Origin of the sequence: Lachnoclostridium sp. (assembly GCF_031997925.1) — a bacterium.
GTDB lineage: Bacteria > Bacillota > Clostridia > Lachnospirales > Lachnospiraceae > Lachnoclostridium.
The window spans coordinates 32,389-82,803 of sequence record NZ_DAMADT010000001.1; the positions used below are offsets into that span (position 1 = coordinate 32,389).

Annotated in this window: 39 protein-coding genes; 23 read left to right on the plus strand and 16 right to left on the minus strand. The window is 37.1% G+C overall.

What is annotated here, in order from left to right; all coding sequences use genetic code 11:
- Positions 1-146: 146 nt before the first annotated feature.
- The 9 genes from RTP52_RS00155 to RTP52_RS00195 all read right to left on the minus strand — a co-directional run bounded on the left by RTP52_RS00155 (position 147) and on the right by RTP52_RS00195 (position 10,614).
- Complete coding sequence (locus RTP52_RS00155) at positions 147-404, minus strand: (2Fe-2S) ferredoxin domain-containing protein (RefSeq protein WP_312101207.1); 258 nt, start codon at positions 402-404, stop codon at positions 147-149.
- 22 nt (positions 405-426) lie between these two features.
- On the minus strand, positions 427-2,130 hold the full coding sequence (locus RTP52_RS00160) for a [FeFe] hydrogenase, group A (RefSeq protein ID WP_312101210.1): 1,704 nt from the start codon (positions 2,128-2,130) through the stop codon (positions 427-429).
- A 17-nt stretch (positions 2,131-2,147) separates the two neighbouring features.
- The gene (locus RTP52_RS00165) at positions 2,148-4,034 is read right to left on the minus strand and encodes an NADH-quinone oxidoreductase subunit NuoF (RefSeq protein ID WP_312101213.1); all 1,887 of its coding nucleotides are present in this window, start codon (positions 4,032-4,034) and stop codon (positions 2,148-2,150) included.
- On the minus strand, positions 4,028-4,513 hold the full coding sequence (locus RTP52_RS00170; RefSeq protein WP_312101215.1) for an NADH-quinone oxidoreductase subunit NuoE family protein: 486 nt from the start codon (positions 4,511-4,513) through the stop codon (positions 4,028-4,030). Before RTP52_RS00170 ends, RTP52_RS00165 begins: the two co-directional genes overlap by 7 nt.
- A gap of 436 nt (positions 4,514-4,949) precedes the next feature.
- Entirely contained in the window at positions 4,950-6,404 is a 1,455-nt protein-coding gene (locus RTP52_RS00175; protein WP_312101217.1) for a 4Fe-4S dicluster domain-containing protein, read from the minus strand.
- Between the two features lie 46 nt (positions 6,405-6,450).
- A complete protein-coding gene (locus RTP52_RS00180; RefSeq protein ID WP_312368496.1) occupies positions 6,451-7,623 on the minus strand; it encodes a SpoIIE family protein phosphatase in 1,173 nt (390 codons plus the stop codon).
- A 47-nt stretch (positions 7,624-7,670) separates the two neighbouring features.
- The gene (locus RTP52_RS00185) at positions 7,671-9,401 is read right to left on the minus strand and encodes a [Fe-Fe] hydrogenase large subunit C-terminal domain-containing protein (protein ID WP_312101968.1); all 1,731 of its coding nucleotides are present in this window, start codon (positions 9,399-9,401) and stop codon (positions 7,671-7,673) included.
- Positions 9,401-9,643 carry a (2Fe-2S) ferredoxin domain-containing protein gene (locus tag RTP52_RS00190; protein ID WP_312101971.1) on the minus strand — a complete coding sequence of 81 codons (243 nt, stop codon included), beginning with the start codon at positions 9,641-9,643 and terminating at the stop codon, positions 9,401-9,403. The genes RTP52_RS00185 and RTP52_RS00190 overlap by 1 nt, the downstream gene beginning before the upstream one ends.
- A gap of 104 nt (positions 9,644-9,747) precedes the next feature.
- A complete protein-coding gene (locus RTP52_RS00195) occupies positions 9,748-10,614 on the minus strand; it encodes a DegV family protein (protein ID WP_312101974.1) in 867 nt (288 codons plus the stop codon).
- A 666-nt stretch (positions 10,615-11,280) separates the two neighbouring features.
- On the opposite strand from RTP52_RS00195, the gene asnS reads away from it, so the two are divergent.
- Positions 11,281-12,672 (plus strand): asparagine--tRNA ligase, encoded by a 1,392-nt coding sequence (gene asnS / locus RTP52_RS00200; RefSeq protein ID WP_312101977.1) that lies wholly within the window; start codon positions 11,281-11,283, stop codon positions 12,670-12,672.
- Positions 12,673-12,849: 177 nt separating this feature from the next.
- Here asnS and RTP52_RS00205 read toward each other — a convergent pair whose 3' ends face one another.
- Both RTP52_RS00205 and RTP52_RS00210 read right to left on the minus strand, forming a co-directional pair.
- Complete coding sequence (locus RTP52_RS00205) at positions 12,850-13,368, minus strand: QueT transporter family protein (protein ID WP_312101980.1); 519 nt, start codon at positions 13,366-13,368, stop codon at positions 12,850-12,852.
- Positions 13,369-13,463: 95 nt separating this feature from the next.
- Positions 13,464-14,666 (minus strand): iron-containing alcohol dehydrogenase, encoded by a 1,203-nt coding sequence (locus RTP52_RS00210; protein WP_312101983.1) that lies wholly within the window; start codon positions 14,664-14,666, stop codon positions 13,464-13,466.
- Positions 14,667-14,924: 258 nt separating this feature from the next.
- Here RTP52_RS00210 and RTP52_RS00215 point away from each other — a divergent pair, with 258 nt between their 5' ends.
- From RTP52_RS00215 to RTP52_RS00235, 5 genes are all read left to right on the plus strand, one after another.
- Positions 14,925-15,728, plus strand: a complete 804-nt coding sequence (locus tag RTP52_RS00215) for a class I fructose-bisphosphate aldolase (RefSeq protein ID WP_312101986.1) — start codon at positions 14,925-14,927, stop codon at positions 15,726-15,728.
- Positions 15,729-15,752: 24 nt separating this feature from the next.
- Positions 15,753-16,784, plus strand: coding sequence for a zinc-dependent alcohol dehydrogenase (locus tag RTP52_RS00220; protein ID WP_312101988.1), 1,032 nt, complete (start codon positions 15,753-15,755; stop codon positions 16,782-16,784).
- 141 nt (positions 16,785-16,925) lie between these two features.
- Positions 16,926-17,867, plus strand: a complete 942-nt coding sequence (locus RTP52_RS00225) for a sugar-binding transcriptional regulator (RefSeq protein ID WP_312101990.1) — start codon at positions 16,926-16,928, stop codon at positions 17,865-17,867.
- Between the two features lie 93 nt (positions 17,868-17,960).
- On the plus strand, positions 17,961-19,325 hold the full coding sequence (locus tag RTP52_RS00230) for an APC family permease (RefSeq protein ID WP_312101992.1): 1,365 nt from the start codon (positions 17,961-17,963) through the stop codon (positions 19,323-19,325).
- A 64-nt stretch (positions 19,326-19,389) separates the two neighbouring features.
- A complete protein-coding gene (locus RTP52_RS00235; protein ID WP_312101994.1) occupies positions 19,390-20,301 on the plus strand; it encodes a riboflavin kinase in 912 nt (303 codons plus the stop codon).
- Positions 20,302-20,747: 446 nt separating this feature from the next.
- Here the strand turns inward: RTP52_RS00235 and RTP52_RS00240 are convergent, their stop codons facing one another.
- Positions 20,748-21,830, minus strand: a complete 1,083-nt coding sequence (locus RTP52_RS00240) for an HD-GYP domain-containing protein (protein WP_312101996.1) — start codon at positions 21,828-21,830, stop codon at positions 20,748-20,750.
- 190 nt (positions 21,831-22,020) lie between these two features.
- Between RTP52_RS00240 and RTP52_RS00245 the strand changes: the two genes are divergently transcribed.
- Together RTP52_RS00245 and RTP52_RS00250 are read left to right on the plus strand one after the other, a co-directional pair.
- The gene (locus RTP52_RS00245; protein WP_312101998.1) at positions 22,021-23,106 is read left to right on the plus strand and encodes a metallophosphoesterase family protein; all 1,086 of its coding nucleotides are present in this window, start codon (positions 22,021-22,023) and stop codon (positions 23,104-23,106) included.
- 8 nt (positions 23,107-23,114) lie between these two features.
- Positions 23,115-25,244 carry an ATP-binding protein gene (locus RTP52_RS00250; RefSeq protein WP_312102000.1) on the plus strand — a complete coding sequence of 710 codons (2,130 nt, stop codon included), beginning with the start codon at positions 23,115-23,117 and terminating at the stop codon, positions 25,242-25,244.
- A 154-nt stretch (positions 25,245-25,398) separates the two neighbouring features.
- Here the strand turns inward: RTP52_RS00250 and RTP52_RS00255 are convergent, their stop codons facing one another.
- From RTP52_RS00255 to murC, 4 genes are all read right to left on the minus strand, one after another.
- Positions 25,399-26,568 carry a ribose-phosphate pyrophosphokinase gene (locus RTP52_RS00255; RefSeq protein ID WP_312368502.1) on the minus strand — a complete coding sequence of 390 codons (1,170 nt, stop codon included), beginning with the start codon at positions 26,566-26,568 and terminating at the stop codon, positions 25,399-25,401.
- Positions 26,569-26,816: 248 nt separating this feature from the next.
- Complete coding sequence (locus RTP52_RS00260) at positions 26,817-27,821, minus strand: ATP-binding protein (protein ID WP_312102005.1); 1,005 nt, start codon at positions 27,819-27,821, stop codon at positions 26,817-26,819.
- Between the two features lie 153 nt (positions 27,822-27,974).
- Entirely contained in the window at positions 27,975-29,087 is a 1,113-nt protein-coding gene (locus RTP52_RS00265; RefSeq protein WP_312368504.1) for a DnaD domain-containing protein, read from the minus strand.
- 445 nt (positions 29,088-29,532) lie between these two features.
- Complete coding sequence (murC, locus tag RTP52_RS00270; protein ID WP_312102012.1) at positions 29,533-30,942, minus strand: UDP-N-acetylmuramate--L-alanine ligase; 1,410 nt, start codon at positions 30,940-30,942, stop codon at positions 29,533-29,535.
- A gap of 590 nt (positions 30,943-31,532) precedes the next feature.
- Here murC and RTP52_RS00275 point away from each other — a divergent pair.
- From RTP52_RS00275 to RTP52_RS00345, 15 genes are all read left to right on the plus strand, one after another.
- Complete coding sequence (locus RTP52_RS00275; protein WP_312102014.1) at positions 31,533-32,807, plus strand: glucose-1-phosphate adenylyltransferase; 1,275 nt, start codon at positions 31,533-31,535, stop codon at positions 32,805-32,807.
- Positions 32,804-33,925: a glucose-1-phosphate adenylyltransferase subunit GlgD gene (gene glgD, locus RTP52_RS00280; protein ID WP_312102017.1), complete on the plus strand. Its 1,122-nt coding sequence runs from the start codon at positions 32,804-32,806 to the stop codon at positions 33,923-33,925. Before RTP52_RS00275 ends, glgD begins: the two co-directional genes overlap by 4 nt.
- A gap of 53 nt (positions 33,926-33,978) precedes the next feature.
- Positions 33,979-34,260: a septation regulator SpoVG gene (gene spoVG, locus RTP52_RS00285; RefSeq protein WP_312102019.1), complete on the plus strand. Its 282-nt coding sequence runs from the start codon at positions 33,979-33,981 to the stop codon at positions 34,258-34,260.
- A gap of 672 nt (positions 34,261-34,932) precedes the next feature.
- Positions 34,933-35,970 carry a polysaccharide deacetylase family protein gene (locus tag RTP52_RS00290; protein WP_312368507.1) on the plus strand — a complete coding sequence of 346 codons (1,038 nt, stop codon included), beginning with the start codon at positions 34,933-34,935 and terminating at the stop codon, positions 35,968-35,970.
- A gap of 482 nt (positions 35,971-36,452) precedes the next feature.
- Positions 36,453-37,028, plus strand: coding sequence for an aminoacyl-tRNA hydrolase (gene pth / locus RTP52_RS00295; RefSeq protein ID WP_312101859.1), 576 nt, complete (start codon positions 36,453-36,455; stop codon positions 37,026-37,028).
- 56 nt (positions 37,029-37,084) lie between these two features.
- Positions 37,085-40,624: a transcription-repair coupling factor gene (mfd, locus tag RTP52_RS00300; RefSeq protein WP_312368509.1), complete on the plus strand. Its 3,540-nt coding sequence runs from the start codon at positions 37,085-37,087 to the stop codon at positions 40,622-40,624.
- Between the two features lie 207 nt (positions 40,625-40,831).
- Entirely contained in the window at positions 40,832-41,881 is a 1,050-nt protein-coding gene (locus tag RTP52_RS00305) for a peptidylprolyl isomerase (protein ID WP_312101856.1), read from the plus strand.
- Positions 41,882-41,927: 46 nt separating this feature from the next.
- Positions 41,928-42,704: an ABC transporter ATP-binding protein gene (locus tag RTP52_RS00310; protein WP_312101854.1), complete on the plus strand. Its 777-nt coding sequence runs from the start codon at positions 41,928-41,930 to the stop codon at positions 42,702-42,704.
- A 1-nt stretch (position 42,705) separates the two neighbouring features.
- Positions 42,706-43,923, plus strand: a complete 1,218-nt coding sequence (locus RTP52_RS00315; RefSeq protein WP_312101851.1) for an ABC transporter permease — start codon at positions 42,706-42,708, stop codon at positions 43,921-43,923.
- Between the two features lie 112 nt (positions 43,924-44,035).
- A complete protein-coding gene (locus tag RTP52_RS00320) occupies positions 44,036-44,428 on the plus strand; it encodes an ArsR/SmtB family transcription factor (RefSeq protein WP_312101849.1) in 393 nt (130 codons plus the stop codon).
- 48 nt (positions 44,429-44,476) lie between these two features.
- Entirely contained in the window at positions 44,477-45,121 is a 645-nt protein-coding gene (locus RTP52_RS00325; RefSeq protein WP_312368510.1) for a TrkA C-terminal domain-containing protein, read from the plus strand.
- A 508-nt stretch (positions 45,122-45,629) separates the two neighbouring features.
- Positions 45,630-46,766 (plus strand): ABC transporter ATP-binding protein, encoded by a 1,137-nt coding sequence (locus RTP52_RS00330; protein WP_312101845.1) that lies wholly within the window; start codon positions 45,630-45,632, stop codon positions 46,764-46,766.
- Entirely contained in the window at positions 46,763-48,331 is a 1,569-nt protein-coding gene (locus tag RTP52_RS00335; protein WP_312368511.1) for an ABC transporter permease/substrate-binding protein, read from the plus strand. Before RTP52_RS00330 ends, RTP52_RS00335 begins: the two co-directional genes overlap by 4 nt.
- Positions 48,332-48,799: 468 nt before the next feature.
- Positions 48,800-49,018 (plus strand): heavy metal-associated domain-containing protein, encoded by a 219-nt coding sequence (locus tag RTP52_RS00340; RefSeq protein ID WP_312101840.1) that lies wholly within the window; start codon positions 48,800-48,802, stop codon positions 49,016-49,018.
- A 90-nt stretch (positions 49,019-49,108) separates the two neighbouring features.
- Positions 49,109-50,415: heavy metal translocating P-type ATPase (locus RTP52_RS00345; RefSeq protein WP_312368513.1), on the plus strand; the 1,307-nt coding region annotated here is incomplete at its 3' end.

Genomic DNA, 50,415 nt, shown 5'->3' on the forward strand with positions numbered 1-50,415 from the left:
ACAAAAAAAAATGCACCCAAATCATATGCATTTATTGAAAAATTTCTTGAGAAATATGAGTAAAGATATATCTTCACAAATAGCATATAAAAAAATGAGGAAATGGCATAGCTGTAAGCTATGCCATTTCCTGAAAACAACTCTAATTAAAGTTCTCCCTTTAACTTAGGGATAACAGTATTATAGTAGAAATCCTTGACAGACTCCTTAGTTACACTGTAAATAGTAGGTTCATCATCAATCTGGACAGAAACGCCGGACTGACAATGGCCAAGACAAAACACGGACTTTAATTCAATCTGCGAGCCATAGCTGTCTTCTTCCATGAGTTGCTGTATTTCGGTTATTACGTTGTAGGAACCTTTTAAATGGCAGGCACTGCCAATACAAATGTTAATCAGCATAGGTGACCTCATTTCTGGAAGATTAATCTTCCTTTCGATAGGATACGTGTAGCAATTCGTGAGTACGGTGCTTTAATAGACCGTTGTACAAAGAGAGCATTAGAGGATTCTCTTCACATCTCTTAATCTGTGAAACCTTATCCGCTTTGTACATACCTGATGCACGGGCATTTTTTTCTTCCTTGTGACTAAATGGCTGACCAGCACCAGCTATACAACCACCAGGGCATGCCATTACTTCAACAAAGTCAAAATGTTCTTCCCCGCTTTCAATCTTTTCAATGAGAGCCTCTGCATTTGCTAAACCACTGACAACACCGATGCGGACAATCGAGTCCTCTTCCACCTGAAGTTCACAAACCTTTACTCCATCCATACCACGCAAACCTAAGAATTCAATATCTTTTAATGATTTTGGGCTCTTATCAGCGACAACACGGCGAACAGCAGCTTCTGTAACACCACCAGTCACACCGAAGATAACACCTGCACCAGAGTATAGTGAGAATGGCATATCTGGAGCTTCTGGATCAAGTTCTTCAAACTGGATACCGATTTCTTTAATCATCTTTACGAGTTCTATGGTTGTGATTACGTAGTCTACATCAGGGATGTTATTTCGTTTAAACTCATCTCGGGAAGCTTCATACTTCTTTGCGGTACATGGCATAATTGCTACAGAAACCGTTTCAACACCTTCTGTGGAATCAAGTCCCTTAAAGTGCTCTTTAATTACAGCGCCAAACATCTCCATTGGAGATTTGCAGGTTGAAATGTACGGAAGTAACTCTTTATGTTTCGTTTCTGCGTAGCGAATCCAGCCTGGGCAGCAAGAAGTAAAGAGTGGATATTTGTTGTCACCGGATTCAAGCTTCTTTAATAGCTCCTTCGATTCCTCCATAATAGTTAGGTCAGCTCCAACAGAGGTATCAAATATCGCATCAAATCCTAATCTTCGAAGTGCAGCCACAATTTTTCCAATGACATTTTCTCCGGCCTTCATATGGAACTCTTCTCCAAGAGCTACACGAACGGCAGGAGCAACTTGGACAACAACACGTTTCTTAGGGTTGTAGATAGCCTTCCAAACTTCCTTTAAGTCTGATTTTACAGTAATCGCAGCGGTTGGACAAACGGCAGCACATTGACCACAGTTTACACAATTGGTTTCTGCAATTTTTTTATTAAATGCAGGACTTACTATCATTTTAGCACCGCGGTGAGCAAAGTCAATAGCTCCTACATTCTGAATTTCGTTACACATTCTAACACAGTCTCCGCAGAGAATACATTTCCCTGGGTCACGAATAATGGAGGCGGAGGAAGTATCAAGTTCCATTTCTTCCGTCTTATTTTCAAAACGGACAGACTTAATTCCAAAGCGGTGAGCTAACTCTTGAAGGCGACATTTTCCGTTTTTGTCACAAACCGTACAGTCTCTGCAATGTGCAGCAAGTAGTAACTCTAATATCATCTTTCTATGTTGATGTAGCTTCGGAGTATTTGTTTTAACTTCCATCTTATCCTTTGGAGGAGTAGAGCAGGAGGCAATAATGCCACCCCATTGATCTTCTACTACACACATTCTGCAAGCACCATAGATGGATAAATCAGAATAGTAACAGAAAGTAGGAAGATCGATTCCTGCTTTACGAACTAAAGCAAGGATATTAGGCTCATCGTTAAATTCCACTCGGTTGCCATCAATAATCATATATTTTGCCATCGTTATTCTCCTTTCTCCTATTCCTCAATAATTGCTTTAAAGCTGCAGCTATCCTTACAAGCTCCACATTTGATACACTTCTTTGCATCGATACGATGTAGCTTCTTAACCTCACCGGATATTGCGGAGACTGGGCACAGTCTAGCACACTTCGTACATCCTTTACAAAGGTCAGGGACAATCTTTAAGGTTACTAATGCTTTACACTGACCGGCAGGACATTTTTTATCAACGACATGGGCAATGTATTCGTCTCTAAAGTACTTAATTGTTGAAACAACAGGAGATGCAGCTGTTTTACCAAGGCCGCAAAGTGCAGTAGCAGAGATGGTTTCGGCTAATTCTTCTAGTAGATCAATATGTTCGAGTGTACCTCTTCCCTCAACAATATCGGTTAAAAGTTCTAACATTCGTTTGGTACCTTCACGGCATGGTACACATTTTCCACAGGACTCGTTCTGGGTAAAGTTCATGAAGAATCTAGCGACTTCTACCATACAGCTCTTATCGTTCATAACAACAAGACCACCGGAACCTATCATTGCACCTACTTTTTTCAAGGAATCAAAGTCAAGTGGCATATCAAGATGGTCGTTATCAGCATTTAATACAAGACAACCTCCAGATGGACCACCAATTTGTACCGCTTTAAACTCACCACCCTTTACACCGCCGCCAATATCATAGATAACTTTACGAAGGGTAGTACCCATTGGTACTTCAATTAAGCCGGTATTCATTACATTACCTGTTAAGGCAAATGCTTTTGTTCCATGATTTTTCTCCAAACCATAGGTCTTATACCAGTCTGCACCTTTTAAGATGATCGATGGTACATTACAGAAGGTTTCTACGTTATTTAATACGGTAGGCTTCTCAAATAATCCCTTTTCTACCGTTCTAGGTGGCTTTACTCTAGGCATACCGCGGTTACCTTCGATGGATGCGGTTAAAGCAGATCCTTCTCCACAAACAAAGGCACCTGCTCCTTGGCTTATTTTTAATTCAAAGGAAAATCCAGAACCTAAGATATTATTACCAAGTAATCCTAAGCTAGTTGCTTGTTCGATTGCTGTTTCCAAACGATGTACCGCAAGTGGATACTCTGCACGAACATAGATATAACCATAATGTGCTTTTGTTGCAATACCTGCGATGATCATACCTTCTATCATTCGATGAGGATCACCCTCCATCATACTACGGTCCATGAAAGCACCTGGGTCACCTTCATCACCATTACAAACCACGTATTTGGTTTCTTCGGTTTGACGAAGCACCTGGGCCCATTTCCTTCCGGTTGGGAATCCACCGCCTCCGCGACCTCGTAGATAGGAATCGGAGATTTCATCTACAATAGATTCCGAGGACATATCAAAGAGAGCTTTTGCGACTGCTTGATACCCTCCCATGGCTATGTATTCGTTAATTGATTCTGCATTGATATGTCCGCAGTGTTCTAGGGCAACACGCGTTTGCTGCTTATAAAAAGGTATATCTTCTTGTTTTTTATAGGAATTACCATCGCTATCCTTATACAGAAGTCTTTCTACCAATTCATCGTTTAGAATACTTTGCTCTACGATCTCTTCACAATCTTCTACTTTCACCTTGATATAAAGAATTCCTGCAGGTTCGATACGAAGCAAAGGCCCCATCTCACAAAAACCATGGCATCCACTCTTTTTTAATCCTACAGCTTCATGAGGCTCATCTTTTAGGGATACGGAAACATTAAGCCCTCCCTCTTCGATAAGCTCTTTTAGTCTGGCATAGATATTTAAGGAACCACCAGCAACACAGCCAGTTCCACCACAGATAAGAATCTGTTTGTATTGGCTCTTAAGAGACTTTTGGTAGCGGACTTTTAACGCGTCCAATTCTTCTCGGTTTCTAATTAACATTGGAGAGCCTCCTCTCTTAACTGTTCAATGAGTGCTTTTGCTTTTTCTGGCGTCATTGCAGCATGAACGACATCATTTACCGTACATACTGGTGCTAAGCCGCATGCGCCAAGGCAGGATACTGTTTCCACGGTAAATATCATGTCATCTGTGGTTGGCTTCTTATCGGTAACGCCAAGAACTTTACGGAATTCCTCCAAAATAGGGATGGATTTTCTAACATGGCAGGCAGTTCCATCACAAACTTTTATTACGTATTTCCCTTTTGGCTCTAAGGAGAAGTTTTCATAAAAGGTTGCAACTCCATAGATTTTTGCTTCACTTAACTTTAGTTTTTCTGCTATGTAACAAAGTACTTCCTCCGGTAAATAACGATATACTTTCTGTACTTCTTGCATAATCGCTATTACATGTGACTTATTATAGTCATGGGCTGTGAGGATGTTATCAATGAGCCCTTTTTCGTCTTGCCCTAACATAAGGTAGCTCCTTTCGTAATCCATACTTTTTGAAAAGCGACAGCTTACTGTCGGTTAATTTCCAATAGGTGAATAAAAGATTGATAAAAATTTATCAACTAGAACATATATTATCATGGATTTTAAACAAATACAAGAAGAATTATGGAATTGAAAGTTCAAAATTAGCACTATAATTCGTACAATTGCACATTAAATGTTTAAAATTTACAAAAATACTTATAAATAATATGTAATATATAAATTTATATGAATTCTTATGTGATCCATATAATGATAAAAATATAACGAGCTTATTGAAAAACAAAGAGGCAAATGGTATGGTTATGAGAGCACATCGCTTCTCTAACGCATAATATTTGCCTCTTTTATTATATTATGATTACTTAATCTACTTTTATTGACCAATTAGTAAAGCATTATGGAAGCTAGCAAACTAGTGGCGATGCATCTGGATATTTAAATCCTGACAAGAATCTACCGTATCATAAATCTTACGATCATCTGCGGTACTTAGAAGTTTCGCACGATTTTGAGCTGCAAATCTTCCTGTTAAGATACTTCCAGGTCCGTTGATGCAACCACCTTCACAGCACATTCCTTCCATAAAATCCCCGGGGAATTTTCCGACTTTTAAAAGTGTGAGCGCTTTTTTACATTCCGCTGCTCCGTTGCAACCAGCTACTGTAATTGGAGCATCAATTCCTTTTTCCTTTAAGGCCTCCACTACAGAAGCAGTTACTCCACCAGCTACAGCAAAGTTCTTAGCAAAAATACTACCATGCTGTATGTTATCACTAATTGCCTCAAGGCTAATATCTTTCGCGCGTAGCATAGCGTATAATTCATCAAAGGTTAGAGCATAATCAGTTCCGCCTTCTGCGATATGATCGAGTACTTCGCCTTTCTTTGCAATACATGGACCAACAAAGACAGTGATGGCATCTTCATGAATAGCCTTGATGTATTTGGCAGTTGCCTGCATAGGTGAAATAGTACTGGAGATATGTTCAACTAAACTAGGATAATGTTTTTTAATCATCTTAACAAAGGCAGGACAGCATGAGGTTGTCTTTTTCATTCCTTCTTTATAGGCCTCTGCCCATTCTTCTGCTTCAGAAGCTGCAACTAAATCTGCTCCAAGAGCAACTTCGTATATACCGGTAAAACCTAACTGTTTTAATGCTTCTGTCATTACACCGGTAGAAGCAGTGGCACCAAACTGACCTTCAATAGCAGGTGCGACCATAGCATAAACAGGCTTATCTGTATTTAATAAGTTAATAACATCTACCATAAAGGAGCGGTCAGAGATGGCACCAAATGGACAGTTATTAATGCATTGTCCGCAATTGATACATTTTTCTTCATCAATGACTACAATATTGTTCTCATCCATAGAGATTGCATCAACCGGGCAGCTTTTCTTACATGGACGTTTTAAATCAGCGATTGCATTGTATGGACAGGCAGACGCACATTTTCCGCATTCTTTACATTTTGCTGGATCGATGTGAGCACGGTCGTGAGACATTGAGATCGCTTGAAAGTTACAAGCCTTTTGACAGCGTTTTCCCATACACTTCTGGCAATTGTCTGTTACAAGAAATCGTGTAATAGGACATTCTTCACATGCAGAGGAGATGACCTGTACGATGTTGCTGTTATCATGACTTAAGGATGGGGACTTTCCTTGCGCTAGACGAATTCTTTGGCGGATGATTTCACGTTCTTTATAGACACAGCATCTAAAATTAGCTTGTGGTCCTGGTATCATCTCAAAAGGAAGAATATCTTCCTTCTCTGCTAATTCTTTTTGAAATGCCAGCTTAGCAACCTCAAAGAGTACCTCGTGTTTTATGGTTCCGATGTCATTATCTGTTTGTAACATATGTAGTTCCTTACCTTTCCAGACCGATTTTCGCGGTCAAAACAATTTAATAGTACTTAACAATAGCTTCCTTTCCCATCTTATGAACGATATCAATAATCTGGGTAACTAGATTCATACGAATACTTAAGTCAAAAGGAAGACTAGGGTTTTGATGAGCTTCGTTCATGGTACGACCAACAAAAAGATGAAGCTCCGTGCATTCTTCGATTATTATTTTGGCAATTTTAGAACCGCCATTATCCTTATCTAACTCTAAGAAGAAGTCTTCATTTACTTCTTTTTCTACATATTCTCGCATAAGCTTTAGGGCACGTGTCAGTGTTAATACCCCTTCTGTAACTAAATCAATCCCGTCAATATATCCTATCGGAGGCATATTTGGATCGGTATAGTTTAAGGAAGTGTGTATCGGACGATCTAGTACACGAGCAACGATATTTGCTGAAGTACCGCCACTAACGATTCGTGTAGCAGTACCTTCTAAAAATGCATAAACCGCTGTGTTATCATCCACCGGATTTAATGGGGGGCCGGTGAATAAATGCACTGGTTTTGAGTCTATGACTCTGGCAACCGCAACTGTAGTATCATCGCCTGGTGATTGCATATACAAATCATCGCAGGCCTTACTAAGGATAGAAGCCAAACGTGATGCAGAGAGAGTTGAGTTTGTTGCCTGTACAGAGTACATTGCCATATTATTCCAGGTCCAGCCAAAATTTAAGGCTTTTCCAACGCCAGCATGAATTACTCCATCGCTCATTAGAATAAAACAATCATTTAAGGCAACCTCAAAACGGTATTCACGAATGCACTTACCCTCTATAATACGTTCTTTGTAAGGCACTGTCAATAGTGCACCATCACGAATAAATACGCATGCAGGGTTATCAAATTCTACTAAATAAGCATCTCCAGACTTGAAAATTTGAAGAATGCTAAATGTAGAATAAGCCACCTGTCTAACCTGACATACTGGTAAGGTCTTAACAATTGTTTGCACACAATCTTCAATCCCGGCACCATTTAAAAACATGGTTCCAAGAATTTTTGAAGTTAGAGTAGCGAGGATATTTGCTTTTACTCCGCTACCCATTCCATCCGCCAGTATGATTATATTTGAATCTTTGGTTTTTAAAATCTCAACTTTGTCTCCGCAGAGTTCTTCATTGTTCTTATTGAGGCTCTTATAAGAGACATCGATTGTTACACTCATCTTAACTCCAATTCCTGCGACTTGGCGCATTTTAACAGTACAATATTCTAAATATCACAAGGTTTCCCATCGTTAAGTATCGTATCCCGTAGTTTGGTTAGGGTAACTTTAGTTTCTGCTGTAGTTTCACCAAGTAATCCTGCAATTTCCTGTGCAACCTTCATCTGTTTATCAATAACTCGTTGTGCCATTTCAATGGTTTCCACCTTCACTTTATAAGCCTGTCGATCGAGTTCTTCTTGGTGTGATATATCATTAAAGATTCCAAGTACACAGTTTTGTTCTTTGGAATATACAATGGTCTGTAACGTTGCTAGATTTCTGTCTTCGTAGAGGACTCTCTTACCAATGATATTTTTTTGTGTCTCTAGTACTGTCTGAAAATTTCCGTGATCGATGAATTCATAGAGATACATTTCCTTTGCTACAGAGCGAGGAGTATTAAAATATTTTTCAGCAGCGGCAGAAAATTCCATGATTTTCATCTCTGCATCCACGATAATAATTATATTTGGAGTCGTATCAAGAACGAAGTTAGCCATGGATTGCGCTCGTTCGTGCATATATGGAATACACATATTAAGCTCTGCCTTCCCTTGGTAAACAGCAATTGCTTTATCACGGCAGGTAGCATAACCACAAGCACCACAGTTTAACATATCCTCAGGTTTTGTTTTTCCAATTTTCGATAGTATCTGCATAACCTCTTTTTCCCTTGGCACCGGATCCTTTGGGGATCGATCAAGAAAGAACTTGTCAAAATGAATTGGAGATTTCATAAAAAAATCTTCCTCATTAATTGGCGCCTTAGGAATGGATTCTTCCATATCAAGTTTCACTTTAAATCGTGAGATTCGGGTACGGTCTATCGCAGGACCTTTGATACAGCCACCATTACAGATATTTGCCTCGATAAAACAACCAGTTATTTCACCACGGTTCATACTTTCCAGTAAGTCAATGCAGTTATTGATACCATGAACATAAAATTTCCGATAATGGTCCGACGTATTTTTGGAAGCTACGACAGAGGAGAGAACACCGCTACTAATCGGATATAGGCGGTTTACAAGTGGATTTGGATTATCTGGAGGGGTATCTGGCTGTGTAAAGATATCAATTCCTTCCTCGGATAACCATTCTTCTAGCTCTTTAAAGTTAATGACAGCATCGACAATACCAATTGTTCTTGGGTCACTTTCTGCTTCTCTTTTTTTCGAGATGCAAGGACCAAGGAAAACAACCTTCACATTAGGGCCGTATTGTTCTCGTATAATTTTACCGTGAGCTATCATAGGAGATACAACCGGTGCTAAATATTTCGTTAGGGATGGATAGTAAATTTCTACGAGGTCATTCAGACTAGGACAGCAGGTAGTGATGATATTATCCATCTCCCCTGCTGCAATTAATTTATCATATTCCCTCGTGACATAAGCAGCACCTTCCGCAGTTTCTCTGACTGCGGTGAAACCTAACTTTAATAAAGCGCTGATTACCTGTCCAGGAGTGTTATATTTTAATACTCCCAGATAGGCAGGTGCAAGGGAAACGACCGTTTGGCATCCTTCTTTTAGATATCCTTTTACGCGTTCTAAATCACTGATTAAGGTTTTTGCATTCTGTGGACAAACTTCAAGACAGTGTCCACACAGGATGCATTTATCATTCATAATATAAGCCTGTGCATCCTTAACAGTGATGGCTTTCACATCACAGTTACGCACACACTTATAACAGTTTTTGCACTTTGCTTCTTTAAATCCAATCACATTCATTATGTAAGTCTCCTTAAAATCTCTCCGTGAAAGAAACTATCCGTATCCATTGGAGTCAGTGAAAATGGTTCACCATCTAGCTTCACACAAACGCCTTTTACGCATTGCCCCATACAAAACGCACCATTTAGTTCGACTTTACTTTTCAGTTTGTACTCCGAAATTAAGGTTTCCAGTCTCGTTATTATTTCTCTGGAGCCTTTTAAATGACAGGAGCTCCCTACACATATTGTAACTACCATACCGTACCTCCTTATAGCAATTGCTAAAAATTTAACAAAGATAAGGTTATTATAGCACTTCTCACTAAGGGATACAAGATTTCTTAAAAAGCTTAGCATGGTTTTTATTCCATGCTAAGTGATTGAATTGCAATGCATCCTGGTCCACCCTGCGTAGTAAAAGCTGGGCTTAATTTATAGATGATTACATCAGAATGAGGGAAAGCCGCCTTTAATAATTCACTAGCTGTATTAGCAAGCGATTCCGCAAGAGAATGGGAAACATAAAGTTTATGATGTTCTCCTACCTTATCTTCTTCCAGACTTTGAATTATTTCATGAATGGCTTTTTTAAAATTACGTTTTATTGTAAAGTTACATAGTTGCTTGCAATCCTTTGTTAAAGTCATAACAGGAACAAGATGAATTGTTTTGCCAACGAAAGCTGCAAAGTGACTTAATCTACCACCCCTTCTAAGATAATCAAAATCTTGTGGTATTAGGAAGGAACGAGAACTTGCAATCATCTTTTCTAATTTAGATACGATTTCTGATACTGTGTGATTATGATCTGCCAGACGTTTTGCATGCTCAACAAGCGTTCTATGTGGTCCACACAGTGTTTTTGAATTTAGCACAGTAATTCGTTCGCTGTTTTCGACCATGTCTTTCGCTAGTACAGCAGATTGATAAGTTCCTGATAATCCATCCGCCATCGTAATATTTAGAATCTCATCTTCTGGAAATCGATTATATAGGTCTACAACTCTGCCTATTGCAGGCTGTGAGGATAGAGGAATGTAACCTTGATGAATCAAGTCAACAAATTCCTCCGTTTGTATGTCATTAAACTCTTCATAGGTAGTGTCATTAATAGTTACTGCTAAAGGAGAAACATAGATTCCTTTTTCTTCTGCCTCACTTACGGAGTATAGAGTAGATGTGTCTGAAATTATTCTAATCATGATTTCCTTTCTATGCGATGGATTCATCCATACCTCATTCATTTATTCATGACAAGGAAAAGTTCGTGAAGAGTGCTTTTCAATGTATAAGTCTTGCTCAATTATATCGGAAAATGTCGAAATTTGAAAGAAGAGAATTTTATTATTTATAAAGATTTTAAAATTTAATAAATATTTTAAAACATTGCGAAATCGGTTATCTTATAAATGATAGATAAATGATAATAGAGACAATGAAAATCATTGTATTTTCCCTAATAAATCAGTGGAGAAATAATCCTGTTTTACCTTTTTTAAAGAAAAGTTGTTTAAATCCATTGAAAAATATACAAAATAAAGAAGTATTTTGCTACCCAGCTATTGAAATCGTGAGGGTTATCATACTATAATAGAGCTATCTTTGAAAAGAACATTTCAACCACTGAATCAAAGGAAAAGTCTTATGCTTAAGTCTTACAGGCAAATAAGACACGCTTTCTTAAAAACAAGATATTGGTTATTGCCAAAAAATAGAACAAGGGAGGTTTATTTTGATACCTCACTTGTTAAGAATAAAGAAAACGGAAATTGCAGGTAGCACAAGAGTCTAACCTTACATTTGTATAAACAGAGAAGTTGTTAAGCAGAATAAGGGGATATTAGTGGAGTGAAAAGAAAGAAAAAAGAATGGGATATAGGAAAGGAGAAATAGGGATGGAACTTGTACAAGTAAGAGAACTGTTTCGTAACAAGGAACAATATCTAGGAAAGAAAATAACAGTCGGTGGCTGGGTGCGTAGTGTTAGAGACACAAAGACCTTTGGCTTTATCGTAATGAGCGATGGCACCTTTTTTGAAACATTACAGATTGTTTATACAGACGAGCTAAGCAATTTCACAGAAATCTCTAAATTCAATGTAGGTTCTGCAGTTGTTGTAACTGGTACGCTTGTTGCTACTCCAGATGCAAAACAACCATTTGAAATTCAAGCAGAGGAGGTACTTTTAGAGGGAGCTTCTACTTCCGATTACCCACTTCAAAAGAAAAGACACTCCTTAGAATTCTTAAGAACAATGACACATCTTCGTCCAAGAACAAATACCTTCCAAGCGGTATTTCGTGTTCGTTCTTTAGTTGCTTATGCAATTCATAAGTTCTTCCAAGAGAGAGATTTCGTTTATGTTCATACACCATTAATCACTGGAAGTGACTGCGAGGGCGCTGGAGAGATGTTCCAGGTAACTACTCTTGATTTAAACAACATTCCAAAGACAAAAGAGGGTAATGTGGACTTTGATCAGGATTTCTTTAATAAGCCAACCAACTTAACGGTTAGTGGACAGTTAAATGGTGAGACTTATGCGATGGCATTTAAAAACATCTATACCTTCGGACCAACCTTCCGTGCAGAAAATTCGAATACTACAAGACATGCTGCAGAATTCTGGATGATCGAGCCTGAAATCGCATTTGCAGATTTAAAGGATGATATGATTTTAGCAGAGTCTATGCTTAAATATGTAATTAAATATGTACTAGAGCATGCACCAGAAGAGATGGACTTCTTTAACTCATTTGTAGATAAAGGTTTACTTGAGAGATTACAACACGTTGCTAGTTCAGATTTTGGACGTGTAACATATACTGAGGCAATTGAAATCTTAGAGAAGAATAACGATAAGTTTGAATACAAGGTTTCTTGGGGATGTGACTTACAGACAGAGCATGAGCGCTTTTTAACAGAACAGATATTTAAAAAGCCTGTTTTTGTTACTGACTATCCAAAGGAAATCAAAGCATTTTATATGAAATTAAATGAAGATAATAAAACAGTTGCAGCGATGGATCTTTTAGTTCCTGGCATCGGTGAAATTATCGGAGGAAGTCAGAGAGAGGATGATTATGATAAGTTAGTTGCAAAGATGAAGGAAAGCAACTTAAACGAAGATGATTATGATTTCTATCTTGACTTAAGAAAGTATGGCTCTGCAAGACACGCAGGATTTGGACTTGGTTTTGAGCGTTGTGTAATGTACCTAACAGGTATGGGTAACATTCGTGACGTTATTCCATTCCCAAGAACCGTTAATAACTGCGATTTATAAGAAATTGTACCACCTCTGCTTGCAGAGGTGGTACGTATATTAAGTGCGCCCAGCATGGGCGCACTCCAATCGAAACGTTATATCTGATTGGATTTTTCAAGAATTGATGAAATTATTACATATGTAAATCTAAAAATCCCTCTCGAAGACCTTAACCGAGAGGGATTTTTTATTCTATTATACAATGTCATATTTATCTTTGGATTTTGCAAAACCAGGAATATAAAAAATCTTTTTATACGGTTTTAAGCAATATAATAATATAATGCCTATAACTCCACAAGAGATTATTTCACCAATACCAACGGTTAACATCATGAAAGGGATGGACATAGCTTCGCCGTAAGCAAAACGTAAAACCCAAGGAATGATTACCGTGTTAGCAATGATTGGTGGAATCGGAACAAGGAACTTATATCTTCGTAAGGAGTAAGAACCGATAGCACCTAGTAAGGTGGCAAGTGTTCCGAAGACAATATCAAGCATATCGCATCCCGCAATAACATTACCAAGCAAACATCCAATCGTAACTCCCGGAATTGCTGCCGGAGTAAAGAATGGAAGGATAGTTAGGGCTTCTGCAAAACGTACTTGAATATAAGAAACGCTGATTGGTTGAAATAGGATAACCAATACAACATAAATAGCCGCAATCATCGCAGAATGCAGCAAGAAATAAAGTGTTTTATCTTTCATAATAATCTCCTTTAGTTTTGTTTTACGTCAGGAAGGTCTCGAACTGACGCTGTAAGATTTGGCAAAGCCTTGATTTATAAGGACTTGCGACTTAATTAGTATAACATGAAAATGGGACTTGTCAAGTCTGGTCGTTTGCCGTAATAGCAGGAATCATATAATTCTATGCCCCTTTCAATTGTCATTTCTGCAGGTGATACAACAGTCGCCATTGCATCTAAAGAAACTTTTGACCAAGTTTCCACTCTGTTAAAGTACTCTTTTCTATCGATTCCCATTTCTTCAAATGTAAGTTCCAAAGATAAGGATTCCCTTAATCGAAACAAATGCTCTATCAAATGTTGAGACAGTTCTTTCTTGTTACCTTGATAGCCGAGCCGTGTTGCAAGGGTGGCATAGGATGGTTGTGCGCCGCAAAGTCCCATGGTATAAGGAAGCATCAAGCCGCAGACTGTTCCGTGGGCTTTTGAAAAAGCTGGACCAGGATGATCGTAGGAATGTGCGAGGCCTGTGCAGGAATTAGTAATGGCTACTCCGGCCATGGCGGAAGCAATATGTATCTTCTCCCGAGAGAGAGCTTGAACGTTCGCATTCTGGCAGTTGTTCAGTGAGTCTGAAAGATTTTCTAAGATATCCAGTGATGACTCTAATGCGATGGCTCTTGTCATCACTGAGGCATTTACAGCAGTACTTGCTTCAATAGCATGAGTCAGCGCATCCATGGCTGTTGCTATCCGAATGGAATCGGGGAGAGATTCAGTCAAATCGGCATCCAGTACTGCGTAATGGGGAATCAGATTATTATCCAATAATAATTTCTTTACCTGTGTAAGCGGATCTATAAAGACGGCGACAGAAGTTGTCTCCGAACCAGTACCGCTTGTCGTGGGAACACTGACGTGTACAGCTTTTTTACCCAATTTGGGAAGAGTAAAGGGAATTAGGGCATCTTCAAATTTCATGTCGGGATTCTCATAAAAAAGATGTATCGCCTTTGCCGTATCCAATACACTTCCGCCACCGATTGCCAGTATCATATCGGGTTCAAACGAGCGTACTTCATCCATGCACTTGAAGATATCGTCAATGAAGGGCTCATTTCTGATTTCTGCAAGATACTGGATTTTAGCTCCAGATTCTGCTGCAAGCATCTCAATTTTTTCTTTTAGGTTGTCATTATAACTACGTCCTCCCCGGATAATACCTATTCTCTTTTTACCGAGAGATGTTAAAAATGAAATTGAGCCCCTACCCGTAATAAATTTAGGGGTTGATAATATAGAAAATGTCTGCTGCACTTTTTTGCTCCTTTCACAATAAATATGGCTATACCGTTATCGTAACATCTATTACATATGTCGTCAACATGAGAAAATGTAATAAAAAGAGTAACTGTTATTTGTGAAAAATACATAAAAATAAATAATAAATAAGAAAATAATTGACGCAATTGTCAAATAGTGTTATGCTTTGCCTGTGATGGTTACAAAAGTATTAATGCATTACAAATGTAACGATGAGATCAAATAAATTTCGATATTGAAAGGAGAAAATTTATGGCAAATGTAACACAGAGAATGAACCACATTATACAACCGGACGGAAAGACTTTTATTATGGCAATGGATCACGGAGCTAATTTTAATGTACTTCCTGCAATGAAAGATCCTAAGAATTTAATCAGAGATATCGCTTCTGCAGGCGCAGATGCATTTTTGGCTACAGTGGGCATGGCGGATAAATTTGCAGAATCCTTTTTAGGAAAAGGAATTATTTTAAGAATTGACGGGGGTGTTTCCTTTTTAGGGGATCATTCTAAGGCAATGCAGATTGTTGCAACGGCGGAGGATGCGCTGAGGCTTGGAGCAGATTCCGTTATTACCATGGGATTCCCTGGATCAAAATTTGAAAATGAAGTTTTAAGCAATCTTTCCAGAGTGGTTATGGACTGCCATAAATGGGGCCTTCCAGTAACGGCGGAAGCACTTCCAAGAGGCTTTGAGAAGGCAGAGGATTCGAGGACACCGGAGAATATTACCTTTGCATGCAGGCAAAGTGTAGAACTCGGAGCAGATATCATAAAAACAGAGTATACGGGCGATCAGGATAGCTTCCATAGATTGACGGAGAGTGTATATGCGCCAGTAGTAATTCTTGGAGGATCCAAGAAAGTACCAGAAGAGCAGTTACTGCAGGAAATTAAAAATGCGCTAGAAGCTGGGGCTGCCGGAATTGCAATGGGACGTAATATATGGGGACATGAGAATCCTGCAAGATATGCATCTGCGATTGCAAAACTTATTCATGAGGATTGTAGCGTTGATGCGGCTTTAAAAGAAATTCATAGTAAAACAGTTTAGGAATAGAGAAAGTGAGGAGTTAAAATGAGTACATATAAAGTGGGTGTTCTGACGGACAAGAATAAAGTGGAAATCAGAGAGTTAGAAAAAAAGCAACCGGGTAGAAAGCAGGTATTGGTTAAGGTTGATTCTTGCGCAATTTGTACACTTGAGCAAAGATTTTATACCGGAGTTATGAACCGCTATCCTTTTGCAGGTGGTCATGAAGTCGCCGGCATTGTAGAAGCTGTCGGTGAAGGTGTGAAGTCAGTGGCTTCGGGGGATAAAGTTAGTATACGGCTTTTAACCTCCTGCGGGGAGTGCTATTATTGCCGAAATGGTCATGAAAATCAGTGTGTTTTATCTTTTATTGCCGAGACCCACGAGGGAATTGGAGGTCCAGGAGGACTATCAGAGTATATGATGGTCGAGGCCAAAAATATATATAAAATGGCTGATGACATGAATCTTGAGTATGCTGCCCTTACGGAGCCACTTGCATGCTGTGTTCACAGTATCCAAAACGGTGACGTACAGCTTGGGGATGATGTTGTGGTAATCGGTGTCGGTATCATGGGAGCCCTACATATACAACTCGCTAAGCTACGCGGCGCGCGCGTTATTGCTTGTGAAGTGGATGATGCCAGATTGGAAGTAGCAAAGAAGATGGGAGCGGATATTGTTATTAATTCCAAGAATGAGGATGCTATTTCAAAGGTAAAGGAATTGACGGATGGGCGCGGGGCTGATGTAGTCTTCTGTACAGTGGCAATTCCGGAAATTGGGTCGGATGCGGTTAAAATGACAGGAAAAGTGGGAAGGACTGTATTCTATTCCTCCTTCCATCCTGATAAACCAATCGAGATCAGCCCGAATAAGGTGCATTCCACAGAACAGATTATTACGGGTTCAGTTAATCCTCAGACAAAAGATTTCTTGATATCGTCCAGACTGCTCTCAAACGGAATCATAGACGTATCAGAATTAATCTCTGCAAGAGTGCCATTTGATAAAATTGATGAGGCATTCCAGAAAGCAATCGATCCTTCCACCTACCGTATTATTGTAAAATTCTAATGCTGAGCTGCGGTAATTGCATATAAAAAGGTACTGGCAGAAGGAGAAACGACAAAATAAGAAAGAGATTGATAAAATATCCTAAATTGCATAAAATGTACCTAGCCTAAAGAATTTACTAGAAAAGGGAGGGTATGAACTATGCAAAAACAAAACATGACAGAAGAACTAATCAATGACTACACAAGAATTGCTTACTATTATCATAAGGCAGGCTTTACGCAGGAGGAAATTGCAAAAAAAATGTCCATGTCCAGGCAACGGGTCAACCGTATTCTGGCAGAATGTATTGAACTTGGGATCGTTCAAATCCAGGTTGTTAATATTAATGAAAATTATATGGACATTGAGACAAGCCTAGAGAAGAAGTTTAATTTAAAGGGTGTTTATGTGATTAATAATCTGATTGAGAAGAATATCCATGAGGATTTAGGAATCGCAGCAGGCAGATATATAGGAAAATTTATCAAAGACGGTGATATTATTGGGTTCTCCAGAGGACGTGCAACAGCGGCATTAGTAGAACATATGCCTTTGCTACAGCGGGAAAATCTGACAGTAACACAACTATTGGGAAGTGAAAATAATGATAGGGAAAATATTGCGGTAGATGACATTGTCCATCACTTTGCAGCAAAATTGCAGGCGAAGGCCACAAAGCTCTATGCACCAGTATTAGTTCAGGATAGTGAGCTACAAAAATCCATCATAAAGGAACCATTTTTTAGGGATGCCTATCATGTGGTAAAAAACTGCAATGTTGCAATTGTTGGAATCGGGACATCCAGCAGTCAGGTGGAACATCTCTCACCTCTTTACGCAATTAAAAAGGCGGAACTTGATAATATAACAGGAGAGGTCAGTACACATTTCTTTGATGCATTGGGCAGGCCTGTTGTTCCTACCTTCCGCAACAGAATCATTGCAATCACTTTGGAAGATTACTTAAATATACCGGTCAGGATCGGTATAGCAGGTTTACCAGTTAAGGCGGATGCGATTTATGCTGCATTAAAGGGCGGATACATAAACGTGTTGGTCACAGATCTGGAAACAGCAAAAATTCTGGAGAAGAAATCGTAGTCATGGTTAACAGCTAGTCATAGGAACCCCTTTGTATAGCCCTAATCCATGATGAGTGAATCAGAAAGGAGAAGGCTTAACAAAGGGGTTTATTTGTTATGCCAAAAAATGCTTATGTCAGATAACAATAATCAAAATGGTTCTTTGGGTTTAGTGGCATGCGTCACAATGATAACTGGAGGTATGATAGGAAGTGCCATTTTTTCGCTTTCAGGTCTGACTGTTTATTTAGCAGGCCCATCAGCAATCATATCATGGGTCATAGCAGCGGCGATTATGTTGATCTATGGTCTTGTAGTAGCTGAATTATCTACAATATTCCCGAAATCCGGCGGAGTGTTCGTGTTTCCTTCAAAGGCACTTGGGAAAACTGAAAAATCAGGAAAGTTATGGGGTTGGATCTCAACCTGGGGTTATATTAATGCAAATATCGTAGCAATTGCGTTTGCTGCAATTTATGTAGCGACCTATTTAGGTGTTGGTTTCCCGGTATTTGCAAATATGCAGATTCCGCTGGCTATCGGTGCAATTGCTTTTTGTTTCTTATTGAACATATTGAAGTTCTCCGTTGCCGGATCATTGAACAATATTTTAGTAGGTGCATTGATTATAACAATGTTGATTTTTATCGTAGTGGGTATTTTTGGTGGAAGCTGGGATAGCTCTCTTCTGACACCGTTTTTTTCACAGGGAGCGGCAGGCTCCACAGGGGTTCTTTCCGTGGTACCGACAGCAATGGTGGGCTATGGTTCCATCGTAGCGATTGCTTTTATGGTATCTGAAGTAAAGAATCCGAATAAAAATGTACCAAAATCCATATTTATCGCAATGAGTATTGTAGTGTCCTTATACGTTTTGATCATTCTTTCGACGGTAGGATTGATTACAGCAGGCTTCCTCACAGAAAATCCTGGAATGCGTTTTATTCCACTGTATGCGGCAAGCTTTACAAAATTGAATGCATATCCATGGATTTCTAAAGTAATATCTATCTCAGCGGTACTCGCATTGCTTACGACAATGCTGGTAGTAATAGCTTTGACATCGAGAGCAATTGCTGCTACAGCACAGGGTGGTCTTTTACCAGAAGTAATGGGCAAAAACGGGAAAACAGGAACTCCTATTGTTGCAACTGTTACCGTAGCCATATTAGGTGCTGTTGTATCCTGTTTCCCAAAATTTACGGCGCAGATTGTCAATCTTGGTGCATTATTCGCAGCAATTACCATTAGTATCAATTGTATATCCCTTGTGGTAGCCAGAAGGAAAAATAAATACATTGAAGGAAATTTCAGAGCACCGGGCGGAAATGCCCTCCCAATCATAGCTCTAATTATAATAATAGTTTGTTATATTCCGGAGATTATTAACGGGGGATGGATAATCTGGGGGTATACAATAGGTTGGTACTTGCTAGGACTGCTTATTTATAAATTCTACTCAAGAAAAAAAGCATAATATTACATAGATAATCAGATTGGAGATCATGTGGGTTATTCTTATTAAAATGATCGGAGAGGGTATGGTTATTACAATGGAAAATTTAAATATAATAAAAAAAATGCAGAATACATACGTAGCATTTGGCAGTTTTGAAGGAGTACATAAAGGACATCTTGCAGTAATTGAGGAGCTGGTGAAGAGAGGCAAAAAGGATGGAAGGACGACAGTTGCGGTAAGCTGTTATTCACCTAGCAGGCAGATAGAAATGGGTGTTTTAACAACGGAAGAGGAGAAAGCCTATCTTCTAGAAAAAACCGGACTGGATATTTTGATTTCCTACAATATGGATGAGGCTATAGCAAGTGGAAATATGGTATCATCAACGGAGGAGTTCATCAAAAAAATCATATTGGGAGAGCTGGGTGCCAGATTGATTGTCACAGGTGATCACTATAAGGATATGAATATCCTGGCAGATGCAGTCACTGAGGTAGGGGCAGATATAGCAGTGGTAAAGATGGTAAAGTATGGCGAAGAGGAACTGACATCGGAGCTTGTAAGAAAGAGCTTTATGGAATGCAAGTTTGAAGAGGTCACACAGATGTGTGGACATACTTATATTATGATTGGGGAAGTTGTACATGGAAAGGCACTTGGAAGAACAGTCGGGATGCCAACCGCTAATTTGGGCGTTGCGGGTACCAAGCTGAAACCTCCAAGCGGTGTATATGCTACAAGGACCATTATAGAGGATGAGACATATCAGGGGCTGACTAATATCGGTACGAGACCATCTGTCGACGATCTACCAATTATAACAATTGAAACCTTTTTGCTAGATTTTTCAAAGGATATCTATGGGAAGAAACTGAAAAAGGAAGTGCATTTTTATATTCGAGGAGTACAGAAATTCAATAATCTGGACGAAGTACAGAATCAGGTACAAAAGGATTTGGCGCAGGTAAAGGACTATTTGGGAACGTTGCTATAACAAAGGTAGCAATATAGTTTTTATAATTTATCTTTCTCTATAAAATATAGTAAACTCCACGTTAAGTAGACAAATTTGATCACACCGTTTGTATTGGAATTCTAAACATAACTTCTTTTTGGTATAAAACAGAGTCAGAAAATATGATTGTACTGTCATATTTTCTGACTCTGTTTATTTAAGGTATAAAAATAAATAAAATTACGATCTTATTAGCATTGTTGGTTTTCGTGTATAGATTGGAAAAGCTGTTGAATCTTTTGTCGGTGAGAAACAACTTAAGGGTATAGTTAAGCGGATGCTTTTTTATTTTATGCTAAAGTAGCGTAAGTGGATTGCAAATATCCGCTTTGACAAGAGCTCTGCAGTTTCTTCAAGGCGAAGTGTATTCGTCTAAACAACTTCGCACTTGGATAGAGACCTTAAAAGATAGGGTGGTGTCATCATTAAAGAATAGAAGCTATCTTAAGTTCCTTTTGCTTGGATAAATCAATGAAATGGTTATCTACTTTTACGACAGGCCTGGATAGTTTGGATTTATTAATCATTACGACTTCTCCAACCATGGAATTACTAAGGCGCACGGATGCGTTAATATAACACTGAGCCAGTCCTTCAAGAAAAGGAAGGAGATAGGCAGCATCGTATTTTTGGAATCCTTCTTTTTCAAAATTCTCAACAACCTCAAAAGGGCAAATTTCTTTACGATAAACACGTTTGGCAGTCATTGCATCATATACATCAGCAATCGCTAATATTTTGGCAAAAGGAGAAATGTCTTTGGAGGAAAGTTTATTCGGATAGCCACTACCATCGCAACGCTCGTGGTGCATTAGAATAGCTTCTTTCACACGTGGATCAATTTTCCTATCTTTCACAAGAGCATATCCCATACCTGGGTGCTGATGTACATATTCAAGTTCTTTTTTATTAAGCGCTGTTGGCTTCTGAATAATATCCTTTGGGAGTTTAAGTTTACCAATGTCATGCAATAGTCCAGCAAGCATGAGCTGTTCTGCATCATGTACATTAAAATTTAACCAGGTAGCAAAGGAAAAGCAAATCAGCGCAACATTAAGAGAATGTACATAGATTTGATCATCTAAATCACGAATGCATTGTAACATATCAAAGGTTCTTAAAGAACTTCGGCATTCCTTTAAAAGCTGTTCAACCGAATCTAGTAGTTTAAGTTCATCATATGGTATAGAAGATGTCCCAGTTAGAGATAAAAAAGAATCTTTTAAAGTTAGAATACTATCCATATAAAACTTTTTGAATTTTTTAAATTCTTCGGAATTTTTTAAAGCAGTGATATGTTCTGATGGTTTGGTGGTCTGTTTCTTCACTAAAGTATCTGGTATGTAAACAAAAATCTCTTTAATTGCATGAATTTTTAGTTTCGTTATACTTTTTGTGGTAACCATCGTATTGCGAGAAAGGATACGTTCGTTCCCGCTATTATACACATCCTCCGCAACAATCATTCCAGACACAACTTGAGCTACCGGAATATTTACTACGTTCATAGAAGTTAGGAACCTCCCTAAAATTAATCATACAAAATCTACCACAATTATAAATGCTCTACTAAAAATAAACAATAGTTTTCTGTGTTTTTATATAGAAGTATATACTTTTTAGCACCGTATATGGCATGCTAAAAAATTGTATGCTATAATAAAGGAAATTAAACAAGGATAGAAAGGTGGAAGTATCTTGGATTTTATACATGTTGCAGATATCCATCTCGGTGCTACTCCTGAGTCAGATCGTGGATGGGATATAAATCGAGAGAAGGAAATCTACGATAGTTTTAGGCGTGTAGTAACAGAATGTGAAGAGAAGAAAATTGACTTATTATTAATTTCTGGAGACTTATTTCACAAGCAACCATTGCTTCGAGAGTTAAAGGAAGTAAATTATATATTTTCAAAGTTAACGCATACCAAAGTGGTAATGATCGCGGGTAACCATGATTATATCGGTCCACGCTCGAATTATCATAATTTTAATTGGTGTGACTGTGTGACTATGCTAAGTGGCGGAGAAATGGATAGTATTTATTTTGAGGGAATAAATACGGAGGTCTATGGATTAAGCTATCTAAGCAGAGAGATCTTTGAATCAAAGTATGATGCTATGATACCAGGGGTAGAAGAGCGTATTAATATTTTATTGGCACACGGTGGGAATGAGAATAATATTCCAATAAACTATAAAAAGGTAGATGAGGCTGGTTTTGATTATGTTGCATTAGGCCATTTTCATAAGCCACAATTAATTACGGAGAGGATGGCATATGTTGGTTCTTTGGAACCCCTATCCAAAGGAGAGCCGCTACCGCATGGATATTATTATGGTGAAATAACGAAGGAGAAAGAAAAGACGGAAGAGCGCTATGAATCAAATCTATCCTTAACTTTTGTTCCAATTGCATCTAGAGAATATATGACAAAAGAAATAGAAGTAACGCCAGATATGTTAAGTACTGGGATTGTTGATTTTGCTAGGAATATATTAAGCGAAAATGGAAGTCAAAACTTTTATCAATTCATTCTTGTTGGAAAAACAGATCCCTCCATTCTTTTTGATTTCGAAGATTTTTATCGATTGGGTTACGTAACGGAGGTCTTAAATCATACCCTCCCTGATTATGATTTTGACTCTTTATATGAGGAAAATAAAGATAATCTGATTGGTAGCTATATCCGTCGTATTCGGGAAAGTGATGCAAAGGATGGCCTAGTTAACAAGGCGTTGTATTATGGAATCGAAGCATTACTTAATACAAAGGAAAGGTAGGAGCTTAGGTGATTATTAAAGAATTACACCCTGGGCATTTTGGTAAATTTCATAATGTTAATATGGAACTTACACCTGGGATTAATGTGATATACGGAAAAAATGAAGCAGGAAAATCAACACTTCATGCGTTTGTAAAAGGTATGCTATTTGGTATTGAAAGACTTAGAGGACGGGCAGGAAAAGAGGACCTTTATGTAAAATACCAGCCATGGGATACCCCAGGGGCTTATCAAGGTAGCATGGTACTTACGGTAGATGGAGAGGATTATCGTATTATCCGAAGTTTTTATAAAAAAGAAAGAAGTATTAAGATAATACGAGAAAGTACTGGGAGAGAATTAACCGATGCCGAGCTAGGAGTAAGTGCCATTATTCCAAGTCTTACGGAAAGTATCTATAGAAATACCATTAGTATAGAGCAGTTAAGAGCCAAAACAGAATATGAACTTGCAGAGGAATTAAAAAACTATATTACAAACCTTTCTATGTCAAAAAGCAAGGAGGTTGATGTGAATGGTGCTAATAACTATCTATTAGAAAAGAAAAAGAAATTAGAAAAGCAACTTCCAGACGATAGATTAGCGGCATTAACCAGCGAGTTAAAAGAATTACAAGATACTCTTAAAAAGTTAGACGGTTTAAGTGGAGAGCTTATTGAGTTAAAAAAGAGATCAGAATACTTAGAAAATAAACAGAAAGAATACAATCGCAGTACCAATCAAGAAAAAATGAAAAAGGTTGCGTACTATCCTGCTGTCCTTGAGAAGTTTAAACGTTTTTTGGAGATGGAACAATCGGCTAAAGATGCTGAGGAAAAAGTGGAAAAATTAGGAGAGAAGACAAAAAAACAGGCAAGTGAATTAGATAGCAGTGATACGATTGGAGATCATTTAAAAGAGCTCGGGGAATTACGACAAAAGAAGCAAGGACTCGAAGAGGAACTGAAAGAAAAACGACAAGAAATTGAGCCTCATCTAAAGCAGGGTAGTACATCTGGGCGTGTAATCGGTGTGATTATCGTTGTTCTAGGTTTAGCAATTTCCTCAATTCCGTTTTCTTTTATGCCGATTCTTGTGCGCTGCATTATTGGTATTGCATTTTTGGTAGCTGGAATTTCAAAATATATTATGACAGCTACAAAAGAAGAGAAAAACAAACAAAAGCTGGAGGATATCAAGAAAGAATGTGAACGACAGATATTTTCTCTTCATAGCAGAAGACATGATATTTTATTAAACCATCGTGTTAGCAATGAAAGTCAATTGATGATTAAATATAACGATGTTCTTAAAAACGAAATGGAACGGGAACAAGCATTAGAACGCAAGGTAGAGTATCAAGCTGAAGCAAAGAGGTATCATGAAAAGGCAGACGAGTTAGAGTATGAAATAATCGACTATATGAAGCATTTTCTCGGTAATCCCGAGGCATCGAAAGAATGTATGCAGGAACTTTGGCAGGAGATAGAGGAATTTAAAGAAGAAATTATCAATGAAATGAGTTCCAACGAAGAAGAATATACAAATATTCGGTCTCAGATGGAGCGTATTCGCTGGACATTAGAGTCGAATGCAGAGTGTGAAGTAGAACTTGAACAAAAGCAGACGGAACAGGAAGAGTTATGTGAATTAAGGAAAGGGTTATTAGAGGAGATAGAGGCAATTACCTTAAGTATTCAAACATTAAAAGAACTTTCTACTGATATCCATGATAGTTTTGGTAGTACATTAAATCAGATGCTTTCAGAAATTGTATCTTCTATAAGTCAAGACGAGTATAGTTCAATCATAGTAGATGAGAAGCTAAACGTATCTGTCCTTCACCGTGGACAATATGTTTCCTTAGATAAACTAAGTGCAGGAACAATGGATCAGATTTATCTGGCACTTCGGCTATCGGTCGCATCTCTACTCTTTCCAGAGGAGAATATGCCAATTCTTTTAGACGACACATTTGCTTTATATGATGACGAACGAACCAAAGCAGCATTAAAATTGCTTGCTAAGGAAACGAATCGGCAGGTCATCATCTTTACCTGCCATCGTAGGGAAAAAGAATTGCTTGAGGAGTGCAAGGTTCCTTATCATTATGTTGATTTAAATGAGGAAGGGAAGAGTACCCTCGAGTATGCATAGGATTACTTAACTATTGAAACGAGAAGAAGGTAACTGAAAAAATCAGTTACCTTCTTCTCGTTCGATGAAACATTACTGTCTCATCCTATATTAACATCCTAGTTTATGACAAGGAAAAGTTCGCGAAGCATACTTTTCTTGTCATAAACTTTTATTATTTATTCTTATATTCATTAAGAACGCTTTGAATACGTTCTGTTGGGCTTAAGAATTCGCTAATCGAAGCATCGTGATTCAATGCATCAATTAATAATGCAACATACTTACTCATATCTGCACTGATATAGTAAGGTCTGCTAAGTAATTCCTCTGTCTGATAAACAAGGTTTGTAGTCATTACGAAATCAATAAGTCCTTGTTCGTATGCTTCATCAAATTTATCAAGGCCATTTGTAAATAAACCAAAGGTAGCACATACAAAGATACGTTTTGCTTTTCTCTTCTTTAATTCTCTTGCTACATCTAACATACTTTCGCCTGAGGAAATCATATCATCTAAGATTAATACGTCTTTTCCTTCCACGTCCGTTCCTAAGAACTCATGGGCAACGATTGGATTACGTCCGTTTACAATCGTTGTGTAGTCACGACGTTTATAGAACATACCCATATCAAGTCCAAGAACGTTTGCAAAGTAAACTGCACGTCCCATAGCACCTTCGTCTGGGCTGATTACCATCATATGTTTAGAATCCACTAATAAATCAGGAACGTTCTTTAATAAATTCTTGATGAACTGGTAGGATGGCATTACAGTTTCAAAACTCTTTAGTGGAATCGCATTTTGTACACGAGGATCATGTGCATCGAAGGTAATAATACTTTCAACACCCATGTTTGTAAGTTCTTGGAGTGCTAAAGCACAGTCTAAGGACTCACGAGAACTTCTCTTATGCTGTCTGCTTTCATATAAGAAAGGCATAATAACAGTGATTCTTCTTGCCTTACCACCAACAGCAGCAATAATTCTCTTTAAATCTTGATAGTGATCGTCTGGGGACATATGGTTGGTATGACCACATAAGGAATAAGTTAAGCTATAATTACAAACGTCAACAAGTAAGTATAAGTCATCACCACGAACGGATTCTTTAATGACACCTTTTGCTTCACCAGATCCAAAACGTGGGCATTGATGCTTAATTAAGTAGGAGTCTCTTTGATAACCAGCAAATTGCATTGTTGTTGTATGCTCACCGGTGCGTTTTTGTCTCCATTCAACAATATAATCATTTACTTTCTGACCAAGAGCCTTGCTGCTTTCCAAGGCAATGATACCAAGAGTTCCTACAGGTAGGGTTTCTTTAAAATTATCTTGTGACATTGTTTTTCCTCCAGTATTGTTCTAGACATAAGCTATTTGGGGTTTGCTCACGTCGCCTATAAGGGTATAAACTATAATTGATGGCAAGAGATTCACTAGATATCTTCTCTTGTTAATTAAAATTATATAATTTTAACTAGAATTATAAAATTGGCTTTTTTTATGAGAATTTCGCCAAAATCATTTCCGATTCTACTAACTTCCGAAAGCTATATTACTATTATCCTCTTGTTTCGTCAAGATTAAACTCAACTTTTCGAGTGTTTCTTTAGAAGTTTCTGCAAACGAATGTCATCTCCTACAATTTTTAACAATAAATAGTTACTTGAGATTCGTGAAAAAATTCGCTCACTATAATTGGTTTTTAATTGCTCAAAGGACAAATTCGTAGAGATTACGGTTGATTTTTGTCTTAGGTGTCTTTCATTGATGCATTGGTAGAGCTGGGAATTGATGAAGGTGTTATTCATCTCGGTACCGATGTCATCAATAATAAGTAAGTCGCAATCAAGAATATAATCAAATTGATTTCTTATGTCATCCATGTCCTCCGCAGAATTAAATTTATATTTTTCTAGGATTTCAAAAAGCTGAAAGGAGGTAAGATAAATCACTGTATGAGCATGATCCATCAATTCCTTTGCGATACAATTTGTTAGAAAAGTTTTCCCAACACCGGTATTACCGTAAATCAAAAGGTTTTGATAGCTTGTATCAAATTGATTTATGAATTTCTTAGTTTCTGTTACGACTCTTTTAATATTTTCATGAGGTGTTAGCTTTGTTGTTTCATCATAATAATCATCTGCGTAGTAATCATAGGAGAAGGTTGAAAAGTTTTCAAATTGAACGGAATCTCTGACGTTTGACTGATGATAGAGAATGTCAACAATCGCTTGTTTAAAGCAGTGACATTTTTCATTTTCAATATAACCGGTGTCCATACAATCCGGACAGGTATACCATAATGTTAGATAATGATTTGGATAACCTGCTTTTTTAAGGAGTTCTTGCTTCTTAAAAGAAAGCGCTTCGTTTCGCTCCTTCAAATGGCCTAGTGCGGTCTCATCACCTGATAGAGAGAGTTTGGCACTTTGAATGGAACCATTAATGATTTCTTCATCAATCATCGTAAGCTCCGGTATCTTTGCATAAACCTCTTCTTTTCTTTTTTTCAGTTCATACTGATTTTGAAGCCTTCGATTATCGTATTCTCTTAAGATGGTATTGTACTGATAGTTTTTCAGTGCCATTAAAATCCTCCATTCTGTCACCAATCCATGAATTTGGGCAGCAGTATAAAATCACCGTTTGGTTAAGCATAAATTTTCCAGTGAATTTTCTTTTTATTTATACAACTCACATAAGAAAATTATCAACTTTCTTATGTGAGTTGTATTATTTCGTTAGGAACGATTATTTAAAAGACGTTGCTCCATTGAGAGAAAATCCTCTTCGGAGTACTTTCTTTGCGGGAATGCATTAAATCGGTTGTTTGCAGTAGGTTGTTTTGCGGTAGCAGCTTGTTTATTCGCTGCTGAAATAGCAGATTGTTTTGCATGTGCTTCATCCAATTTTACGATATCAGCGTCGCAGGTAACTCCTTTTTTATACCAGTTCTCAAGAATTTTATCAGCATATTTAAAGTCTGGTTTCCCTGTTGCTAACATGGTACGATTACATGCTTCCTCTATAATATTAATATCAAAACAAAACTCATGGAACCAACGATGCATAAACTTTTTCTCAATAGTTCCAGGAGCTCTATTTAAACCGAATGCCTTGTTAATGGAATTATAGTTATTGTTATAAGAAAGTGTAGCAGCCTCGGCTTTTTCGACAGAGTCAATTCCTTCTTCTGCCCAGGAAATCGCCACAGTCTCTATATAGCTTGCGCTCCTTTTATTTTTGGATACACAGTACTCATAGAGATAAAAAATTAATTCAGCAGAAAATCCAACGCTTTCATATAAAAACAGGATTAATTGAACATCAGTTGGTTTTAATAAACGTTCTAACAAACGTTCTACTGTATTCATGATCCACTTTACTTCTTCCATCTCAGTAAGCACTTTGATCTGTGCCTCAGAGTAGTTTGGTTTATGAATGGTTGTTGTTTTTGGGCTATCCGGCTCTTTCGCCACCGCCTTTGTTACTGCTGTCTGTTCCATCACCTCTTGTGTGATAGAAGGTAAATTTTCCTCTGTATTTAAATTATCGTTGGATGGAAAAGTAAATGTTATAGCAGTTATTTGACGATTCGTTGCTCTGGTTATAATGAGCAATTGTTCCTTTTCCCAATAACGAATTGCACGTTCGATATCTTTTTCGGTCTCATCTAATTTTTCAGCTAAGTAAGAAAGAGAAGTCTCTAAGGAAGGATCCTGAAAACAACGAAGCAGATAAAGGTATATCTTCACGAAAGTACCATTGGCACGTGGCATGTATTCATCTAAAAATTTATTGGAAATTACAGTGCTTCCTGCATCTGTAGTTGAAAAGAAAGAAATTTTACTCATAATTTGCCTCCAAGCTATATGAAATAAAAACCTTCTGGGTTGAAGTGAATTTCTTCAACCTACTATATAAGTTGAACTTTAGTATAAAGAACTTAGTTCAACTTATATTCCCCTGTTTTATGTATTAGTGTAAATAGTTCAGGGATTTTTTGAGGTTTCTATATTGGTCTACCCTTGTTGCATGCACATTATAGCATACAAAAATTAAGAATGAAATAGGTCTTTTTGGAAGGTGAAGGGAATCAGATAAAATGTGAATTATGTGGATAATGTGGATAAAGTAGTGGATGAATTTTAGGGAAAAATGGGACATGATTAAAAAAGTGGCTTAAACAAAGGGTTTTTACGAAATGGGTCGTTTCTTGTAGAATTTTAAGAAATAAGAGAAAAATCCACAACCCTATCGGATAATAAATGTTGATAAGGTTGTGGATAATGTGGATAACTATTTCTGAAGTAGAGATTCTCCAATAGATACAACGTCTCCGGCGCCCATGGTTATCAACAAGTCACCGTTGGTACAATGTTCTAATAAAAATTTTTTTATCTCTGAAAAATCTGATATATAGTAAGCTTCTTTCCCTATCTTAAGTAGTTCGTTCTGAATATCCTTCGATGAAATATCACCTGGATTCTCTTCCCTAGCGGCATAGATATCAGCAAGGACTATTTTATCAGCTAGGGCAAGCGATGTTGTGAAATCATTAAAAAAGGATTTTGTTCGTGTGTAAGTGTGCGGTTGGAAGACACACCAAATATCTTTATGAGGATAGGATGCTGCAGCAGTTAAGGTTGCTTTAATCTCTGAAGGATGGTGGGCATAATCATCTACGATTGTAATTCCATTTAGTACACCCTTACGCTCAAAGCGTCGTTCGGTTCCCTTATAAGCTAAAAGTGCCTTTTTAATTGCAGACATAGAACCGCCAAGGGCATCCACAAGAGATATCGCTGCCAAAGAGTTTAATACATTGTGATCACCAATGACACCCAGCTTAATACCATCTACAAACTTACCATGCTTATATAAGTCGTAGCTGCGAAGACCAAAATCATCGCTGGTAACATTGCAGGCAGCATAATCATAACGATCTTTATTTTGCTCAAGCTCTTTTTCTGAGGAAAACATACCATAAGTAATAACGTTACAAGAGAGGTCTTTTGTTAGTTCCTCATATCGGTCAATTCCACCCCAGATTACTAAGTTTCCATAGTCAGGAAGTTTTTTTGCGAAGGTATGAAAAGAATTTCTAATGTCTTCAATATCTTTAAAGAAGTCTAAATGCTCTGCCTCTATATTAAGAATAATAGCATGTGCAGGATTAAAACTTAAGAAGCTATTTTTATATTCACAGGATTCAACAATAAAATTTTCGGAATGACCAATACGAATATTACCTTCAATATTATCAAGAATACCACCAACCGATATGGTTGGATCAAAATTCCCTTCTAGCATCATTAAAGAAACCATTGAAGTTGTGGTTGTCTTTCCATGAGTACCGGAAACACCGATGGCATTTTTATATTGTAGCATTACCTGACCTAAGAAGTCAGCACGATCTAGCATCGGTATGTTATGTTTTTGAACAGCTTGGTATTCTATATTATCAGATTTTACTGCAGCAGTATATACTACAAGGTCGATATTATCTGTGATATTTTCTGCCTTCTGTCCAATAAAAATGGTAATGCCTAAATGTCTTAATCGATCCACAATTTTGCTATCCTTTGCGTCTGACCCGCTAACAGTAAAACCTTTGGTATGTAGTAGCTCAGCAAGGCCGCTCATACTAATGCCTCCGATACCGATAAAGTGTACGTGAATCGGTTTGGTAAAGTCAATGTGATACATATAGAATGTCCTCCAGTCTTTATAAAAAGCGGAATGAGAAAGACCGCTCTAATGCAGGAAACAATAATTCCTGATATAATACTTATGCTATAATTAAGAAAACGGTGTCTCTAGTACGAGGCCTATTTTACCTTTGCATGAGAATTTTCATACAGAAATCACAGGAAAGTGCAATCACTGTATTTACTTGCTATTATAACCGATTTGTATGAAATTACAATCGTTCCCTGGAAAATAGCAAATATAGGTAGAGACCTATTAAGAGAAATTGCATTAGAATATTAAAGTTAGATAGGAAATTGGAAGAGTTTGTTATATAATATGACAATAAGGGGCAGAGTATTACGTTAATGGACAAGGAGTATTAAGGATACAATATGAAATTTGTTAAATTGTTTTGCTAAAATGATAAAAATATCGCGATTATTTCGTAAAAAATAGGCTAGAATAGCTATGAAAATTGTAGAAAAATAGATGATTTGATAATTTAAACATTAATTAATAAAATCAAAGAAAAAAACTAGTAAATATATTCACAACTTGGTAATAAAATGTTATAATGGAAATATAAAACAGCAAGAGGTGGTGGCATGATTAAAAAAGAAATGATCGCAATGCTATTAGCTGGTGGACAAGGCTCACGTTTGGGAGTGCTTACCTCGAATATTGCAAAGCCGGCAGTCACATTTGGCGGTAAGTATCGTATTATTGATTTCCCACTAAGCAATTGCATTAATTCTGGAGTAGATACGGTAGGTGTATTAACACAATATCAACCTCTACGTTTGAATACGCATATCGGGATTGGTATCCCGTGGGATTTGGATCGTAACATTGGTGGGGTATCTATATTACCACCTTATGAGAAAAGTACAAATGCAGAATGGTATACTGGTACTGCTAACGCGATTTATCAGAACCTAAAATACATGGAGTATTACAATCCAGAATATGTTCTTATTCTTGGCGGTGATCATATCTATAAGATGGATTATGAGGTCATGTTGGAATTTCACAAGAATAAGAATGCGGATATCACACTTGCGACCATACCAGTTCCGATGGAGGAAGCATCACGATTTGGTGTGGTTATAACAGACGAAGACAATCGGATTCGTGAATTTGAAGAAAAGCCAGCGAAGCCAAGAAGTAATCTGGCTTCGATGGGAATCTACATATTTAACTGGGAGATACTAAAAGAGGCTCTCATTAATTTATCAGAACAAAAAGGGTGTGACTTTGGGAAACATATTATCCCGTATTGTCATGAACGTGGTAATCGTGTATTTGCTTATGAATATAACGGTTATTGGAAGGATGTTGGCACCTTAACCTCTTACTGGGAATCTAATATGGAACTAATAGATCTTGTTCCAGAATTTAATCTCTATGAAGAGTTTTGGAAAATCTACACGAAGAGTGATGTAATACCACCACAGTACATTGCAGGACAAGCGGTGGTAGAGCGTTGTATTATTGGCGAAGGTGCAGAAATTTATGGAGAGGTATACAATTCTGTCATCGGTCCTGGCGTTTTTATTGAAGTAGGTGCAATTGTCCGAGATTCAATTATTATGAAATCAACAGTAATTGGAAGAAACACGAAAGTGAATAAAGCGATAATTGCAGAGAACTGTGTCATCGGAGCAGACTGTGAGCTTGGTGCATTTGAAGAGATACCAAACGTTTTATATCCAAACATCTATTGTGATGGTTTAGTAACGATTGGAGAAGAAAGCGTGATACCGGAAGGTATAACGATTGGTAAAAATACAGCAATCTCTGGTAAAACTTATAAGGAAGACTACAAAGAGGGGTCTCTTTTTAGTGGACAATGCTTAATTAAGGCAGGTGGCATGGTATGAGGGCAATAGGAATTGTACTAGCTGGCGGAAACAGTAAAAGGATGAGAGAGCTATCAAACAAAAGAGCGATAGCAGCGATGCCAATTGCTGGGAGTTACCGAAGCATCGATTTTACCTTAAGTAATATGTCAAATTCACATGTACAAAAAGTTGCAGTTTTAACACAGTATAACTCAAGATCGTTGAATGAACATTTAAGTTCGTCAAAATGGTGGGATTTTGGTAGAAAGCAAGGAGGATTATTTTTATTTACTCCGACAATAACAGTAGATAATGGGTTTTGGTATCGTGGTACAGCAGATGCGATATACCAGAATTTAAACTTTTTAAAAAATAGCCATGAACCATATGTTGTAATCGCTTCTGGAGATGGAATCTATAAATTGGATTACAATAAAGTGTTAGAGTACCACATCGCTAAGAAGGCGGATATTACAGTAGTAACAAAGAGGCTACCAAGTGAGGATCAGAACAATCGATTTGGGTGCATCCAGATCGATGAGGATAACCGAATTGTTGAATTTGAGGAAAAACCATTGATTCCAGTATCCTCTCTCGTATCTATTGGCGTATATGTTATTCGTAGAAGGCAGCTAATAGAACTAATTGAAAAAGCGGCACTAGAAGAACGTCATGACTTTGTTTCAGATATCTTAATAAGGTATAAGAGTCTGAAGAGGATTTACTCCTATGAGATTGACAGCTATTGGAGCAATATTGCTTGTGCCGATTCCTATTACAAGACCAATATGGATTTCTTAAATATAGACATAAGGGACTACTTTTTTAAACGGTATCCGGATGTGTATTCTAAGATTGATGACCTACCACCAGCTAAATATAACGCTTCGTCGGTAGTTAAGAATAGCTTAGTTTCCAGCGGATGTATTATCAATGGCGTGGTGGAAAATTCCGTGCTATTTAAAAAGGTATATGTAGGAAACAACTGCACCATAAAGAACTCCATAGTTCTTAATGATGTACATATTGGTGACAATACTTACATTGAGAATTGTATTGTTGAGAGTCGTGATACGATTCAGTCGAACACGACTCATATCGGAGAAGAAGGAAATGTTAAGATTGTCATTGAAAAAAATGACCGTTATGTATTATAGGAAGTCATTTCTGGTCAACTGACAAAAGAATGAGTGCTAAAGGGGGATGCTGTATGCAGATCACGGATGTAAGAGTACGTAGGGTTAGTAAGGATGGTAAGATGAAGGCAGTAGTTTCAATTACCTTAGACAATGAATTTGTAGTACATGACATTAAGGTAATTGAAGGAGAGAAGGGGCTCTTCATTGCAATGCCTAGTCGAAAAGCTGGAGATGGGGAGTATCGGGACATCGCACATCCGATCAACTCTACCACAAGAGATAAGATTCAGAGTATTATACTAGAAAAATACGAACTCGCTGCCTTGGAAGGTAATATAGAAGAGGCAGAATAGATTAACTAGCTAAGGAGCTAAATTAAACTGTTTAAAAAAGTTACATATGTCCCAAAAATACAGCTGCCAAAGAAAATGGCAGCTATATTTTTAGGATTACCCGCCACGTAGTGGCAATGAGGTTATGAGCAAGTAGCGTAAGCGGATTGCGAATATCCGCTTTGATTCAGAAGGCTGAACGGTTGTAAATAAAAAAAACTTTGGGAATGAAAACTTATTGAAACTTTTTGGAGAATAGGGTACTCTATATATAAAGAGGGAGTTTTTTATAGAAAAATTTTTTGTGCCTTTTAGGTACCAATTGGAATAAAAAAGGCATGAAAGCTTGCAAAAGGTTCTCGTAGAGGGCATTAAATGAGGTGAGCACTTGTCCCTCAAGGAACATACAAAAGATTAAAATCACGCAAAAGTAGGTGTGACAATTCCCCTAGTAATTATGTATGTAGTAACGAAAAATACGAAAGTGTATAAAGTAATGTAGGTAGTAGATCCCTAACAAAATTAAACTAGCTATGAAAGACATTATAAGCATAGTGGATTTACAGGATTTACCAATGTTCTAATTAGACAAAGAAACATCCTTTTGACGCTTACAAAGATGTTACAGTAATTGGCATAAGAGTGGAGGAAACAACAGATAACTGTTAACTATGGATTAGGAAGGTAAATATTGTGAGACGTCGTAGAAGAAGAAATAGAAAATTATTGTATGCATTACAAATATCTTGGATTGTACTTGCTATTACAGCAACGATTGTAATAATTACACAAAGTAGTAAGTGGTTTGGTAATGGAGATAGCACGGAAGTGAATGCGGAAGGTACCATTGGCAATAATGGAGAGCCAAATGGGTCAACGGATCAAGATTCCTCCGGTGATATACATACCGGTACACCAACGCCAGAAGTTACGATTACCCCTACAGTTTCACCAGAGGGAAGTGGTAATGAGGCAGGAGATGATGGAACTGGGCAGGTTGGTACTCCAAGTATAACACCTGGCGTGGGAGAAAATGAAGGGTCTACGAATCCAGGAGAGACAACACCACCTGAGGATAATGGTGACTCTAGTGCATCTATTGGTGATTCTGATCGTGTAATTGATCCAGAAAAACCAATGGTTGCGCTAACATTTGATGATGGTCCTTATCCACCAGTAACAAAGAAAATCCTAGAAACATTAGAAAAAAACGATGCAAGAGCTACCTTTTTTGTAATGGGAAATCGAATGGATACGTATGGTGAAACAGCAAAAATGGTTCATGATGCAGGAAATCAAATCGGAAATCATTCCTACAGCCATAAGGATTTGACAAAGCTTGATAAAAAAGGTATTGAACACGAAGTGGACTATTCCAACGAGTTAATTAATGAAGTGGCAGATGTAGGAAACGCTTTCCTTCGTCCTCCATATGGAGCAAAAAGTGAAAAAGTTTCTCAGTATGTCAAAGTACCTATGATTGCATGGTGCGTAGATACATTAGACTGGAAATCAAGAGATAAGAATGCAGTATTTGAAGAGGTTAAGAAAAGTGTAAGTGACGGTGCCATTATTCTTATGCATGATTTATATCCTTCAACTGCAGATGCAATTGAATTAGTAGTTCCATGGCTGATTGAGCAGGGATATCAAGTTGTAACCGTTGAAGAAATGTTTAAAGCCAAGGGAATAGAGTTAGAAGCAGGTAAAATTTATTATAATGCAAAATAATATTTAACAGTTGCAGCTATAATACTATGAGTAATATAAGGATAAGTCAAAGATTTTAGTAGAACAATTTGTTTCACTAAAACAATTGGCTTATCCTTTTTAATATATGGGAAGTTGCCAATATATTAAAACTTTTGCGAAGTCACTTTGTTCTGAAAAAGTCATAAAGATTTTGTTGTAATAAGATTTCGAGTAAATTATAATAATAGAAGAGAACAAATATAAGATGAAAGAAAAAAATAGGTAACTAAGTTAAGAAACCGCAGGTATTCCTTACCCATAAAACCCTAGGGAAGGATATGTGCGGTATACTGTGTTTGAAACAATTATACATGACAAGGGAGAAGTCCGTGAATGTAGTTCTTCTTGTTCATAGCAAGTAAAGTGGCTTACTAATTCATCTTGTATTGAAAAATAGTACACGATAAGAAAGTTTATGATAGATTATATTTTTAATTTTACAAAAAGAAATGAGGGATAACATGTATATAATTATAGGTTTAGGAAATCCAACAAGAGAATATGAGGCAACAAGACATAACATAGGATTTGATGCCATAACACGATTAGCAGATGATAATAATATTTCACTTGATACAAAAAAGCATAAAGCAATCTGCGGGAAGGGAATGATTGGTGGAGAAAAAGTAATCTTGGCAAAACCGCAAACGTATATGAATTTAAGTGGGGAAAGTGTCAGGGATTTAATTGATTTTTATAAAGTTACAAAGGATGAGATTATTGTAATCTATGATGACATTAGTTTGGATGTAGGACAGCTTCGGATACGAACAAAAGGAAGTGCTGGAGGCCATAATGGAATTAAGAATATTATTGCGCATTTAGGATCCGACGAATTTTATCGTATTAAAATTGGTGTTGGTGATAAACCAAAAAACTGGGATTTAGCAGATTATGTATTGGCACGCTTTCCAAAAGAAGAAGAGCCTGCAATAAGAGAAGCATTAGAAAAAGTTTCGAAAGCGTGTGAGACTATCATTAGAGACGGTGCACAAGTAGCAATGAATCTTTATAATAAAAAAGAGACAAACGCATAAAGGAAATAATGCATAAAGGAAATAACGCTAAAAGCAGCGCGGAAATGAGGTATAACATGAAGACATTTACTGCACCCTTGCAGGAATATCGGGAATTTCAAGTAATTGAGCAAAGCATTCAAAAAAATCAATATCCACTTTTAATAACAGGATGTATCGATTCGCAGAAATGTCATCTGATACATGCTCTCTCCGAAGGGATTGTATGCAAGCTTGTGATTACTTATAATGATATAAAAGCCAAAGAAATCTATGAAGATTTGAAGCTTTATGATCGCAATGTGTATTTATATCCTGCTAAGGATATTATTTTTTACAGTGCGGACATTCATGGGAATGCTATAGTCAGGGAACGTATGAAAATTCTAAAGAATCTTTTAGAGCGAAAACCTATGACGGTAGTGGCAACAATTGATGGAGGTATGGATAAGTTATTACCACTGGAGTATCTTTCGGATAAAATCATCTGTATTAAAGAAGATTCCACAATTGAATTTGAATCCTTAAGTGAAAAGCTAATCCACCTTGGATATGAACGTCAGGGACAAGTGGAAAATCCAGGCGAGTTTGCCATTCGTGGAGGTATTATAGATATCTATCCATTAACAGAGGAAGCTCCTTATCGTATCGAGTTATGGGGTGATGAGATAGACTCTATTCGTACCTTTGATGTTGGAAGCCAACGTTCTATTGAAAGAGTTAGTGCAGCAGTTATCTATCCGGCTTCTGAGATAATTTTAGAACCTGAGGCGCTTAAAAAGGGACTTCATAGGTTAAATGAAGAACAAAAAGAGTATGTTGCTAAGTTAAGAGGAGAGCTAAAGACCGAGGAAGCTGCGAGAATTCAACAGATTGTACAGGAGTTTAAGGAAAATCTTGAATGCTTACAAGGTTCTTTAAATCTAGATAGCTATATTCGTTTCTTTTATGATAAAACCTGTTCTTTCTTTGATTACTTTGCCAATGATAGTTCAATTATTTTTGCAGATGAACCAAATCGTCTGGCAGAGAAAGGTGAGGCTGTATTTACCGAGTTTTCAGAAAGTATGGTGGGACGTATTGAAAAAGGATACATTTTGCCAAGCCAAATGGATGTTATCTATGACTATAAGGAGCTGTTAGCAAACCTAAGTCGAAGAAACAGTATATTAATTAGTACGATGGATCATAAGGTAATGCAACTTGCTGCAAAAAAGAAAGTTGATATCACCGTTAAAAGTGTTAATCCATATAATAATAATTTTGAGATTCTAATAAAAGATTTACAAAACTGGAAGAAAAACGGTTATCGTGTGATCTTGCTCTCTGGATCCAGAACCAGGGCAGCAAGACTTGCGCAGGATTTAAGAGATAATGAATTACCTGCTATTTATAGTGAGGATGTTGATAGAATACCAGTAAAGGGTGAGATTGTGGTTATGCATGGCAGTGTTCACCGTGGATTTGAGTATCCGCTAATTAAGCTTGTAATTATCTCAGAAAGCGATATCTTTGGTGCTGAAAAAAAGAAGAGAAAGAAAAAGCCAAGTTATGAAGGCAAGCAGATTCAAAGCTTTACTGATTTAAATATAGGTGATTATGTCGTACACGAAAATCATGGGTTAGGAATTTATCGTGGTATCGAAAAAATCGAAGTTGATAAAGTTAGCAAAGATTATATTAAATTAGAGTATGGCGGCGGTGGAGTCCTCTACATCCTAGCAACTGGGTTAGACGTTATTCAAAAGTATGCCGGAGCAGATGCAAGAAAGCCAAAACTGAACAAATTAAACTCTGTAGAGTGGAAGAATACAAAAGCCAAAGTAAAGGGAGCAGTAAAAGAGATTGCCAAAGAGCTAGTAGAGCTCTATGCGACAAGGCAGGCGAAGGCAGGTCATACTTTTTGTGAGGATACGGTTTGGCAAAAGGAATTCGAAGAGATGTTTCCATATGAAGAAACAGACGATCAGTTAAGAGCGATTGATGATACGAAAAGGGATATGGAAAGTAAAAGAATTATGGATCGCTTGGTTTGTGGTGACGTTGGCTACGGAAAGACAGAAATAGCAATTCGTGCAGCATTTAAAGCGGTTTCGGATGGAAAACAAGTTGTATTCTTAGTACCAACTACGATCTTAGCGCAACAGCACTATAATACATTTAGCCAGAGAATGATGAATTTCCCAATTAGCGTTGATATGTTATGCCGTTTTAAAACACCGGCTCAGCAGAAGAAAACGTTAGAGCGATTAAAAAAGGGACAGCTTGATATCTTAATTGGAACTCATAGAGTTTTATCAAAAGATGTTCAGTACAAAAATTTGGGGCTTTTAATTATTGATGAGGAGCAGCGTTTTGGTGTTACTCATAAAGAGAAGATCAAACAGATGAAAGGCGATATCGATGTTCTTACCCTTACTGCTACTCCAATTCCAAGAACTCTTCATATGAGCTTAGTTGGAATCAGAGATATGAGCGTTTTGGAAGAGCCGCCGGTTGACCGTTTACCGATACAGACCTTTGTGCTAGAGCATAATGATGAAATCATAAGAGAGGCAATTAACCGAGAATTAGCAAGAGGTGGTCAAGTATATTATGTGCACAACCGCGTGAATGGCCTGGATGAGATTACAAATACAATAGCAAGGCTTGTTCCAGACGCTAATGTGGCATTTGCCCACGGGCAGATGCACGAACATCAGCTGGAAAAGATTATGTTTGAGTTTATAAATGGTGAAATCGATGTATTGGTCTCAACCACAATTATTGAGACTGGTCTTGACATATCCAATGTAAATACCATGATTATTGATAATGCGGATCAATTAGGATTATCCCAGTTATATCAGTTACGTGGACGTGTTGGACGTTCCAACCGTACTTCTTATGCTTTCCTTATGTATAAAAGAGATAAGTTATTAAAGGAAGTTGCAGAGAAGCGTTTGCAGGCAATTAAAGAATTTACAGAACTCGGATCGGGATTTAAGATTGCGATGCGAGACCTTGAAATTCGTGGAGCTGGTAATCTTTTAGGTGCTCAGCAAAGTGGTCATATGGAAGCTGTCGGATATGATTTATATTGTAAGATGCTAAACGATGCTGTGAAAGGATTAAAGGGAGAGATTAGTGATGAGGATTCCTTTGATACAAGCATTGACATGGATATGGATGCCTTTATTCCATCTACTTATATTAAAAATGAGATGCAAAAACTTGATATGTATAAGCGTATCGCTGGAATAGAGAATGAAGAAGAGTTTATGGATATGCAAGAAGAGATGCTTGATCGCTTTGGAGACATTCCAACCTCTGTAAATAATCTTCTAAATATCGCATTACTTAAGTCAATGGCTCACCAGGTGTATGTTGGTAATCTGGTCCAAAAAGGTACGGAGATTAAGTTAACGATGTACCCGAAGGCTAAGATTAAAGTTGAGATGATACCAGAGCTTCTTCTAAAACTTGGTAACAATTTAAAGATGACTCCTGGTGCTACACCGTTTTTTACCTATCATATGGCTAATGTAATTAAAAATCCTAAGGTTGGAACGATAGACACATTAGCAGTTTTTGAGAGTGTAAAAAATCTTTTATTAGAGTTTCAAATCCTTGTATAAGTGTGAAGTGTGAAGAGAATTTCTAAGGCGCCAAAAGACGCCGCCTAAGAAATTCTAAATCTTCCGGGTCTCATTCATTGTTTGTACCGCCTTTGGCGGTATGTCTACTGAGCAGGCATGATTTCAAAGATTATAAATAGAGATACCTTGGGGTAAGTGAAACAAGCTTTAAATGCGCAAAAAGCATGCGTAGGAATGGAGGATAAGATGAGAAAGATAAAGAGAATAGGCACGATAGTATTAGCGATAACTTTAGCGACTTCCTTGTGGGCATGCAGTAAAAATAAAGGTAATGATGTAACGAATGAAGATGGGATAACGGTAGTTCCTGAAATGCCTGCGCAGGAAAAGCAAGGGAAAACAGTTCTTACTGTGAATAATCTTACGGTTAGTTATGAAGAAGCGGTATTATATTTTCAATCTAGAAAAGAAGAGATTGAAGACTTATATGGCAAAGATGTATGGAGTCTAGTTGTTGATAAGGATGGTACCACCTATGAGCAATTATTAAAAGATTCAGTATATGAAGAGATAGAATACTTAATGCTTGTTTGCTCTAAGGCAGAGGAATTAGGGATAACGTTATCAGAAGATGAGTTATTGGATGCGGATGAATTTACCGCGGACTTTATTAGTAATTTTTCACAGGAAGCATTGGATTATTATGATGTGAATAAAGAGGTTGTGAATAAGATTTATAGAGACAATATGCTTGCTAATAAAATATATGAAAGTCTAACCTTAAATGTGGATACAGAAGTATCTGACGAATTAGCAAGACAATCGGTGTTTCAATATATCCTTGTTGGCAAGTACGGATACGATGCAAATGGAAATCGAATTGAATACACAAAGGAACAATTAGAAGAAGCAAAAGACCATGCTTATAAATTAAGAGAAGAAGCACTTGATGCAAAGAACTTTCACGATTTTGCAGCGGCAAATTCCGACGATGAAAATGAAGTTGAAATTACAGTTGGAAAGGGCGATATGAAGGAAGAGCTAGAGAAGGTTGCATTTGCCTTAGACGAAGGGGAAATCAGTGATGTCATAGATACAGAAGATGGCTACTTTATCTTTCGTTGTGTTTCCTTATTAGATCGTAACGCTACAGATAGTAAAAAAGAAGATATTATCATTGCGCGTCAAGAGGAAGCATTTGATGTAGAGTACAGCAAATGGCAGGAGGAGAAGGAAGTTAAGCTAAACAAAGAAATCTGGAACTCCATTGATATTACAGGTGAATTAGTGAAATAAAATCTTTCACCAAAGGAATTAGGAGAAAAGTAAGGGGGGTGGGAGTATGATAGAAATCAATCATTTGACCAAAATTTATAAACTAACGAAACGGCAAATGAGGCAGTTAAAAACAAAAGAGAGTTTAAAATGTGCAGTGGATGATGTTAGTTTAACAGCAAAGCCAGGGGAGATTTATGGATTGTTAGGTCCAAACGGCGCAGGGAAAACGACAACACTTCGTTGTGTAGCAACCCTGTTAAAGCCAACGAAAGGTTTTATTAAGGTGAATGGCTTTGATACAATAACGCAATCGAAGAAGGTTAGGGAATCCATTAGTTTTCTAACGAATGAAATAAAATTAGACCCGCAATTCTCTGCAAAGTATATGTTCCATTTCTTTGCTAATCTTCATGGAGTGCCAGAGAGGGAATCGATAGAGAGAAGAGAAAAGTTATTCCATTACTTTGGAATCACTCCTTTCCAAGACAAAAAAATTGAAGAGCTGTCTACGGGCATGAAACAAAAAGCTGCGATCGCGGTATCTTTAGCTCATGATCCTAAGATAATAATCTTTGATGAGCCTACGACTGGCCTTGATATCGTAACTGCAAGGAGTGTAACAGATTATTTAAAGGAGCTTAAAAAAGAGGGAAAACTTATCATTATTTCGACCCATATCATGAGTGAAGCAGAAAAACTTTGTGATAGAATTGGAATTATCATTCAAGGAAGAAAGGTAATGGAGGGTACTTTATCGGAGATTCTTAAAGAGACTAAGACAAATGATTTAGAAGATGCTTTCTTTCAACTATTTAAAACCTATAATAAGGAGGAAGCATAAGATGAAGGGTGCTAATATTATTTTTAAAAAAGAATTGAGACGTATTTTTCAAGATAAAAAGATGATATTTAGCTTATTTATACTTCCTGCAATCGTTATTATCGGAATGTATTCGTTAATTGGGGTAATGATGAATCGGATGGCTGTTGATATTAAGAAGCATGAATCTATCGTCTATATTCAGAACTTGCCAAAGGAATATGAGGGTTTACTAAAAGCTTCAGGATTTTTAGAGGGTGCGAAGGTTACCTATCTTACCAAAGAAAGTTCTGTTAAGGATTATGAAAATAAAATATTAGAGGAATCCATTGATTTATTGGTATCCTTTGAGGAAAACTTTAATAATTCAGTAGCATCTTATGGGAAATCGGGTGATGTTATCCCTAAGGTAACACTGTATTATAATACTACAGGGAAGTACTCTACAGAGGCGGAGAGCAATTTTCGTACGCTGGTGCTAGAGCCGCTACAACAACAGTTATTAGCGAAGCGTTTGGGTAATCTTGAAGTTTTACAGGTATTTCAGATTGCAGAGAAGGTAATTGTGGATGCGGATAAACAAAATGGGCAGTTTTTAGCGATGTTATTACCATATATGATAACCTTTATGTTATTTGTCGGTGCGATGAGCCTTGGAGTAGATGCCATTACCGGTGAAAAAGAACGCCAAACGATGGCGAAACTTTTATTAACCCCTATAAATAGAAGTGAGATTGTTTTCGGTAAATTAAGCTCTCTTGCTGTCCTATCTAGTATTTCTGCTGTAGTTTATGCCGTTTCTATGATTATAGCGATGCCGATGATGGAAAGAAATTTAGGTTCACAGGGGGGGCCAATTAGTGTACGATTTGAAGTGACGCAGGTAGTAGCGTTATTCATAACTATGATTGTTATGGTCTATTTGTATGTCGGGTTGGTTGCCCTTGTTAGTGTATTTGCAAAGACAGCAAAAGAGGCAAGCTCCTACATTTCGCCGCTTTACATCGTAATAATTGTGGCTGGTATGTTGACAATGTTTCAAGGAGGAATAGAAAAGCCTCTTTATCAATACGCAATTCCGGTATACGGTAACTCTCTAGCAATTCAAAATATTATGACAAATGAGCTTACACTAACTCAATTTACCATATCCAGCTGCTCCACGTTAATCCTTGCAATTTTTGTAACGATAGCAATTGCAAAAGCCTTTAATAGTGAAAAGATAATGTTTAATGCATAGGTGATGCAAAGAGATGAAGTATGATATATCAAATTGGGTACCCTTGTTTTATTAGCATATCATGTTATAATGGTGATTAAAACAGGTAGGCAGCCAAAGATTGGAGAAAGAAATGTTAGAGAAAAAAGAAACTTCAATGCCAGTGGAACAATCCCAATTGCATAATCATGATGGAAGTCTCACGAAACTATTGCATGATATTCCACAAGAGCATGAATTCTTAATGGCTGCAGAGGTCTTTAGTCAGCTAAGCGATGGCACAAGACTTCGAATTCTTTGGCTATTATGCCATAGTGAAGAGTGCGTAAACGATATAGCCGCTGCAGTTCGTATGACAGCACCTGCGGTATCACATCATTTAAAAACATTAAGACAGACTGGGATTATTAAAAGTAGAAGACTAGGAAAAGAGGTCTTATATACTTTAGAAGATACACCGAAGGCAACCTTAATTCACAAGATGGTGGATAGCATCTTTGAGATTAATTGCGGTGCATCAAGGTAGGTATAGGCTTTTAATTTTGATTGTGAAAGATAGAAAGAGGAATCCAAGATGGAGGAACAGAGGAAGAATAAGACTGCAATTCCTAGGTATCAACAGATTGCAGTGGAGATAGCATCAAGGATTGCAAGCGAAGAATATAAGGTTGGAGATAAGATATATGCTCGTTCTTCTATTGCAGGGCAGTATGGAGTATCCCCAGAAACTGCCAGAAGAGCTATTTGTGTTTTGTGCGATTTAGAGATTGTAACATCCGAAAAAGGTAGTGGTGTTACGATCAAGTCAACAGAAAATGCGATAAAGTTTATTAAACAGTACAGCAAACGCCAAACGATTGATACAATCAAAGATAATATCCAACAAAGTATTATAAGGCAAAGAACGGAAATGGAAATTATGAATCAACATTTGACGGAACTTATTTCTGCTTCTGAGCATTTTCGGTCGTTAAATCCATTTATGCCATTTGAAATACTAATTACAAAAAATTGTGTCTATCTTGGTAAAACGGTAGCAGAATTACAATTTTGGCAACATACTGGAGCTACTGTGATAGCCATTCGACGAGGAGATGAGACCATGATTTCGCCTGGTCCCTATACACATATTAAGGAGCATGATATCCTATATTTTATTACACAGGATGATGCTCCCGATCGGGTTAAAATTTTTTTATATCCAACTACAACAGAATAGGAAAGATTAAGCACTCATTCATTGGGTGCTTTTTTAATTTACGAGGAAATTGAGCAGCAATTTCACAGTATGTATCGCTTTAGAAAGTGGCTCAAAATACAAAGCAAGTCTATTGTACATAAATACAGTTTATAATCTTAGGTATTGTTATATTGTTCTCCGTAGATACTATATTTTAAAGCAATCATTTGTTTTTCACTTTTTATTTATGGTAGACCACATCTTCCAATTATATGCGATATTACAAAGGAAAAACGTATAAATTGTTTGACAATTCGAATTGGAAGAAAGGATTTTTCTTGACAAAGTAACAACTTTATATTAGGATATGAGTTGTTACTTTAAGGCGAAAGAAATATAATCTTTCTTTTAGTTCCTTTCTTTAGAAAGTTTCTTTCTTTTAGAGAGTTTCTTTCTTTTAGAAAGTTTCTTTTATCTAGTTAGTGTCCGTACTGCGGTCACAAATAAAAGATACGCATTAGATAGCGTAGGAATGAGGTGACTCAATTTGATTCAATTTACTAACATTACAAAAAGTTTTAAGTCTAAAAAAATACTAAAAGACGTTACTTTCAACATTGATACAGGTAACTTAGTAGCAATCATTGGTGAAAGTGGTTGTGGAAAAACAACATTGTTAAAAATGATAAATAGGCTCATTAAGCCATCGAGTGGCACTATTTCGATTGATGGTGAAGATATTCTATCCTTAGATGAGGTTTCGTTACGAAGGAAGATTGGCTATGTAATCCAACAAACAGGATTGTTTCCCCATATGACAATTAAAGAAAATATAGAGATCATACCTAAGATACTTAAAGTAGATTCTGTACAACTTACGGAAAATACAAAGAAATTGATGAATATGGTAGGACTTGATTATGAGGATTTTATTAACCGATATCCAACTGAATTAAGTGGAGGGCAGCAGCAAAGAGTTGGTGTTGCGAGGGCATTTGCCAATGATCCTGACATAATATTAATGGATGAGCCATTTTCTGCACTTGATCCGATGACGAGGTCTGATCTACAAGATGAGTTAGTACAATTACAATCTAAGCTAAAGAAAACGATAGTTTTTGTTACTCACGATATGGACGAAGCGATTAAGATAGCAGATAAGATATGTATTATGAGGAAAGGGCACGTACTTCAATATGATACACCAGAAAATATCTTAAAAAATCCGGTTGATGATTATGTATCGAACTTCGTTGGCAAAAACCGAATTTGGTCTTCCCCAGAATTTATCAAAGTGCATGACTTTATGATGAATAAACCGATCACAGCTACAAAAGATCTCTCAATTTTAAAATGTATTGATAAAATGCGTCAACAAAAAGTTGATAGCCTTCTTATTATTAATCCTGATAATCATCATTTGCAGGGTATTTTGAAAGCCAGCCAGATAAGGAACGTTGGAGATAGGAAACAACCTGCAGAAAACTTCATGGTTACAGACTTCCCAACATTACATCCCGATAATACCATAGTTGATGCATTAAAGTTAGTGACAGAACAACAAATCTCAACGATTCCGGTTACCAAAGAAGATGGATATTTGGTAGGTTTAGTCACCCGTAGTAATTTAGTTACCACACTAAGTCAGCAGTATTATAACGGTGATGAGGAGGTGGGGGTATGAGTTTCATAGATTATATTGCAAATAATTACGAACAAATTATAAGACTTCTATTGGAGCATATAAAACTTACCGCAATTTCAGTTGGGTTTGCCATATTAATAGGAGTACCGCTAGGTATTTTAATCTCTTATGCAAAAAGGGTGAGTAAACCAATTTTAATGGTAGCAAACATAATACAAGCAATTCCTAGTATGGCATTGTTAGGCTTTATGATTCCATTCTTGGGAATTGGTATGGTTCCAGCAATAGTAGCTGTTATCCTGTATTCTCTACTACCTATCATTAAAAACACATATACTGGAATCGATAATATCAATCCACAAACTTTAGAAGCTGCAAAAGGTATTGGATTAACTCCATTTCAGGTGTTAACCAAGGTTCAAATACCTCTTGCATTACCGGTTATTATGGCGGGTGTAAGAATTGCTTCTGTAACTGCAGTTGGCTTAATGACTATGGCTGCCTTTATAGGTGCCGGGGGGCTAGGATATCTTGTCTTTTCAGGAATTAGAACAGTAAATAACAATCAGATTTTAGCTGGAGCAATCCCTGCATGTTTACTTGCATTATTTGTTGACTTCCTGATTGGACTTGTTGAGAAGTTAGTAACCCCGATTAGCTTGCAAAAAGGTGAAAATAGTCAGAAAAAGAAAAAACGAGGGATTCAAAAAGGGATTCTTGCAGTAACAGTACTTGCTATTATAGCCATTTTTGCTTTGACAACAAGGACAAATGCAAACAATCAAAGAGTGATAACGATAGGCTCCAAAGACTTTACAGAGCAGGCTATACTTGGAAACCTTGTTGCAGATCTCATTGAAAGTAAAACAGATATTGTAGTGGACAGAAGGTTTGACCTTGGTGGAACTCAAGTTTGTTTCTCAGCATTAAATAAAGGTGAGATTGATATGTATGTAGAGTATAGTGGAACAGCATATTTGAGTACACTTGGTCATACCGAGAAGAAAGATAAAGACCAGATCTTTGATATTGTAAAAGAGGAATTCAAATCAAAGTATGACATTGATGTTTTAAAACAAATGAGCTTCAATAACACTTATGCATTAGCAGTAACAGAAGAGACTGCATCTAAGTATCAACTAAAGAAAGTTAGTGATCTTGCGAAGATAGCCAAAACGATGAAGGCAGGTACAACTTTTGAATTCTTAAACCGAGAAGATGGATTACCTGGTTTACAAAAGGAATATGCATTTACCATTGGAGAAACCTTCGCAATAGATGGTGCTCCAAGATATACAGCTCTTGTAAATAAAGATGTGGATGTAATAGATGCATTTACTACAGACGGACTATTAAAAAAATTTGGATTAACTGTATTAGAAGATGATAAAGGATTTTTCCCACCTTATTACGCTATGCCAATAGTTCGTTCGGAGACCTTAGCACAATATCCAGAGATTATACCACTCTTAGAAGAGTTAGGAGAAATATTGACAAATGATACTATGCTTGAATTAAATTATCAGGTGGATGAGCTACAAAAAAGCCCTGAAGCTGTAGCAAAGGAATTTTTACAGAATCAAAATTTAATACCTTCAGAATAATATAAAAAAGACAATCTATAATTGGCGAATAAGCTAATTATAGATTGTCTTTTTAACTTCATAAGGAAGTCCTTCGCTTCCTTAATTGGGGGTAAGGACTTACCTGTTGTAAAATGCCACGTAGTGGAAATGAGGTAGAGCAAGTAGCGTAAGCGAATTGCGAATATCTGCTTTGACTTAATTAAAATTGCACTTGGGGAATCACTTTGTTCATTTCGAAAAAATCACATTTTTCTTATTGACAGCATAAGATAATGTGTTATAATAAAAACAATTAAATAATTGTTTAATTGTTCAACTGTTCAACTATTTAAATGCTTATTGAATTTTCAATAATTTAGAATAGTTGAGAAGAAAAGAATGATGCTAAGGATAAGGAATCTTCAGTAAATGAGCTTCATTCTTTGAACTTTAAAGCGTAATAACGCTAGGGTTAGAATAAAAAAATTAATGAAGAGGAGAATCGGTATGAAGAAAGTAGTCAAACTAGAAAATTTAGATTGTGCAAATTGTGCAGCAAAGATGGAGGATGGAATATCTAAAATTGCAGGAGTAGAAAAGGCAACAGTAAGTTTTCTTATGCAGAAGATGACAATAGTTGCACCAGAGGAACAGATGGAAGATATTTTAAATCAAGCAGAAAAAATAATTCATAAACTTGAACCAGATGTTGTACTAAAATTGTAATTGGGAAGTAAGAATCTAAGTTTAGAATAATACAACGTAATAACATAATTTTAAAATAGAAGTAACATAGAAAGAGTAGGAGGTAGATCAATGAAAAAGCATAAAAAAAATTTAATACGTATTATCGTAAGTACTGCAATATTCTTATTGGCAATCCTCTTGCCATTACCTAATATTGTAACCTTATTATTATATATTACCGCTTATATAATCATTGGCTATGATGTTTTATGGAATGCATTTCGAAACGTAATTAGGGGGCATGTTCTGGATGAGAACTTTCTTATGTCAATCGCAACCATAGGTGCGTTTGCAATTGCAAAATATGATGAGAGTATTTTTGTTATGCTATTTTATCAGGTAGGAGAACTCTTTCAGTCCTATGCAGTTGCTCAGTCTCGTAAATCTATTACTGCACTTATGGATATACGGCCAGATTATGCGAATTTAATAAAAGATGGTGAAATCCAGGTAGTAGATCCAGAAGAGATTATGCCAGGAGATCATATCTTAATTAAACCAGGTGAAAAGATTCCACTAGACGGTAAAATTTTGGTTGGTCAGACTTCAATTAATACCAGTGCCCTTACTGGTGAGTCACTTCCTAGAGAATCCTCGGTGGGAGATGAAGTGATTAGTGGATGTATCAATTTAAATGGTACGATTGAGGTGGAAGTAACAAAAGAGTTTGAAGAATCTACGGTTTCTAAAATTCTGGAGCTTGTAGAGAGTGCCAGTGACCGTAAGGCCAAGAGCGAAGCATTTATTACAAAGTTTGCGAAGTATTACACTCCTTCGGTGGTAATATTTGCAGTGTTATTAGCAGTAATACCGCCAATATTTGTACCAGGTGCGCTATTTTCGGATTGGTTATATCGTGCTCTTATTTTCCTAGTTGTGTCTTGTCCATGTGCACTCGTAATCTCCATTCCGCTTGGATTCTTCGGTGGTATTGGAGGTGCTTCTAAGAAAGGTATCTTAATAAAGGGTAGTAATTACCTAGAGTCACTGTCAAAAGTTACTGCAATTGCATTTGATAAAACTGGCACCTTAACAAAGGGTAACTTTGTTGTCCATGATATTGTAACGGATTCCTTATCGAAGGACGAATTATTAGAAGTAGCTGCTCTTGCGGAAAGTCATTCAAGCCATCCAATTGCAGCATCGATACGAGAAGCATTTGGAAAAGAACTCTCTATGGATCGCATTCGTGAGGTACAAGAAATTGCCGGTTTTGGAGTTTTTGCTATCGTAGATGGTCAGCAGGTTTATGCAGGAAATATGAAGATGATGGCAGAACAGAATATCGAGGTTAAGCTATTATCGGAAAACATTCCAATTGGAACAACGATTCATATTGCTATTGACGGCAATTATGCTGGATATCTTGAAATTCG

What these genes read in the sequence shown, in the direction of transcription:
- RTP52_RS00320 (WP_312101849.1), top strand. Translation starts at nt 44,036, where the DNA reads ATGTTAGAGAAAAAAGAAACTTCAATGCCAGTGGAACAATCCCAATTG.
- RTP52_RS00340 (WP_312101840.1), top strand. Translation starts at nt 48,800, where the DNA reads ATGAAGAAAGTAGTCAAACTAGAAAATTTAGATTGTGCAAATTGTGCA.
- RTP52_RS00205 (WP_312101980.1), bottom strand. Translation starts at nt 13,368, where the DNA reads ATGAAAGATAAAACACTTTATTTCTTGCTGCATTCTGCGATGATTGCG.
- RTP52_RS00165 (WP_312101213.1), bottom strand. Translation starts at nt 4,034, where the DNA reads ATGTTAATTAGAAACCGAGAAGAATTGGACGCGTTAAAAGTCCGCTAC.
- RTP52_RS00155 (WP_312101207.1), bottom strand. Translation starts at nt 404, where the DNA reads ATGCTGATTAACATTTGTATTGGCAGTGCCTGCCATTTAAAAGGTTCC.
- RTP52_RS00190 (WP_312101971.1), bottom strand. Translation starts at nt 9,643, where the DNA reads ATGGTAGTTACAATATGTGTAGGGAGCTCCTGTCATTTAAAAGGCTCC.
- RTP52_RS00160 (WP_312101210.1), bottom strand. Translation starts at nt 2,130, where the DNA reads ATGGCAAAATATATGATTATTGATGGCAACCGAGTGGAATTTAACGAT.
- glgD (WP_312102017.1), top strand. Translation starts at nt 32,804, where the DNA reads ATGAGGGCAATAGGAATTGTACTAGCTGGCGGAAACAGTAAAAGGATG.
- pth (WP_312101859.1), top strand. Translation starts at nt 36,453, where the DNA reads ATGTATATAATTATAGGTTTAGGAAATCCAACAAGAGAATATGAGGCA.
- murC (WP_312102012.1), bottom strand. Translation starts at nt 30,942, where the DNA reads ATGTATCACATTGACTTTACCAAACCGATTCACGTACACTTTATCGGT.
- RTP52_RS00240 (WP_312101996.1), bottom strand. Translation starts at nt 21,830, where the DNA reads ATGAACGTAGTAAATATTCCGGTAGCTCAAGTTGTGTCTGGAATGATT.
- RTP52_RS00180 (WP_312368496.1), bottom strand. Translation starts at nt 7,623, where the DNA reads ATGAGTGTAACAATCGATGTCTCTTATAAGAGCCTCAATAAGAACAAT.
- RTP52_RS00305 (WP_312101856.1), top strand. Translation starts at nt 40,832, where the DNA reads ATGAGAAAGATAAAGAGAATAGGCACGATAGTATTAGCGATAACTTTA.
- RTP52_RS00335 (WP_312368511.1), top strand. Translation starts at nt 46,763, where the DNA reads ATGAGTTTCATAGATTATATTGCAAATAATTACGAACAAATTATAAGA.
- mfd (WP_312368509.1), top strand. Translation starts at nt 37,085, where the DNA reads ATGAAGACATTTACTGCACCCTTGCAGGAATATCGGGAATTTCAAGTA.
- RTP52_RS00235 (WP_312101994.1), top strand. Translation starts at nt 19,390, where the DNA reads ATGGTTATTACAATGGAAAATTTAAATATAATAAAAAAAATGCAGAAT.
- RTP52_RS00310 (WP_312101854.1), top strand. Translation starts at nt 41,928, where the DNA reads ATGATAGAAATCAATCATTTGACCAAAATTTATAAACTAACGAAACGG.
- RTP52_RS00315 (WP_312101851.1), top strand. Translation starts at nt 42,706, where the DNA reads ATGAAGGGTGCTAATATTATTTTTAAAAAAGAATTGAGACGTATTTTT.
- RTP52_RS00220 (WP_312101988.1), top strand. Translation starts at nt 15,753, where the DNA reads ATGAGTACATATAAAGTGGGTGTTCTGACGGACAAGAATAAAGTGGAA.
- RTP52_RS00215 (WP_312101986.1), top strand. Translation starts at nt 14,925, where the DNA reads ATGGCAAATGTAACACAGAGAATGAACCACATTATACAACCGGACGGA.
- RTP52_RS00195 (WP_312101974.1), bottom strand. Translation starts at nt 10,614, where the DNA reads ATGAATCCATCGCATAGAAAGGAAATCATGATTAGAATAATTTCAGAC.
- RTP52_RS00275 (WP_312102014.1), top strand. Translation starts at nt 31,533, where the DNA reads ATGATTAAAAAAGAAATGATCGCAATGCTATTAGCTGGTGGACAAGGC.
- RTP52_RS00225 (WP_312101990.1), top strand. Translation starts at nt 16,926, where the DNA reads ATGCAAAAACAAAACATGACAGAAGAACTAATCAATGACTACACAAGA.
- spoVG (WP_312102019.1), top strand. Translation starts at nt 33,979, where the DNA reads ATGCAGATCACGGATGTAAGAGTACGTAGGGTTAGTAAGGATGGTAAG.
- RTP52_RS00260 (WP_312102005.1), bottom strand. Translation starts at nt 27,821, where the DNA reads ATGGCACTGAAAAACTATCAGTACAATACCATCTTAAGAGAATACGAT.
- RTP52_RS00325 (WP_312368510.1), top strand. Translation starts at nt 44,477, where the DNA reads ATGGAGGAACAGAGGAAGAATAAGACTGCAATTCCTAGGTATCAACAG.
- RTP52_RS00175 (WP_312101217.1), bottom strand. Translation starts at nt 6,404, where the DNA reads ATGTTACAAACAGATAATGACATCGGAACCATAAAACACGAGGTACTC.
- RTP52_RS00185 (WP_312101968.1), bottom strand. Translation starts at nt 9,401, where the DNA reads ATGAATGTGATTGGATTTAAAGAAGCAAAGTGCAAAAACTGTTATAAG.
- RTP52_RS00255 (WP_312368502.1), bottom strand. Translation starts at nt 26,568, where the DNA reads ATGTCACAAGATAATTTTAAAGAAACCCTACCTGTAGGAACTCTTGGT.
- RTP52_RS00265 (WP_312368504.1), bottom strand. Translation starts at nt 29,087, where the DNA reads ATGAGTAAAATTTCTTTCTTTTCAACTACAGATGCAGGAAGCACTGTA.
- RTP52_RS00170 (WP_312101215.1), bottom strand. Translation starts at nt 4,513, where the DNA reads ATGTTAGGGCAAGACGAAAAAGGGCTCATTGATAACATCCTCACAGCC.
- asnS (WP_312101977.1), top strand. Translation starts at nt 11,281, where the DNA reads ATGGAACTTGTACAAGTAAGAGAACTGTTTCGTAACAAGGAACAATAT.